Below are 43,010 nucleotides of genomic sequence, written 5' to 3'. Positions count from 1 at the left end.
GCCGATCGGCGGTGTCCGCATCGTCGAACCAGTTCTCGGTTTCGAGCACTTCGAGCGCGTCGCGGGCGGAGGGATCGAGCAGCGCCGAGTCCGGATTGTCGCGCTCGCGTTTCAGCCATTTGGCGAAGCCCGGCACCGGCGACAGCGTCACGAAGGTCTGCACATTCGGCAGTTCGCGTTTGATCTCCTCGACCACCTGCTTGATCAGGAAATTGCCGAACGAGATCCCGGCGAGACCTCGTTGGGTGTTGGAGATCGAGTAGAAAACCGCAGTGGTGGCGTCGCTGGCCGGCATCGGCTCGCGGTCGAGATCGAGCAGCGGTGCGATCGCGGCCGGACTGTCCTCGGTCAGCGCGACCTCGACGAAGATCAGAGGCTCGTCGATCAGTCGCGGATGGAAGAAGCCGTAGCAACGCCGGTCGGGAGGCGCCAGCCGTGCGCGCAGATCGTCCCAATCGTGGATGGTGTGGACTTGCTCGTAGCGGATGATTTTTTCCAGAATATTGGCCGGCGTGGTCCAGTCGATCCGCTGCAGCACGAGGAAGCCCCGGTTGAACCACGAGGTGAACAGATGCACGAAATCGTCGTCGACGTGGCGAAGCTGAGGGTGGTCGCGCAGATGCGACAGCACCGCTTCGCGCATCTTCACCAGCGCGGCGGTGCCGCCCGGCGCATGGTTGAGGCGGCGGATCAGCTCCTGCCGGCGCGGTTCGGCGGCGTGCATCAGTTCGCCGGTGGCCTCCGACGTGGGGTCGGCGCGGAACGCCTCGATCGCGGCGTTGAGTTCGGCGAGGTCGGGCCCGAACTGTTCGGCGAGCGCATCGAGAAACGCCAGCCTGTCGTCCTCGGCGGCAGCCTCGTAGCCGTCCAGTAGCGACGCCGCCAGTGCGACTCCGGAGGCTTCACCGCGCCGGGACAGCAGCGTCTCGCCGAGCCCGATCAGCTCGTCTCTGGTCATCGGCTGAGTGCCGGCCCGGCCGAACAGGCTGCGGCCGCGCTCGGTCAAGCTGTTGAACAGGCCGCCGAGAAACTCCGAGGCGCGGTCTACGGTGGCTGTCGGCATCGCTCATCCCCAGGCTTTTGGAAACCGGCTGCTTTGCGTGCCCGCGCGGCGTGCGGTATTTTGGAACCATAGACGTTCCAGGCGACGCCTTCCAGACGCACGAGCGGGCGGATGGTTTCTCCACGGCTTCGTGACCGGGGCCGAGGGTCGCCGAAAGGTATTTGAATGGTGCGGTGCGCGCCTAAGGTGCACTGACGCGGGTGCGTCAATCCGCCAGCACTTCGGCGGTGACGTCTTCGATGGTGTGCAGCAGGCAGATCAGGCGGCCGTCGAGATCCTGCACTGGCGTGCTGATCGATTGCCAATAGCGTTCGACGAACACCCCGTCGGCGTTGCGAACGTCGTAGCGCTGCACCGCGAGGGCGTGCGGCTGGCCGGTCTCAACCACGGTCCGCAGCGATTCGTAGAGGTTGCTGACACCATCGGCCGTCACGATGGCCGGATTGTCCGGAAAGATCTCGAACAACGACATGCCGACGACGGTGTCGCGCGTCGTGAAGGTTGCGCGCGCATAGGCGTCGTTGATGTCGAAGATCTTTAGGCCGGGGCCGGGGTCGATCAGCAGGCAGGGATGATCGGATGCGTCGAAGCTGGCTCGAAGCCGCGCAAGCGCCGCTGCGATATCGCCGGCCGGCTTGCGATACCCCAGCGGTGACAGATCGGCGCCGGAAATCTGTGAATTCAGCAGCGCCAGCTCGCGCTTGGCGGACGACAACAGGCCGAGCAGCGTGCGGCGCAGCTTGTCGTCCTCTGCGGTCTCCAGCAGGCGCTGGAAATGAGCAATGTTCTGTTCGCAGACGAAGCGTTGCATCGGTCGCCCCGTTTCTGGAGAAGATCGGCTCATCTGCTACGTCAGATTGCAAGTATGTCAATACCGCAGATCGTCCCGGTCAGCGCCCGAGTGCGGTGACCTCGCTCACCTTGGCGAAACGCTCCAGCGTCAGCACCGCATCGGCAAAGCTCTGCGCCCGGCCGTCCAGCACCGGGCTGGCGAGTTGTAAGAATTTCTGCGCCATCGCCTGGTCGCTCGGGAACGAGTTCGGCTCGCCGGACGGATCGGCGTAGATCCGCTCGTGCACGCCGTCCTCGGTGGTGATCGAAACGCGGGCGCCGAACGGATGGGTTTTGCCTTCGAGCCGTTCGTCGCGCACCACGTCGAACTTGTCCGCGAGCGCATCGATCGCCGGATCTCCCAGCCGGGTGTAGTCGTCCCAGCCGAAGCTGCCCTGCTCCAGTGCCAGTCCGCCGGTGAAGAACATCGAGAACTGGCCGCCGACGATCGAGCGCGGATGCCGCTTGGTCGATGCATCGCCGGTCAGCGTAATGCCGTTCTGATGCAGCCCGACCTCGACCCGCTTGATCTGCGCCGGTGTCAGATTGTGCTCGCGGCGCATCGCGATCAGCGCGTCGATCGCAGCGTGGGTGTAGCGGCAGCTCGGATACGGCTTCACGCCGATCTTCATGGTCTCGTAGACCTTGCCGAGGTCGGCGACCGCTTTGTCGTGATGCGGGGTGTCGGTGTAGCCGACCAACAGGCCATGAATGCCTTCGACCGACTCGGTCGAACCGACGAAGCCGTTGTTGGCCAGCGTCGCGGCGATCACGCCGTTCATCGCGGCAGCGCCGACCTGATAGCGCTTATTCCACGCACCGTTGACCAGGAATTGCAGAGAGCCCGCGGCCTGGCTGCCGGAGACGCCGAACGCTGCGACGATCTGGTCCTGCGACAGGCCGAACAGTTTGGCAGCGGCCGCTGCGGCGCCGTAGGTGCCGGCGGTTGCGGTCGGGTGGAAGCCGCGCGCGTAGTGCGAGGTCGGATCGAGCGCGTTGCCGAGCCGGCAGCACACTTCATAACCGGCGACGATCGCAGTCAGCACGTCGCGGCCCGAGGCGCCGACCAGTTCGCCGACCGCGAAGGCGGCCGGCACCACCGGCGCGGATGGATGCAGTGACGAATCCGCGTGAGTGTCGTCGAAATCGAGCGAGTGACCGAGCGCGCCGTTGAGCAGTGCCGCCACTGCCGGCGTCCAGCGCTTGTCGTCGCCGAACACCGTGGCTTCGCCAACCGCATCGAGCGACAGCGCCTGCAGCGTCTGCAGGATCGCCGGTGTCGATTCGGCCTCGCGCCGGGCGCGGATCGCGCTGCCGAGGAAGTCGAGCGTCAAGAGCTTGGCGCGCGCCAGCACGTCCTGCGGAATGTCGGTGAATTGCAGCGCGGCGACGTAGCCGGCGAGCGTGGCGGTTTCGTTGGCCATTAGGGCTCCCTCTTTTGCGCCGCACGTTAGGCGGAGCGCGCACACGGTTCAAGCCGCGCTGCCGCAGGCCCCACCCGCATCGATGCGGATTTGCGCGGTTCGCAGCGCCGTGCTCTCTGACGCCGACGATTCCGCGCCAGACGGTGCAACCTCAACGATTGCGGCCGCCGATGACATTCCTCAGGACACGCTTACTCTCGCAATGGAAACCGCGCCGGCCGCATTGGGGGCTGGCACTGCGGATCACGCTCGCGGCGCTGCTGGCGCTCGGCTTCGCCCAGAGTCTCCATTTGCATCTGCCGCTATGGGCCGTTCTCACCGCGATCATCGTGACGCAGACCAGCGTCGGAAGGTCGTTGAAAATGGCGGGAGACTATTTCGTCGGCACTATCGGCGGGGCGATCTACGGCGGCGCCATCACCATTTTCGTGCCGCATCACAGCGAACTGGCGCTGCTGGGTGCGCTGGCGCTGGCGGTTGCGCCGCTGGCGCTGCTCGCCGCGATCAAGCCCAGCCTCAACGTTGCCACCGTCACGGCGATCATCGTGCTGCTGGTTCCGACCATCACCAAGGTCGAGCCGCTGGCGTCGGCGATCGATCGTGTGCTCGAAGTCGCGGTCGGGGCGGCGGTTGGGCTGGCGGTATCGTTCGTGGTGCTGCCGTCGCGGGCGCAGGGGCTGGCGCTGGCTGCGGCGGCGCGCTCGCTCGAATTGATGGCGGACGCGCTCGGTGCGCTGCTCGCCGGCTTGACGAAGGGACTCGACAACGACGCGCTGCACCGGCTTCAGGACGGCATCGGTGCCTCGCTGGTGACGCTGGCGGAGATCGGCGCCGAGGCGCAGCGCGAGCGCAACGCCGGGCTGTCGCGCGGCCCCGATGTTGCGCCGCTGGTGCGCACCCTGCTGCGGCTGCGCCATGATCTGGTGATGGTCGGTCGCGCCGTCACCGCGCCGTTGCCGCCGACGCTGCAGGACCGGCTCGGCGGCACCGTCGACGCGCTGCGGGGCGCAGCAACGTCGCATCTGTCCGCTTGCGCTGCGGCGCTGCGTGGTCGCCACGCCCCGCCGCCGCTCGGGCCGATGGAACAGGCGCTGGCCGCTTATGCGGCCGAGGTCGCGGCGGTGCGACGCGACGGTCTGATCCGAGCGTTGCCGGGCGATCAGGCCGAGCGGTTCTTCGCGCTCGGCTTTGCGATGGAACAGTTGCACCAGAATTTCCGCGACCTCGAAATGCGGGTTACGGAATGGGGACTGCCCGGAAAGCCGACCGCACGGGTCGCGTAGTGCCCGATCAGATCTTGTAGACCATCACGAACACCGCCGCGACCAGCGGGACGGTGGCGATGATGCCCCAGATCAGCCAGGTCTTGGCGTCGCGCCAGTATTGTGCCGGGATCTCGCTGCTCTCGGCGAAGCTGCGGGCAAGACGTGCCTGCCGGATTTGTAGTGGTATCAAAATGCCGAGCCACATCAGCCCGGAGATCACGAACAGGATCTGCCCCGCCACCAGCCAGAACGAGCCGAACAGTGGAATGTCCTTGATCAGCGCGGCCCCGTAGCCGCCGATGATGATCAGCGCAATACCGGTCAGTGTGAAGATGAAGTCCGACACCGTGACGCCCCGCTGCGCGTGCGCTACGATCTTCGGATCGCGGGTCATGTCGGAGAACGCTTTCCAGAAGGCGGTGATGGTGACGTTGCCGACCAGCACGACTACGCCGACAACATGGAGGAATTTGAACACATCATACATCGGGTCTGTTCCGCGCCTGTGCCGTCGTGACCAGCACTCCGCCGCGCCACTGCTCGATTTTTCGCTTTGTGCTCGGGGTTTCGTCGGGGTTTGTCAAATCGACCTTGGTCGCTGTACCGCCATTGCGGGTCGGCGTTGACGACCGCATCTGCCAGACCCGCACGCTGCGCAGCGGTCCGGACCTACCATATTGCGATGCAGCAATTATATGCCGGGTGCGGGCAGGGGCCCAGACCAGGAGCGACCGTGTCACTGAAAGATCAAATCGATTTCCTCGGGCAGCTCCGAAAAATGCACGCTTTCAACGGCTTGGGCCACAACGAAGGCCCCGCCGACAGTCGCCTGACCGAGACTGCCGGGTTCGGTCCCAACCCGGGCGCTCTGCGGATGTTCTCGTTCGTGCCGGATGGGATCCCGCAGAGAATGCCGCTGGTGGTCGTTCTGCACGGCTGCACGCAGAATGCCGCCGGCTACGAGATCGGTGCCGGCTGGTGCACGCTGGCGCAGCGCTATGGCTTCGCGCTGCTGCTGCCGGAGCAGACCCGCGCCAACAACCCCAACACCTGCTTCAACTGGTTCGCGCCCGATGACATCCATCGCGGCAGCGGCGAGGTCGCCTCGATCCGGCAGATGGTCGCGCACATGGTGGACCACCACTCCATCGACCGCGCTCGGATCTTCGCTACCGGCCTGTCGGCCGGCGGGGCGATGACGGCGGCACTGCTCGCCAGCTATCCTGAGGTGTTTGCAGGCGGCGCCGTGATCGCCGGACTGCCCTATGGCGTCGCGCTGAATGTGCGGCAGGCGCTCAAGGAAATGCGCCACGCGTCGCCACGCACCGGCCGTCAGCTCGGCGACCTCGTGCGCGGTGCGACCGCCCCCAAGGGGCCATGGCCGAAGCTGGCGGTGTGGCACGGCGATGCGGACCGGACCGTCGATCCGGCGAACGCCGATGCGCTGGTGCGGCAATGGTTAGACCTGCACGGCCTGCCAGAGGCGCCGATGGCGCAAAACAGGGTCGACGGCTATCCACGCCAGGTGTGGCGGAATTCGAGCGGTGAAACCGTGGTGGAATCCTACACGATCACCGGGATGGCGCACGGCACGCCGCTCGGTGCCGGCGCCGGCGAGCAGCGCTACGGCGTCGCCGGTGCTTATCTGCTCGATGTCGGGATCTCGTCGTCCTATCACATCGCGCAGTTCTTCGGCCTGACTGGCCGGGTTTACCAGCCGCGGTCGGCCCACCACACTGCGGTGTCGAGACGCGCCGCGGACGCAACTCACGGCGCCGCTCCCAAGTCCGGCCAGGAGGGAGCCTCCGCCGAATCCCGCTCCGGCAAGCGCGGGCTGGACGTCGGCGCGGTGATCACACGCGCCCTCACGGCTGCTGGATTGATGAAGTAGGCATCCGGTTCCGCCGGCGTCCTGCAAGGATCATCAGCAAGCCTCGGTGCAGCGGAGTACGGAACAGATCGCCGAATTCGGCTTTGTCAGACCACCTTTCATCACACGGGAGTCTGACCATGATCAATCGCTTCGCTGGAACCGCCATCGTCGTCCTGGCGCTCGCCGCGCCCGCCGTTGCCAACGCCCAGGGCGTTCCCGGCGGGATCGAACGCGGGGCGCGGGATGGGGAGCGTGCGGCCGGACCGGTCGGAGCGGTCGTCGGCGGCACGATCGGCGGCGTTGTCGGCGGCGTAGCCGGCATCCTGGGTGTCGATGACCGACCGCAGTTCCGTCACTACGTCGTCGAGCAGCGCCATCCGTCGTACCGCTACCGCGACGAGGTTCGCGTCGGCGTGGTGCTGCCGTCCGACGGCGTGACCTATTACGAGGTGCCGGATCGCTTCGGCCGGGCCAGCGAGTATCGCTACACCGTGGTCAACGACCGGACCGTGCTGGTCGACCCGCGCACCCGCAAGGTCGTGGAAATCATCGAGTAACCGATCGGCCTCGGCCGTCCCGGTCTGAACGACGGGCCGTCCCGGCAACGGGGCGGCCCGTTCTCCGTCGGCTCAGGGCCGTGAGCGTTGCAGCGTCTCGGACGGCTTCTCGCCGAACATGTCGCGATAGTCCCGGGCGAAATGCCCCAGGTTGGAGAAGCCGCAGGACAGCGCCGCCGCCGTCACGGTGGTCGGGGCCGCACCATCAGCCAGCAGATTATGGGCGTGCTGCAGCCGAACCCGCTTGGCGAAGGCCATCGGCGAGTAGCCGCGGCTGCGCTGGAACGCCTTGAAGATGCCCCGCGAGCTGATCCCGGTGAGCGCCGTCAGTTTCTCGATGGTGATCGGCCGCATCCAGTTGGCCTCGATGTATTCCTCGACCTGCCGGACGTGCTTGGGCGCGATGCCGTGCGATTCCCGCTCGAGCTGCCGGCTGTAATTGTGCCGGAAAGCGTTGAGAAACAACAGCGTGATCGCCTCCTGCAGCTCCGCCAGCACCACGTGCGGCAGCGGGCTGCAATTGAGCTGATTGGCCAGGAAACACAGCAGCCGCCGCAGATTGACCACCTGCGGCGCCTCGTTGTTCGCCGCCGGCTCGAACTCCAGCGCGGCTTTCGGCTTGCAGCCGAGCAGCGAGCCCAGCTTGCGCTCGAGCGCGCTGCTCTGCACGCGCAGCAGGCTGAACTTGTAGGTCTGCCCATACTCGGTCCGGGCGCTCCGCCCCGGCGAGATGATGCCCGACTGCCTGGCATTGATCGCGGTGGTCGATCCGCCGCTGCGGGTGACGAACTGGCCGGCCAGCGCGATCTGCAGCCGCGCGCATTCGCCTTCAGGGAATTCCACGGTGATCGCGCCGATCCCGACCCCGAAGCCGAGCGCGACGTCTTCGAGCTGAACGAAGTTGCTGCGAACCTGAAAATCGGCCGCCGCCGGGGCGTCCACCAGCCGGGCTCCATAGACGGCCTGCAGGGCCTGTCTCAGTTCTTCGGGATCAGTGGTGTCGAATGCGGGGTAACGGGAGAGAGGTTCGTTGAGAAGCTCGACTGTCATCTCTGATCACGCCTCCGGTCCCACACATTACGCGGCCGATCCTGGTATCAGAACGAGGGAACCAGATGTCACTCGTAGGATTCCGAGGTATTGTCCGAAAATTGGACGCATCAGAGAGCAATTGGTTCAATGCAATGATCAGGACACCGCCCGCCCATGGGTGAGCGGCACATCGCCGAGCGGCGTGCGGTCCGGCAGGTGATCGAAGGCGGAGCAGGTGAGGCGGAGGCGCGGTCAGGCTTCGCCGGTCAGGAACGGGTTGGTGAGCCGCTCCTGACCGAAGCTGGAGCCGGGGCCGTGCCCGCAGATGAAGCCGATGTCATCGCCGAGCGGCAGCAGCTTCCGGGTGATCGAGTCGATCAGCGTGGCGTGGCTGCCGCCGGGCAGGTCGGTGCGGCCGACCGAGCCGGCGAACAGCACGTCGCCGACCAGCGCGAACCGCATCGCCTCGCTGAAGAACACCACGCTGCCCGGCGAGTGACCCGGGCAGTGCAAGATCTGGAAGGTCAGCTCGCCGACGCGGACGCTGTCGCCGTCGTCGAGCCAGCGGTCGGGGGTGACGTCGCGCACGCCGCCGATACCGAAGCTGCGGCCGGAGTTGACGACGTTGTCGAGCAGAAACTGATCGTCGCGGTGCGGCCCGATGATCTCGACCTTGAGGGCGTCGCGCAGGTCTGCGGCGCCACCGACATGATCGATATGGCCGTGGGTCAGCCAGATCGCCTCGACCGCGACTTTGGTGTTTTCGATCGCGGCCAGGATCTCCGGGACGTCGCCGCCGGGGTCGACCACCACCGCCTTGCGGGTGGTGTCGCACCACAGCAGCGTGCAGTTCTGCTGAAACGGCGTGACGGGAATGATCGCGGCGCCGGCTTTCGCCTTGCTCTCGGTCTGGGTATTCATGACCTGACAATGCCGCGTCCGCGAGGACGAGTCAAAGCGCTGTTCGCCCTCGCGGATGTTGTCGGCGCTACCGTTTCAACTGCGCCTTCAGGGTCGCTTCGACCTCGCGGTCGAACGAGGAGGCCGGCTTCGGCTGTTTGTCGCGCTGCGCGACCAGATAGGCGTCGCGCTGCTTCACCAGCGCCGCGAGCCTGTCGTTGAGCGCCTTGCGCGCGCTCATCTGCGCTTCCAGTCGGGCGGCGCGCTGCTCGGCCGGCAGCGCGCGCAACTCCTGCGGCAGGTCCTCCTCTTTGACCCGGTCGAGCTTCTGCCGGCCGGCCAGCACGTCGCTGACCAGATCGCCGCCGCCGGTCACCGCCTCGGACGAATTGCGGGCGCGCTTGTTGATGTAGCTCGCCATGTCGGATGCGGCCGCCGGTGCCGAGGCAGCCACCTTGGCGAGCTGCCCGGTCTTCTCCTCGGTGCGGCGCTGCAGCGGGGCCGGCCCGTAGGGGATCACCGTGCCGTTGATCTGCTTCTGCAGGATGATGATGTCGTCGTCGTAAGGCGTCTCGATCACCACCACCTGTCCGCCGTCCTGCGGAATCGGGATGTAACGGCCGCGGCCGCCCTCGGCGATCTCGTGCCACACTCGCGCAGTATCGCGGGCGCTGCCGGCCTGCACGGCGTTGACGATGATGTCCTTCTGCCGCGCCACCGCGAGGGTCTCGGGATACTTGGTATCCTGCGCGTAATCCATGTGCGGCGGCGCATCGCCGACGACGAACACGATGCGGCGGCTGTCGCCGCCCTGCCGCCACTGCAGCTTGTTGATCGCGGTATCCAGCGCCTCGTTGACGCTCTCCGGCCAGTCGCCGCCGCCGCGCGCCTGCAGTTGCAGGAGTTGACCGTAGAGATCCTGGATGTCGGTGGTGAGATCGACGCTGCGGACCACGTAGTCGTCGCCGATGTCCCGATAGGCGACCAGCCCCATCCGGATTTCGGCGTCGGGATTGTCGTCGAGGATCGCGGTGGCGATCGACCAGATCTTGCGCTTGGCGCCTTCGATCAGGCCGCTCATCGAGCCGGTGGTGTCGAGCACGAAGGCGACTTCGACGGTCGGCCGTGCATGCGCCGCCGGCGCGAGGGGGAGCGAAAGCGCCAGCGCGGCGACAGCCAGCGCGCTTGTGATGGTGATACGTTTCATCGTGATGATCTCCGGCGCCCCCGCCAAGCCCACGCTCAATGCACCGCCTTGCGGCACCCGACCGAGGTGCCCCCGCAACGGTTCTGCGGCCGCGCTCGGAACCGCGTGACCGCTTGGGCACCTGCTCCGACTTCGGCTAGACTTGGACGCGATGGAAACGAATGCCGTTCAAATGATTCTGCCGCGCGATTTGCGGCAGTCGGAGACCGCGCTGAACATTGCGCGCGGCACGCAGCGGCTGCTGCGTTCGCTCGGCTTCGCCTGCGTCAGCGAACTGCCGCTGCCGTCCGGCCGGCGCGCCGATCTGGTGGCGCTGAACGAGCGCGGCGAGATCTGGATCGTGGAGATCAAATCGTCGGTGGAGGATCTGCGGGCCGATCACAAATGGCCCGACTACCGGGCGCATTGCGACCGGCTGTTCTTCGCCTTCACCCAGGATCTGCCGTGCGAAATTTTTCCGGCCGATACCGGGCTGATCGTGGCCGACGGCTATGGCGCCCACCTGCATTGCGAAGCGCCGGAACACAAGCTGCCGGCGGCCACCCGGAAGCTGATGCTGCTGCGCTTCGCGCTTGCCGCCGCCCAGCGCCTCGGCCGCCTCAGCGACCCGCAGGGATTTTCCGAAGGATAGTCGTTCCGTCATTCCGGGGTGCCGCGTAGCGGCGAACCCGGACTCGCGACGGATTGTTCGCGTGTCGGATTCCGAGTTCGCGAACTTTGTTCACGCCCCGGAATGACCGCGCTGATAATCGAAAGGGAGAGCTGTGCTTACCGCGGGGCGCGCTTGGCGAGAATCCGCTGCAGGGTGCGGCGGTGCATGTTGAGGCGTCGCGCAGTCTCCGAGACGTTGCGGTTGCACATCTCATAGATGCGCTGGATGTGCTCCCAGCGTACGCGGTCGGCCGACATCGGGTTCGGCGGCGGCTCGGATTTTTCGCTGTCGGTCGACAGCAGCGCGGCAACGACGTCGTCGGCGTCGGCCGGTTTCGACAGATAGTCGACCGCACCCATCTTTACTGCCGTCACCGCCGTGGCGATGTTGCCGTAGCCGGTCAGCACGATGGCGCGGCAATCCGGGCGCTCGCGCTTCAGCGCAGAGACCACGTCGAGGCCGTTGCCGTCGCCGAGCCGCAGGTCCACCACCGCGAAGGCCGGCGCCGCCTTGCCGATCTGGGCAAGTCCGCTGGAGACGCTGTCGCAGGCCGTGACGGCAAAACCGCGGGTTTCCATCGCCCGCGCCAAGCGGTCGAGAAACGGCTTGTCGTCCTCCACGATCAGCAGCGAGCGATCGGTATGGTCGGTCAGTTCGGGAATGACGTTCACGGCGGGGCTCCTCGTCGAGTGCATCAAGATATGGGGAGGCGGCGCCGTGCTGCCAAGGGAGGTGACCTGCGACCGGACCGCGCGCCCCGGCCTAACCCTCTGCCTTTTCGGTATTTTCGACCATCTCGAAGCGGTTCCTGGGCCAGCTCAGTTGCACGATGGCGCCATGGTCGGGGAAAGTCTTGTTGCGAAACTCGACCTTGGCGCCGGTTCGTTCCAGCAGCGTGCGGGCGATGAACACTCCGAGGCCGAGCCCGGAACGCTCACGGTTGGGGTCGTCCGGGCTGCGGCGGCGCGACAGATACGGCTCGCCGATCCGGCGCAAAACGTCGGGCTTGATGCCCGGCCCGTCGTCGGAAATCACGATCTGCACGGTGTCGGCGTTCCACCAGGCGTTCACCTCGACCGCGGTGCGGGCAAAATCCACCGCGTTCTCCAGGATGTTGCCGATGCCGTAAAGGATCGCGGGATTGCGCATCACCACCGGCTCGGGCTCCCCCGGCTGCGCCAGCCGGATCTTGATCGCGATGCCGAAATCGCGATGCGGCGCAACGGCCTCCTCGATCAGCGTAGACAGCGGCATGCGGTCGAACGGCGCCCCGGCCGACGAGAGCTGGGCGATCTTGCCGAGGATTTCGCGGCAGCGCTTGGCCTGCTCGCGCAGCGTCCGCAGGTCGGAGGCCATCTCCGGCGGGGCGCTCTTTTCCAGTTCGCGTGAGATCAGGAAGATGGTCGACAGCGGGGTGCCGAGCTCGTGGGCGGCGGCGGCGGCGAGGCCATCGAGTTGGGTCAGATGCTGTTCGCGTTCCAGCACCAATTCGGCGGCGGACAGCGCGTCGGCGAGCTTGCGCGCCTCTTCGGTGACCTGGAATGTGTACAGGCTGGTGACGCCGATCGCGAGCAGGATCGAAAGCCAGACGCCGACCAGATAGATCTGCGGCAGCGCCACCGGCTCGTCGCCGGCCCAGGGCAACGGCAAATGGCTGTAGCCGAGAAACGCCGCGCAGCCGGTCGCAAAAATCCCGAGCGAGATCGTCATGCGCGTCGGCAGCGCGGTCGCACTGATCAGCACCGGCCCGAGGAACAGGAAGGCGAACGGATTCTGCAGGCCGCCGGTGAAATACAACAGTCCGGCCAGTTCCGAGATATTGAGCGCGAGCAGCAGGGCCGCGTAGATCGGCTCCATCCGCTGCATCGGGTTGAAGGCGATCTGCAGTGCCAGGTTGACCAGCCCGGACGCCGCGATGATGACGATGCACGGCATCACCGCGAAATCGAATCCGAGCCCTTCCGAAACCACGAAGATCGCGGCGAGCTGGCCGAGTGCCGCAAGCCAGCGCAGCCGCAGGATGGTATCGAGACGGACGTGACGGCGCGGATGGCGGAAGTCGGCGGAAATCAGATCGTCGGACATGCGCCGGACACTAGCGTCGGCCACCGAAGATCACAATTCGGCCGGCCGCGGCGGATTGCGCCAGCCACGCGCCCACGGTCACGCTGTGGCTCGCGTGCTGTTTAGAGCATTTCCGATTCGGGGCGCAGAACAGCCGGATCTCGATCTGTCCGATGTTTGATGGGGATTCTTCAGGCCAACCGGTATCAGGTTCGCGTAGCCGCGCCCGCGCTCCCAGTCGGGCCCGCACTTGCACTTGCGCCCCGCAATCGTCAAACAGGCGCCCATGACGGTGATCGACAGCCTCGACCGGCCGGATGTCCCGGCGATGCAAGCGTCCGCGTCCGCGGCGATCGAGGTCTCGCATCTCGTCAAGGTCTACAAGACCGCCCGCGCCGTCGACGACATCTCGTTCGCGGTGCCGCGCGGCAGCGTCACCGGGCTGCTCGGCGGCAACGGCGCCGGCAAGACCACGACGATCGCGATGATCATGGGGCTGGTGCTGCCCACTGCGGGGCGGATCAGCGTTCTCGGCCATCCGATGCCGCAGCAGCGCGCCGACGTCCTCGGCCGGATCAATTTCGAGAGCCCCTATGTTGATATGCCGTCGCGGCTGACGGTGCGGCAGAACCTCACGGTGTTCGGCAGGCTGTATGCGGTGCCGGATCTGCAGGGCAGAATCGCCGAGCTCGCCGCCGATCTCGATCTGACCGACTTTCTCGATCGGGCATCCGGCAAGCTGTCGGCCGGCCAGAAGACCCGCGTCGCGCTGGCCAAGGCGCTGATCAACCGCCCTGAATTGTTGTTGCTCGACGAGCCGACCGCCTCGCTCGATCCCGACACCGCGGATTGGATCAGGTCGCACCTGGAACGTTACCGCAAGCGACGCGGCGCCAGCATCCTGCTCGCCTCACACAACATGCTCGAAGTCGAACGGATGTGCGACCGGGTCGTGATTATGAAGCGCGGCCGGATCGAGGACGACGACACTCCGGCCGCCATCATGGCGCGCTACAACCGCGCGTCTCTCGAGGAGGTGTTTCTCGACGTCGCCCGCGGCCGGGCACGGGATGCTGAATCATGAGGAGTTTGATCGCCGGCCTAGAACTCGGTCACGGCATCGCCTGGCACCGGATCAGCGCGATGGTGCTGCGCTATTGGTACCTGCTGCTGTCGTCCTGGCCGCGGCTGTTCGAGCTGGTGTACTGGCCGGTGCTGCAGGTGATCACCTGGGGCTTCCTGCAGAGCTACGTGGCGCAGAACGCCGGCTTCTTCGCCCGCGCCGGCGGCACGCTGATCGGCGCGGTGATCCTATGGGACATCCTGTTCCGCGGCCAGCTCGGATTTTCGATCTCGTTCCTGGAAGAGATGTGGGCGCGCAATCTTGGCAACCTGATGATGAGCCCGCTGAAGCCGATCGAGTTCCTGATCGCGCTGATGATCATGAGCCTGATCCGGCTCGCGATCGGTGTGGTGCCGATGGTGCTGCTGGCGATGATCTTGTTCGACTTCAACCTGTTCGGGTTCGGCCTGCCGCTCGGCGCGTTCTTCTGCAACCTGATCTTCACCGCATGGGCGCTCGGCATCTTCGTCTCCGGGCTGGTGCTGCGCCACGGTCTCGGCGCCGAGAGCATCGTCTGGAGCCTGATGTTCGGCGTGATGCCGCTCGCCTGCGTGTACTATCCGGTCTCGGTGCTGCCGCACTGGCTGCAACTCGTCGCCTGGACGCTGCCGCCGACCTACGTGTTCGAAGGCATGCGGGCGTTGCTGATCGAGCAGCAGTTCCGCGCCGATCTGATGCTGTGGGCGCTGGCGATCAACGTGGTGCTGTTCGCGGCCGCGTTCGTCAGCTTTCTGGCGATGCTCAACAGCGCCCGGCGGCACGGCTCGCTGATTCAGAGCGGCGAGTAGGTCGTTTCCCGGACGCGCCTGTGGGACGTCCGTGCTTACTTTTTACGCGGCGGAGCGCATATTTCGATCTTGTGATTGACGCGCCATGACCCAGCCGCCAGTATATTGCGCTGCACGGGGTACGAAGGACACAACGCGATGCCGGTCGTCATTGGTGAATTTGGTCGCCCGCCGGAGATGCCTGCGGAAGTCAGTCCGGCGCTGACCACGCCGATGTACTGGTTCTACGAGATGGCGCACGCCTCGCTCAATCCGGCGCGGGCGATGTCGGATGCGACCAAGCTCGCGTTCAAGAATCCGCTCAACCCGTGGAGCCACACCGAGTTCGGCAAGTCGGTGGCTGCTGCCTGCGAAGTGTTCGAACGCACCACCCGGCGCTACGGAAAGCCCGAATGGGGGCTGGACGACACTGAAGTCAACGGCATGCGGGTTCCGGTCGAGATCCACAGCGTGTGGGAGAAGCCGTTCTGCCGCCTGCTGTATTTCGAGCGCAAGCTGGAGCATCCGCTGCGCCATCCGCATCCGCGGCTGCTGATCGTGGCCCCGATGTCGGGTCACTACGCGACGCTGCTGCGCGGCACTGTCGAGGCGTTCCTGCCGACCCACGAGGTCTACATCACCGACTGGTCCGACGCACGGATGGTGCCGGTCGCCGCCGGCCGGTTCGATCTCGACGATTATGTCGATTACGTCATCGAGATGCTGCAGATGCTGGGCGGCAACGTCCACGTCATGGCGGTGTGCCAGCCATCGGTGCCGGTTCTGACCGCGGTGTCGGTGATGGAAGCCAATGGCGATCCCTTCGTGCCGCTGTCGATGACGCTGATGGGCGGCCCGATCGACACCCGCCGCAACCCGACCGCAGTCAACAATCTGGCCGCCGAGAAGGGGATCGACTGGTTCCGCAACCACGTCATCACCAAGGTGCCGTTCCCGCACCCCGGCTTCATGCGCGACGTCTATCCGGGATTCCTGCAGCTCAACGGCTTCATCAGCATGAATCTCGATCGGCACATGGACGCCCATCGCAATCTGTTCAACCATCTGGTTCAGGGCGACGGCGATCTCGCCGACAAACACCGCGAATTCTATGACGAGTATCTGGCGGTGATGGACCTGACGGCGGAGTTCTATCTGCAGACCGTCGATCTGGTGTTCGTCAAACACGCGTTGCCGAAGGGCGAGATGACCCATCGCGGCAAGCTGGTCGAGCCTTCGAAAGTCACTCGCGTGGCACTGATGACGGTCGAGGGCGAGAACGACGACATCTCAGGTCTCGGACAGACCGAAGCGACGCACGGGCTGTGTAGCTCGATCCCCGACCACCGCCGCGTTCACTACGTCCAGAAGGGCGTCGGTCACTACGGCGTGTTCAACGGCTCGCGTTTCCGCTCCGAGATCGTGCCGCGGATCAGCGATTTCCACGCCTCGGCGGCGAGCGACGTGCCGGCGCGCGCGGCGGAGTAATTAGTACGCGTCGTCGATCGGCGTCTGCTGTGGATGATGCGTCGGCTGATGATGAGTTTGTGCTGCGGAATCAAGCGCAAGCCGAGTCGTCAGAGGTGCAGGAGCGCTGGGGGAATCTAGATTCACGGGTTCCACAAGTAGTGAGGACTGAGTCACCTCTCAGGTCATGCTTTTGAATCAAAATTCGCGGAATTTTCGGGTTCCGGGGCCCATCACTTAGGGGTGCGACACGCGCTTTGCCCTGTATATTGGGCAAATGATTTGTTTTTGCGCCGAGCGCTTCCCATGGCGGCGGTTATGGCAGATTCCAGGGGACCTTCTGTTTCCTGGACCTGCAGACATGGCACGCGCACTTCTCTATCGGCGGCCCACCGAGCCGTCGACGATCCCTGTTCGGCACGGCTCACAGTTCTTTGCCGTTCGCATCCGGCGTCACCGCCGGGCCCGACGATACACCTTGCGGATTCATCCGAGCGATCGCGAGGCGATCCTGACGATGCCGCCGCGCGGGACGCTCGCCGACGCCAAGGAATTCGCCCAGCGTCATGGTGCGTGGATCGCGGCGCGTCTCGGCCGGCTGCCGAAGGCGGCGCCGTTCCTGCCCGGCACGGTGCTGCCGTTGCGCGGCCAGGACCACAAGATCGTGCACCGCGCCGGCCGCGGGACGGTATGGACCGAGGTGCGCGACTCCGGCGAGAAGATCCTGTGCGTCGCCGGCGAAACGCAGCACATCGAACGCCGGGTACTGGATTTTCTGAAGCGCGAGGCGCGCAAGGATCTGCAGAAGGCGTGCGATCGCTACGCCCCGGAACTGGGCGTCAAGGTCACCCGGCTGTCGCTGCGCGATCAATCGAGCCGCTGGGGATCGTGCACTTCGGCGGGCTCGCTGTCGTTCTCGTGGCGACTGATCCTGGCGCCGCCTTACGTGCTCGATTATCTCGCCGCTCATGAAGTCGCGCATCTGGTGGAGATGAACCATTCGGCGCGGTTCTGGCGGGTCGTGGGCCGGATCTGCCCGCAGATGGAGCGCGCTAAGACCTGGCTCGACACCTGTGGCAACGACCTGCACCGGTACGGCATTAGCGACTGAACGCTTTGATTGCGAGCGCGCCTGCACGCGTCGCCCTCTCCCCGACCCTTCCCGCAAAGCGGAGAGGGGATCGTCTCCCGCTGGTTGAGGTCGCACCCTCACAGATGTCGACGCTCACAGAGCCGTCGTCGGATGACGAGGCGCGCTGTGTGACCCGCAGCGGCGCGACGAGTGCGACTCGCTCCCCTCTCCCCGCTTGCGGGAAGGGGTGAGGTGAGGGCTGCCGCGCATCCTGAGGCTTGCTACCAACCGCTCAGATCAGTGCGAGCCATTACCGTCCGAACAGCCGGTCCATCAGCCAGCCATCCAGTCCCGCGTCCGCTTCTGGCCGTACATTGGCGCGCGTCGGGGGCGGCATGCGACCCGCGCCTGGTGGTGGAGGCATGTCGGTGACCTGAGCTTCGCCGCGCGGGCCGGGTTGGGCGATAGTGCCGCCTGTCGGCGCCGCGCCGCTGAGGAAGCCGCCGATGGCACCGCCGATGCCGGAGCCCGATGCGGCGCCGGTGGCGCCGCTCGTCACCAGCGGGCCGCCGCTCCAGCCGCCGGGGAGCGGCTGCGGGGTGGTGCCTTTCAGCGCTTCGCGCATGAACCGCGTCCACACTTCGACCGGCAATCCGCCGCCGGTCGCCTTCCTGGTCGGCGAATTGTCGTCATTCCCGAGCCAGACCCCGGTGACCAGCGTCCCGGTGTAGCCGAGGAACCAGGCGTCGCGGAAATCCTGGCTGGTGCCGGTCTTGCCGGCGGCGATCCAGCCGGGCAGATCGGCCTTCTGCGCGGTGCCGGAGCGCAGCGTCTCCTGCATCATCGCATTCATCATCGCCGCCGCCCGCGGATCCATCACGCGGCTGGCGGTCTCGTTGCTGCGGGCGTACAGCAACTTGTTGCCTTGCGCGGTGCGGATCCGCTTCACCACATGGGGCGACGCCAGCAACCCGCCATTGGCGAATGCGGCGTAGGCGCCGACCAGCTCGGTGAGCGTCACCTCCGAAGTGCCGAGCGCGATCGACGGGTTCGCGTCGAGCTTGGAGGCGATGCCGAGCCGGTGCGCGGTCCGCACCACGTTCTTCGGCCCGACCTCGAGTCCGAGCCGCACCGCCACGGTGTTCAGCGACATCGCCAGCGCCTGTGTCAGCGTCACCGCGCCGAAATATTCGTGGGAGTAGTTCTCCGGCTTCCAGCCCTTGAGGTCGAGCGGGGCGTCCTGTCGAATCGTCTCCGGCGTCATCCCGGCCTCGACCGCTGTCAGATAGACGAACGGCTTGAACGCAGATCCCGGCTGCCGCTTGGCGGTCACCGCGCGGTTGAACTGGCTGTCCGCGTAGTTCCGCCCGCCGATCATCGCCCGCACCGTGCCGTCCGGCGTCATCGCCACCAGCGCGCCTTGCGTCACTTTGTACTTGACGCTCTTGGCCGCCAGCTCGTCGATGATGGCTGCCTCGGCGACCGACTGGAGCCTCGGATCGATCGAGGTTTCGACGATGATCGACTGGTCGATCTGCCCGACCAGATCGTCGAGCACTTCGCCGATCCAGTCGGCCACGTAGTTGATGGTGCCGGCGCCGGTCGGTTTGACGGTGTAGACCGGATTTGCGATCGCGGCCTGGGCCTGCTTGGCGGTGACGAAGCCGGCTTCCGCCATCGCCGCCAGCACGATCTGAGCGCGCTTCTCGGCGCCTTCCGGATTGCGGTTCGGCGCCAGCCGCGACGGCGACTTGACCAGACCGGCCAGCATCGCGGCCTCGACCAGGGTGACCTCCTTGGCCGATTTGCCGAAATACTTCTGCGCTGCGGCCTCGACCCCGTAGGCACCGGAGCCGAAATACACCCGGTTGAGATACAGTTCGAGGATCTCGGCCTTGGAGTGCTTGCGCTCCAGCCACAGCGCCAGTTCGACCTCCTGCAGCTTGCGGGTCAGGGTGCGGTCCTGGGTCAGAAACAGGTTCTTGGCGAGCTGCTGCGTCAGGGTCGAGCCGCCCTGAGCCACGCCCCGGTGCAGCACGTTGGCGACCGCGGCGCGGCCGATGCCGAGCGGATCGACGCCGAAATGCGAGTAGAATCTTCGGTCCTCGATCGCGATGAACGCTTTCGGCAGATATGGCGGCAGATCCTTCAGCGCCACATTGGTTCCGGCCTGCTCGCCGCGCACCGCCATGGTCGAGCCGTCGTCGGCCACGATGGTGATGGTCGGCGGCCGTTTCGGGATTTCCAGCGACTGGATCGGCGGCAGATGCGCACCGACCCAGACCATGACGCCGACCACCGCCAGCACCGCCCAGATGCCGGCGACCGCGCTCCAATACACCACGCGGCCGATCGCCCGGCGCACCGACGCGATCACGCCCTTGCGCGGCTTGCGCTTGCTCCGCGCCCCGCCGCCGGGCTTGCCGGCGGACTTCTTCTTCGGCTTGTCGTCGGCCAAATTCACCCGATCCTGCGGCGTCAGGCGCATGTCGGTGAGCGATTCACCGGCGCCGAATGTCGGCTCTCGCCTTTCGCCGGCTGTTTTCCTGCCCCACGCCATCGCATCGTCCACGCCGACCGTTGCGGCGGACGCTAGCGGAGCCGGTTTAAGGCCCGGTAAAGCGAAGGTTAAGCCGCGGTTCCCAATTTGCCGAAAACGCCGCAGGCTTGAGCCGCCGCGATCCATCGGGCTACACCCTGTCGGCGCGGGATGCGGTTGCCGGCAGTTCGGAAAGGATCGGGCGATGACCAGGGTGTTGAGGACGGTGGCGGAGATCGAGGCTCTGCTGTTGCAGGACGTCCGCGGTCAGCGTCATTGTGACAAGGTCGAGGCGATCAGGATCCGGGCCTGCCAGCCCAGCGACGACAGCAACGGCGCCAACTGGAAGGTCGCCACGGTCGACCCGGGCCAAGCCAGCCGCGAATTCGCCGGCGCCGCGGTGATGACCGCGATGGACCGGCTGCAGCGCGAAGTCAGCGCCGTCTCCTGGGAGTGAGGGCGCAGCCCGTTCCGGCGCCGGCGATCGGCGTCAATGATAGTCGCGTCGATGCGGCGCCGCGCCGATCTCGCCCATCAGCCAGCTCTTCATCTTGGCTCGGCTGGCAAACCGCTTGGCCTCTTCGAGCAGTTCGTCGCGCTCCTCGCCGGCCGGGGTCAGCGCCGCCTCGATGTATTTGGCGACCGCCAGCTCCTCGAGCTGTTCGACGGTGAAATAGCGATTGCTGTTGTGGTCTGCTCTCATGCTGATCCGCCGCCGCCGGCAGCGCCTCCACTCAACGGCCTTCACTCCCGTCTCCTGCCCGCATTCGATCCCGATTCGGCCATACTGTCTGTGCAGAATTGGTCGGTCCCCGGCGACGTACCAGGGTGTGCACGCGACCGCCGCGACGGCGGCGGCCGCTCCAGCTACCGACTGATCGGGGTCGTTACATCGCGGCGTCGTCCTCGATGATCGGGCCGAACAATTCCCAGCGCTCGCCGTTGAACTTCATCATCCGGAGCTGCTTGTTGACGCGGAAATCGGTCGGCGAGGTGTTGACCGACATGCCCGGCAGCGACAGGTCGCCGACGACGTTCTTCAGGCTGGCGGCCTGCTTCATGACGTTGTCGCGAGTGAGGTTGTCGCCGCACTGCTTCAGGATGGTGACCAGCAGCTCTGCCGTGGAGTAGCCGTAGCTGTTGACGGTGTTCATCTTGTCGCCTTCCGGATAGTATTTGTCCATGAAGGCGAAGTACTTTTTCACGCCGGGATCGTCGGCCCATTGCGGATCGGCGGGATCCTTCCCGTAGTTGACGCTGATGATTCCCTTGGAGATGTCGAGGCCGGCCGGCTTCAGCGTCGCCGACACCGGGCTGGCGTTGATGTCGAGGATGTGCACCGGATTCCAGCCGAGATCGGCGACCTTCTTGATCGCCTGTGCGGCGAAGCGCGGTGTCGAGGCGTTGTACAGCAGCGTGGCGCCGGCGGACTTCAGCTTGACGATCTGCGAATCGACGGTCGGGTCGGTGAGTTCGTAGGACGCCTCCGCGACGATCATCTTGTCGGCCTTGTCGCCGAGGCCGGCCCTGAGCCCGGTGACGTAGTCGCGGCCGAGGTCGTCGTTCTGGAACAGGATCCCGATCTTGGCGTCGGGATGGTTCTGCAGGATGTAACGCGCGTAGATCCGTCCCTCGGTCTGGTAATTCGGGTTGTAGCCCATCGTCCAGGGGAAGTTCTTCGGATCGGTGAAGCGCGTCGCGCCGGTGGCGGCGAGAAGCTGCGGGACTTTCTTGGCGTTGAGATATTTCTGCACCGCGGCGTTGGACGGCGTGCCGATGATCTGGAAGGTCAGCAGCACCTCGTCGCTTTCGACCAGCTTGCGCACCTGCTCGACCGCCTTCGGCGGCGAATAGGCGTCGTCGTATTGAATGAGGTTGACCTTGCGGCCGTTGATGCCGCCCTGGTCGTTGATCATCCGCATATAGGCGGCCTGGGTCTTGCCGATGCCCGCATAGGCCGACGCCGGACCGGAGAACGGCACGGTCTGGCCGATCTTGATCTCGGTGTCGGTGGCGCCGGTATCGTATTTCTTCTGTGCCGCGGCCGGGGCGGCAGTGAGCGCAATCGCAGTAACAGCCGCCGCGGCGGCCTGAACCAGGCTCTTCATCGGTCGTCGACTCCCTGTGGCTCGTGACCGGCGGTCTTCGCTGAGCCGCCGTTAGCAGGGAGTGTGGATCAGCACCGCGGCTCTGGCAATGGCGCTGCGGCGCCCGCCCTGTGTGCGGCGCAACCGGCCGGATATCAGGCCAGCCGGGCGACGATCAGAGCCAGCAGCGCCGGCACGGCCTGCACGAACAGGATGCGGCGGCTGACGCTCCAGGCGCCATACAGGCCGGCGACGATCACGCAGCCGAGGAAGAAGGTCGCGAGCTGGCGCGCCACCGCGGCGTCGGGATGCAGCAGGCTCCAGATCAGGCCGGCGGCGAGAAAGCCGTTGTAAAGCCCCTGGTTGGCGGCCAGCACTGCGGTAGAGGCGGCCTTTTCCGGCGTGTTGCGGAAGGTCTTCAGCCCGAGCGGTTTCGTCCAGAGAAACATCTCCAGCATCAGGAAATAGACGTGCAGCGCAGCGACCAGCGCGATCAGCGTGTTGGCGACAGCGTTCACGGGGCTCCTCCGGATGCAGACATCAGCGTCGGCCGTGTGATAGTAGCACGGGTAATCAAGATCAACGCAATGGGGGACGCATGACCGGGCATATCGATCCGACCAAGGAGGTGTTCGCGCAGTTCCGCGCCAACGATCGCGAGGGACCGATCCACATGCTCAATCTGGTGCGGCTGAGGCCGCGCGCCGCGTATCCGGACGGTCGCGAAGCGACCGGCGCCGAGGCCTATGCGGCGTACGGACGCGAATCCGGGCCGGTGTTCGAACGGCTCGGCGGCAAGGTGGTGTGGCAGGGCCGGTTCGAACTGATGCTGATCGGTCCGCAGGACGAGCATTGGGACCACGTGTTCATCGCCGAATACCCGAGCGTTGCGGCATTCGTGGAGATGATTCGCGATCCGGTGTATCGCGAGGCGGTGAAACATCGTCAGGCTGCGGTCGAGGATTCCAGGCTGATCCGGCTCGCGCCGCTGAAGCCCGGCAAGGGCTTCGGCCAGATCCCGACGTGATTGCGCTGCATCGGCCCTGGTGACCGCGGTGGCGCGGCTTCAACGCTTCCTATAGGTTGGAAATCCGTCCGCGTTCCTTCCCGGAGATTCGATCGATGCGCTTGTCGGTGCGCCTGACCCTGGCGATGACCGCACTGGTGGCGTGTACGGTGGCGGCGATCGGAGTGCTCGCTTACTACAATATCGGCCGGGCGGTGGTGCCGTCGGGTCTGACCCGGCTCGCTTATCAGGCCAAGGCGCGGCTCGGCGCCTACGAATCGGTGCTGCGCATCGTCCGCAACGAGGTGCTTTCGGCGCGGCTGCTGCCGGCCCACAGCGGTATCATTCGTGCGCAGCGCAACGGCGGCATCGACCCCGCGGGCGGGCTGTCCGAGGCGCAATGGCGGCAGCATCTGGCCGAGGCCTATGCAGGCAGCATGCAGGTCAAGCCCGGTATTCTCGCCTATCGCCTGGCCAGCGTCGCCGGCGACGGCCGCACGCTGATCGAGGTCGCCCGCAGCGGCGCGGGCGGCGCCATCCGCGTGGTTCCGGATGCCGAACTGCCGCGCGCCGCCGACCGGGCGTTTCGCGGGGCTGTCGATCTGACCGGGGACGCCGTGTACTTCTCCCCGCTTCGTATCGTGCAGGGCGATGATCGCGACGGCGGCGTCTCGTATCCGCAGATCATGGCCGCGGCGCCGGTTCGCGACGCGGGCGGCACGGTGTTCGCAGTGCTGACCATCGAGCTTGACCTGCGGCCGGTGTTCGAACGCATTCGCGACGTTCTGGACAACGATACCGACGTGTATTTCGTCGATGCCGATGGCGGCTATCTGATGACCTACATGGCTGGACGGATCGTGCCGGCGGAACCCGAACGGCGCTGGCACGATGATTTTCCGGGGCTGGCCGCCGCGCTCGGCGACAAGCCCGGGACCGCCACCGTGATCTCCGGGCCGGACGGGCGTCGCTTGGCGGTGGCGATCGTCGTGGCGCCGCTGTCGAGCGGCGTGCGCTCCGGGGTGATCGAAACCGAGCCGCTGGAACGGATCATGGCGCCGGCGACCGCGCTGCAAACGCCGGGCCTGATCGTCGGGCTCGCTGCGCTGCTCGGCGCGGTGCTGCTGTCGGCCCTGCTGTCGCGCTCGCTGGCCAAGCCGATCGCGCAGCTCACTCGCGCGGTGACGGCGTTCTCGCGCAGCGGGCGGCTGGTGGTGCCGGCCGGGCTGCACGGCGAAAGCCGGATTCTCGGCGACGCTTTCGCCGAAACCGTCGCCAAGATCGATGCGGCCAATGCGGCGCTGCGCAGCAAGTCCGAGCTGCTCGACAAGACCATCGCCAGCATGGCGGACGCAGTCGCAGTGCTCGACGCCCATGGCAAGCGGGTGTTCGCCAATCCGACCTGCGTGGCGCTGTTCGGCGCCGCCGAGGAGATCGGCTCCGATCCCTGGAAGCTGAAATACAAGCGCTTCCTTGCCGACGGCGTGACGCCGATGCCGGACTACGACAGCCCGGCCGCGCGCGCCCGCCGCGGCGAGAGCTTCGACAACGTCGAACTCGGCATCCGTCGCGGCGACGATCCGGTGGTACAGCTCGCCGCCAGTGCGCGGCGGATCGAGAATCCCGACGGCTCGTTCGCCGGCGCGGTGATCGTGTATCGCAACGTCACCGCGTTCAAGGAGTCCGAACGCCAGCTTCGCCAGGCGCAGAAGATGCAGGCGATCGGCCAGCTCACCGGCGGCGTCGCGCACGACCTCAACAACATCCTCACCGTGATCACCGGCGGCATCGAGATCATCGCAGACGGCGTCGCCGACCGGCCGGCGCTGAAAGATGTCGCGGCGATGATCGACCAGGCGACGATCCGCGCCTCGGACCTCACCCACAGTCTGTTATCGTTTTCGCGCAAGCAGCCGTTGCAGCCGCGCAGCATCGACGTCAACGCGCTGATGCTCGACACCGTCAAACTGTTGCGGCCGACGCTCGGCGCCGGCATCGAGATCGATGTCGAGCCTGCGCCCGATCTGCGGCCGGCGCTGGCCGATCCGTCGCAGCTCGGCAGCGCGCTGATCAACCTTGCGATCAATGCCCGCGACGCGATGTGCGGCAACGGCAAGCTGCTGCTGGAGACCGGCAACGTCGATCTCGATCAGGCCTATGCGGCACAGCACGACGAAGTCAGCGCCGGACGCTACGTGATGTTGGCTGTGAGCGACACCGGCTGCGGCATTCCGGCGGCGATCCGCGACCGGGTGTTCGAGCCGTTCTTCACCACCAAGGCGGTCGGCGAGGGTACCGGGCTCGGACTCAGCATGGTGTACGGCTTCGTCAAACAATCGGGCGGTCACATCGAGCTGTACAGCGAGGAGGGCCATGGCACCACCATTCGGCTGTATCTGCCCTATGCTGCCGCGACAGTCGATGCCGGGCTCGACAGTGCCGCGCCGCCGCTGGCGCAGGGCGGCCGCGAATCGGTGCTGGTGGTCGAGGACGACACGCTGGTGCGCAGCTACGTGATGACGCATCTGAAGGCGCTCGGCTACACCGCGCATTCGGCGGCCTCCGCCGCGGAGGCGATGTCGATGGTGTACGACGATGTCGAGTTCGATCTGCTGTTCACCGATGTGATGCTGTCCGGCGGGATGAACGGGCCGCAGCTCGCCGACGAGCTGCGCAAGTACAAGCCGGATCTGAAGGTGCTGCTGACCTCCGGCTATACCGAAAACGCGATGCAGCATCACGGCCGGCTCGATCCGGCCATGCAGCTACTGCCGAAGCCGTATCGCCGCGCCGATCTGGCCCGGATGCTGCGCCGGGTGCTCGACGCCGAAGTCGCTGCTCCGGCGAAATAAACCGGCGTTTTCAACAGGGAACACGACGAATCGATTTGGTCCGGTGCCGTGCTCCGGGGGTTATGCACACGTGGTCCTCCGGCCGGTCATGCGTGCTGCATCTCGGCCGCAAGATCGCGTAGGTTGCCTTCGATTCGCCGCGCCGCCGTGGCCGAGTCCCCTCCTTCGAATCTGCCAAAGAGACTCCCAGTGCCGAACATCGCGTCCGTCATCGCATCCGAACTCGCCGTCCGTGAGCAGCAGGTCCAGGCCGCCATCGACCTGCTCGACGGTGGATCGACCGTGCCGTTCATCGCCCGCTACCGCAAAGAGGCGACCGGCATGCTCGACGACGCCCAGCTTCGCACCCTCGAAGAGCGGCTGCGTTACTTGCGTGAGATGGAAGCGCGCCGAACCGCGATCATCGACAGCATCAAGCAGCAGGGCAAGATGACGCCGGAGCTGGAAGCGGCGCTGCTGAAGGCCGACAGCAAGGCGCGGCTCGAGGACATCTATCTGCCGTTCAAGGAGAAGCGCCGCACCAAGGCGCAGATCGCGCGCGAGGCCGGGCTCGAACCGCTCGCCGACCTCCTGCTGCAGAACCCCGACAAGGATCCGCAGGCCGAGGCGGCGGCCTATGTGAAGACCGATGGCGAGCATCCGGTAGCCGACATCAAGGCCGCACTCGAAGGTGCCCGCGCCATCCTGGTCGAGCGCTTCTCCGAACACGCCGATCTCACCGGCTCGCTTCGTGAAGCGATGTGGAGTCGCGGCGCTCTGAAGGCGAGCGTGCGCGAGGGCAAGAATGCCGCGGGCGCCAAATTCGCCGATTACTTCGACTTCTCCGAGCCCTACGAGAAGTTGCCGTCGCACCGCATTCTGGCGCTGCTGCGCGGCGAGAAGGAAGAGGTGCTCAGCCTCGATTTCGGCGACGGCGAAGATCCGGAGTCGAAGGAGCCGACGCAGTACGAGAACCGCATCGCCGCCACCTTCGGCATTTCCCGCAAGGGTCGGCCGGCCGACGGCTTCCTGTCAGACTGCGTGCGCTGGGCATGGCGGACGCGGATCAAGACGGCGCTGGCGCTCGATATGCGGATGCGGCTGTGGCAGCAGGCCGAGGTCGAGGCGGTGCGGGTGTTCGCGGCGAATCTGCGCGATCTGTTGCTCGCCGCGCCGGCCGGCGGCCGCGCCACGCTCGGGCTCGATCCGGGCTACCGCACCGGCGTCAAGGTCGCGGTGATCGACCGTACCGGCAAGCTGGTCGACCACGCCACGATCTATCCGCACGAGCCGGCGCGCAAATGGAACGAGAGCATGCTGACGCTGGCGCAGCTCTGCGTGAAGCACCGCATCGAGCTGGTGGCGATCGGCAACGGCACCGCCTCGCGCGAGACCGAGAAGCTGGTGGCCGATCTGATGAAGGCCAAGCCCGATCTGAAGCTGACCAAGGCGATCGTGTCCGAAGCCGGCGCGTCGGTGTATTCGGCGTCTGAGTTCGCCTCCAAGGAATTCCCCGATCTCGACGTCTCGATCCGCGGCGCGGTGTCGATCGCGCGGCGTCTGCAGGACCCGCTCGGCGAGCTGGTGAAGGTGCCGCCGCAGTCGATCGGTGTCGGCCAGTATCAGCACGATCTCAATCAGCACGCGCTGGCGCGTGCGCTCGATGCCACGGTGGAAGACTGCGTGAACGCGGTCGGCGTCGATCTCAACACCGCCTCGGCGCCGCTGTTGGCGCGGGTGTCGGGCATCGGCGAGACGCTGGCGACCAACATCGTGGCGCATCGCGACGCCAACGGTCCGTTCCCGAGCCGCGACAAGCTGAAGGAAGTGCCGCGGCTGGGGCCGAAGGCGTTCGAGCAGTGTGCCGGCTTCCTTCGGATTCGCGATGGCGACAACCCGCTCGACGCCTCCGGCGTGCATCCGGAATCCTATCCGATCGTCAAGAAGATCCTGGCCGCCACCAAGAGCGACATCAAGGCGCTGATCGGCCAGACCAAGGTGCTGCAGGGGCTGAAGCCCCAGGCGTTTGCGGACGAGAAGTTCGGTATCCCGACCGTCAGCGACATCCTGAAGGAGCTGGAAAAGCCCGGCCGCGACCCACGCCCCGAGTTCAAGACCGCGACCTTCCAGGAAGGGGTCGAGAAGATCACCGATCTGAAGCCCGGCATGATCCTGGAAGCCACGATTACCAACGTCGCGGCGTTCGGCGCCTTCGCCGACATCGGCGTGCATCAGGACGGCCTGATCCACATCTCGGCGATGTCGGAGCGCCGCATCAACGATCCGCGCGAAGTGGTGAAGCCGGGCCAGGTGGTAAAGGTCAAGGTGCTCGAGGTCGACGTGCCGCGTAACCGCATCGGCCTGACGCTGCGGATGTCCGACCCGATCCCGGCCCCCGGCGAACGCCGCACCGGCGGTGGCGGCGGCGGTGCCAGCGCCAAGCTGGTCGACCGCTACAAGCCGAAGCAGGAAGCTCCGAGCGGCGGCGGCGCGTTCGCGGCGGCGCTGGCCAAGGCCGCGGAGAAGGGCCGCAGCAAGGGGCGGTGAGCGCGCTTTCGATCCAAGAGCAGCCCGGCCGAGCCCGGCGTCTCGAGGATGAGAACGCCCATGGTCCGGGTTGATGGTGGCTGCGCCGCTCCGGCGGCGTCGGTCGTTGCCTGGATATCGATTTCTCGTGCTGAACGAGGCTGTCCAAGGTTGATCGGCGGAAGGGACGGCCGTCCCTGCCCCCCGCCCATGCCGTGCTGGCGAAGGCTGCGGAAGCCAGGCACGGACCCGGCAGGTCGTTGCCGCCGCGGCGTGCGTCACGAAATCAGCCGTGCGCCGCGCTGGTAGGTCATGTACTCCCACATCCAGTTCGCCAGGACGGCAATCCGGTTGCGGCCCCCCATCATGAAGTAGACGTGAACGAGGCCCCAGAACATCCAGCCGGGAAAGCCCCTGAGCTTCAGTCCGCGAACCGACACCACGGCGGATTTCCGCCCGATGGTGGCGAGGTCGCCCTGGTGACGATACACGAACGGCTTTTCAACCGCTCTCCCGGCGGTTTCGGCGGCGATCAATGCACCGACGAATCGGCCCATCTGCTTGGCGGCGGGAGCGAGGCCCGGCACCGGTTGTCCATCGCTCTGCGCCGCGGCGATATCGCCGATCGCGAACACGTTGCGGTGCGACGGCACACGCAGGAATTCATCGACCGTCAGCCGCCCGGAGCGGTCGGCATCCGCCGCCAGCCACTCTGCGGCCGGCGTCGCGCGCACGCCTGCCGCCCACAACATGCAGCCGGTCTCGATCCGGCGCCCGTCGGACAGCGTCACCGCGTCGCGGGCGCAGTCGGCCACCGACACCCCGGTCAGCACTTCGACACCCATCCGCCGCAGCGATGTCGCCGCATACTCGGAGAGCTGGGGATCGAACGTCGGTAACACTCGTTCACCGGCCTCGATCAGCACGATTCCGGCGGCGCGTGGATTGATCCGGCGAAAGTCGCGCGCCAGCACATGGTGAGCGATGTCGGCGATCGAGCCGGCGAGTTCGACCCCGGTCGGCCCGCCGCCGACGACCACGAAGGTCATCGCGCTGCGCCGCGACGTGTCGTTGTCGGCGCATTCGGCCTGCTCGAAACAGGTCAGGATCTGCGCCCGGATTCGCGTCGCGTCTTCGATCGTCTTCAGACCAGGGGCGACCGCAGCCCACTCGGGATGGCCGAAGTAGGAGCTGTTCACGCCTGCGGCGACGACAAGATAGTCGAACGGCACCGTCGGACCATTGCGGGTCAAGACCCGCTTGCTCTCGACGTCCACGCCCTCGACCTCGGCCATCAGCACGGTGACGTTGTCCTGATCGGACAGGAGCGACCGGATCGGCCAGGCGACGTCCGCCGGTGACAGGGCCGCGGTCGCGACCTGATACAACAGCGGCTGGAAACAATGATGATTCCTGCGGTCGATCAATGTGATATTGACCTCGGCGTGCGCCAGCGCACGCACCGCCTCAGGGCCGCCGAAGCCGGCACCGATCACCACGACCGAAGGGCGCCGCACGTCGGACGCCATCACTCAGAGCCCGCATAACAGCGTGCCGGCCAAGCGGTTGTACGAACGTCCTTGGCTGCTCCGCATTGCTTTTGCCTCCTTCGCCCGGCCGACCGGCTGAACGCCGCTCCGGTCAATGAAGGACTCGCAAATGCGATGTCGCGTTCCCGAGGCAAATCCGCGCGCGCCACGGTCTCGTTCTTAGCGCAGCAGTGCGCCGGTCACCCCCGCCGCCGCGCTGAACGCCACGACCAGCAGCGGCGGGGCGCGCCAGATCGTCAGCAGCGCAAAGCCGGTCAGCGCGATCGCGACGTCGGCCGTGCCGTGGATCGTGCTGGTCCACACCGGGTTGTACAGCGCGGCGCCGAGCAGTCCGACCACCGCGGCATTGACGCCGCGCATCATCGCCTGCGCGGCCGGATAGTGCCGCAGCCCGTGCCAGAATGGCAGAACGCCGAGCAGGATCAGGAACCCAGGCAGAAAGATGCCGATCAGGCCGATCGCGGCGCCTGTCAGCCCTGACGCAGGCGCGGCGATCGCGCCCAGATAGGCCGCGAAGCTGAACAGCGGTCCCGGCACCGCCTGGGCCGCGCCGTAGCCGGCCAGGAACGCGTCGTCGCTGACCCATCCCGGTCCGACGAAGCCATCGCGCAGCAGCGGCAGCACCACATGGCCGCCGCCGAACACCAACGCGCCCGCACGATAGAACGCATCGAACGCCGCAATGATCGAAGAGCCGGTGATCGATCCGAGCAGCGGTAGGCCGAGCAGCAGCACCACGAAGCCGAGCAGCGCGGCGATGCCGGCCGGCCGCGACACCCGCGCGCCGACGTCGCCGAAACGCTGCAGCGCATCGCTGCGGCACCATACGAGGCCGGCGAGCCCGCCCAGCGCGATCGCCCCGAGCTGGGCCATCGGTTCCGAACTGAGCAGCAGCACCAGCGCCGCCGCCACCGCGATCGTGGCGCGCTGGCGATCCGGACAGAGCTGCCGCGACATCCCCCACACCGCCTGGGCGACGATCGCTACCGCCGTCAGCTTCAATCCGTGCAGCAGGCCGGCGCCGATCGGACCGTCGAGCGCCGCGGCGCCATAGGCGAACAGTACCAGGGCGGCCGCCGATGGCAGCGTGAAGCCGGCCCATGCCGCCAGCGCACCGAGATAGCCGGCGCGCTGCAGCCCGAGCGCGAAGCCGACCTGGCTGCTGGCGGGACCGGGCAGAAACTGGCACAGCCCGACCAGGTCGGCATAGGCCTGCTCGTCGATCCAGCGGCGTCGCACCACGAACTCGTCGCGGAAATAGCCGAGATGCGCGATCGGGCCGCCGAAGCAGGTGAGCCCTAGCCTGGAGAAGACCTGCAGCACTTCAAGGGGCGTGCCGCCGCTCGGGCGCTCTACGGTCGATGGCTCGGTCTGTGTCGTCACGGTGCCTCGCCGCCAATGCTGGCTTGCGACTGCGCCAGCCCGGTCATCCGCTCGCTGATCGCCCATAGTCGCCGGTTCGCCTCCGGGGCGCGCGCCTGCGCCGGCGCGGGAATCGTCTTGCGGTCGGCGAAATACTGTCCGCTCACGCCCGCCAGCTCCGGGGCGTTCGCCAGATACAGCACGCGCCGGGCAGCGCTCTCGGCCGTCGGAATCGCCCAGCCGCCGAGCTTGATCAGCAGCTTCCAGAACAGGCCCTGGGCGCCGTCGGTGCCGCCGAGATTGGACTTGAAGACGCCCGGGAACACGCAATTGACGGTGACGCCGCTGCCTTCGAGGCGACGCGCCAGCTCGAAGGTGAAGTGCAGGTTGCCCAGCTTGGACTGGCCGTAGCCCTTCATCATGCCGTAGGGCCGCTTGTCCCAGGCGAGGTCGTCGAAATCGATCGCGGCCTCGATCCGGGTGCCGACATTGACGATCCGCGCCGGTGCACTGGCTTTGATCAGGTCGATCAGCAGATTGGTCAGCAGAAACGGAGCGAGGTGATTGACCGCGAGCGCGCATTCGATGCCCTGCGGGCTCAGCCGCCGCTCCGGGAAGGCGGTGCCGGCGTTGTTGATGAGCAGATGCAGCCGGTCGAACCGATCGTGCACCGCCTGGGCCAGCGCCCGGACCGAGACCTGATCGGCGAGATCGGCGACGAACAGATGCAGGTCGCCATTGCCGGTCGCGGCGCGAATTTCGGCCAGCGCCGCTTCGCCGCGGCTGCGGTCGCGCGCCACCAGACCGACGCGCAGGCCGTCCGCCGCCAGCGCGCTGACGATCGCCTTGCCGAGGCCGGAATTGGCGCCAGTGACCAGCGCAGTACGTTTGCCGTCGGCGGTCGTGCTCATCGGGGCGTCCTCCTGGCCACATGCCGAATGTGGCCGATCCTGTCCGCGCGTCAAAGGCCGGTCGAGGCGTTTTCCGTCTTTGGCTCGCTTTACCGTCCGCATCGTCTCGCCGTGATGACGGCGGTACCGAAAGTTGAGGATGAGCTAGCGCCTGCCGAGGGGGCGGCGATTGTCCGGTTCTTTCGCGCCGGCCTCCGCCCGGGCCGGCATCGGGGCTGCGAGGCAAGCAAGTGTGGTTCGCACCAGTTCGTCGCGCAACGCGCCGAATCCCGCCAGCGGCATGCCACGGATCAAGGCGTGGGCGAACATACCGTACAGCAGTGTGAAAACCGGCAGGGCGGCGTCGGTGGCGGAGCGGTCGGCCGGCCAGTCGGAGGCGTCTTCGAGCAGCGCCTCCCATTCCTTCAGAAACAGGTCATAGGCCTCGAGATAGTGGCTGCGCTCGCTCTTGTGCCGTTCCAGCATGAAATGCTGCATCCATTCGCGCGGCGCTTGCGCGTAGATTTCGGCCTGCGCGGTTATCGCAGCCCTGACGCCGGTGGCGAGGTCGTAGCTGCCGAGCGCGGTGCGGCGGCGGCGCAGCGCCAGCAACAGATCCTTGGTCCGCAGATGCACGCAGGCGCGTGCCAGCTCGTCCTTGCTGGAGAAATATTCGTAAAAGGTGCCGAGCCCGACGCCGGCGACCAGCACGATCTCGCGGATCGTCACCTCACTGAACGGCTTTTCGTCGAGAAGCCGAACAAATGCGTCGCGGATTGCCCGCGAGGTTTCGTGCGAGCGCGGCTGCACCGGCCTTCGCCGTGATTTTGCTGAGGTTTCCGCGCGCTTCGCCATCCAGGCCCAATCCGAACACCTGCCCGATGCAGCTTGCCTATGATGCCTCCTGAACCATCGCAAGCGCCACAGGCGCCGCTCCGGGAGGACCTAATTTGCTCAACGCCGCCATCGCCGACAGCTACGGCGCCGTCACCCATGAGGTGATCAACCAGCCGGTCGAACTCGCCGACTACAATCTGTTCAGCGCCGACCGGCCATTGGTCGAGGCGGTGGCGCGCGAGGGCGCCGAATGGGCCGCCAACGATATCGCCGATTTCGGCGCCCGGATCGGTACCGCCGACTATCTCGAACTCGGCGCGCTCGCGAACCGGCATCTGCCGGAATTCGACACCCATGATCGCTACGGCCGCCGCACCGATCTGGTTCGCTTCCACCCCGCCTACCACCGGCTGATGCAGACCTCGATCGAGCAGGGCTTGCATTCCTCGCCGTGGACCGATCCGCGCAAGGGCGCGCATGTCGCCCGCGCCGCGCGGTTCTATCTGCACAGCCAGATCGAGGCCGGCCACGGCTGCCCGATCAGCATGACGTTCGCGGCGGTGCCGTGCATCAGCCTGCAACCCGACGTCGCCAAGCAGTGGCTGCCGAAGATCCTGGCGCGCAGCTACGACGCGCGCAACGTGCCGGCCGACCACAAGCAGGGCGTCACCATCGGCATGGCGATGACCGAGAAGCAGGGCGGCTCGGATGTCCGCGCCAACACCACTCGGGCGATTCCGGTCGGCGCCGGCGGCCCTGGCGGCGAATACGAGCTGGTTGGCCACAAGTTCTTCGTCTCGGCACCGATGTGCGATGCCTTCCTGGTGCTGGCGCAGGCACCGGGCGGGCTGTCGTGCTTCCTGGTGCCCCGCTGGAAACCGGACGGCAGCAAGAATCCGCTGCAGGTGCTGCGGCTGAAGAAGAAGATGGGCAACGCCTCCAATGCCTCCAGCGAGACCGAGCTGCGCGGCGCGTTCGGCTGGATGATCGGGTCGGAAGGCCGCGGCGTTGCCACCATCATCGAGATGGTGGCGATGACCCGGTTCGACTGCATGATCGGCTCGTCGGCGATCATGCGGGCGGCGCTGTCGCAGGCGATCGATCATTGCCGGCAGCGCGCGGCGTTCGGCCGCCTGCTGATCGATCAGCCGATCATGCAGAACGTGCTGGCGGATCTGGCGATCGAAACCGAGGCGGCGCTGGCGCTGACGATGCGGATCGCCCGCGCGCTCGATCATCGTACCGATGAGCACGAGGCGCATCTGATCCGGATCGGGTCGGCGATCGGGAAGTACTGGATCTGCAAGCGCACACCCGGTCTCACTGCCGAGGCGATGGAATGCATCGGCGGTTCCGGCGTGATGGAGGACGGGCCGATGCCGCGTCACTTCCGTGAAAGTCCGGTCAATGCGATCTGGGAAGGCTCCGGAAACGTGCAGTGCCTCGACGTGCTGCGGGCGATGACCCGCACGCCGGAGACGCTCGAGGCGTATTTCGCCGAGGTCGAGCAGGCCAAGGGCGCCGACGTCGCGTTCGATCGTCACATCGCCGCGCTGAAGGATGATATGCGCGATGCATCCGACTTCGAGGAACGCGCCCGCGATCTGGTCGATCGTCTCGCGACCGGGCTGCAGGCCAGCGTGCTGATCCGGCACGCGCCGGACGAGGTCACCGAAGCGTACTGCGCCTCACGTCTGGCGCAGCGCGGCGCGCATCACTACGGCGCGCTGCCCAAGGGCATCAACTTCGCCGCGATCATCGACCGCGCCCGGCCGCGGTGATCGTCGATGCCGGGTGAGAGCGGCGGACGTCCGCCGCTCTCACGGTCGGTGGCAGCCTGGTGCGCTTACTGCACCTGGCCCTTACTTCGGCGACGCATCCTTCTTCAGGTAAGCGAACGCGGCGTTGAGCTGGGCGTCTTCAGGCTTGCCGATCAGGTCGGCCTTGATCGGCGCGGACGTGGCGGCCTTGGTCTTGTCGTCGGTCGGCTCGCCGGTCTTCGGCGTCGCCTTGGTGGCGCCAGCGTCCGTCTTGCCGAGCTGGCCCGGATTGGCGATCGCGCCGTGCAGCGCGCTTTCGCGGATCAGCGGGCCGCCGCTGATCTGCTGATCCTTCGGCGCCTCCTCGATCACGTCCGGCACGATGCCTTCGTCCTGGATCGAGCGGCCGGCCGGCGTGTAGTACAGCGCCGTGGTCAGACGCACCGCGCCGTTGCCCTTGATCGGGATCACGGTCTGCACCGAGCCCTTGCCGAAGCTGGTAGTGCCCATCACGGTGGCGCGCTTGCGGTCCTGCAGCGCGCCGGCGACGATCTCGGAAGCCGACGCCGAGGCGCCGTTGATCAGCACCACGATCGGTACGCCGGGCAGCTTGTCGCCGCGCGACGGCGCCGAGAACACCCGCTGGTCGTCGGCCTGGCGGCCGCGGATCGACACCACGGTGCCGCCGTCGAGCAGGTCGCCGGCCACCGAAACCGCGGCGTTGAGCAGTCCGCCGGGGTCGTTACGCAAATCGATCACCAGGCCCTTGAGGTCGCCCTTGGCGTCGCTCTTCAGCTTCTTCAGGGCGGCGGTGAAGCCGTCGGCGGTATCCTGGCCGAACTGGCTGATGCGGATGTAGCCGATGCCGTCCGGCTTCATCTCCGGCTTCACCGAGGCGACCTTGATGATTTCGCGGGTCAGGGTGACGTCGAACGGCTCGTCCTTGCCGCGCAGGATGGTGATGGTGACCTTGGTGCCCGGAGCGCCGCGCAGCATGTCGACGACGTTGCGCAGGCTCATGCCCTGGGTGCTGGCGGTGCCGACCTTGATGATCAGGTCGCCCGGCTCGAGCTTGGCGCGTGCCGCCGGGGTGCCGTCGATCGGCGACACCACCCGCGGAATCCCGCCCTGGGCAGAGATCTGCATGCCGAGGCCGCCGAACTGGCCCGACATGTCGGTCTGCATGTCCTTGAATTCCTTCTCGTCCATGTAGTCCGAATGGGGATCGAGCCGGTTCAGCATCCCCTTCAGCGCGTCCTTGGTCAGCGCGTCCGAGGCGATCGGGTGGACATAGGCGCGTTGCACCAGTTGGATCACGCCGCCGATCAGATCGAGGTCGGCGGGTTGGGTCTGCTCGCGCTGCAACGCGAGCGCGGAAACCACGGGAACCGCGACGACGCCGAGAACGGCAAGGGAGCGGACGACGACTTTGCGCATGGGCGAACTCATGTGAGGGGGCGGAAAACGGCCGCCGTGGCGTTGCGGAACCAGAACCGACCGCGGTCGGTTCCTGCGAGAGTGACACCGGCGCCCGGATAGGACGCCTGATCAGATACGCGCGAAGCGGGCGCGATCAAGGCGCGCTTCCGAATTCACGCCGCCGGCTTTTCGGCGGCGTCGCCGTTGGCGAGCAGATGCACCAAGGCGCGTTTGATCGCCGCCTGCCGGGTCGGAGCAGTGATCTGGGCACCGAGCAGATCGGTCACGTAGAACACGTCGCGGGCGCGTTCGCCGAAGGTTGCGACGTGCGCCGAGGCGATGTTGAGGTTGAGCTTCGAAATCGCGGTGGTGAGCTGATACAGCAGCCCGGGCCGGTCGAGACCGCTGACCTCGATCACGGTGTAGCGGTCCGACCAGTTGTTGTTGATCTCGACCTCGGGCTCGACCACGAAGGCGCGCAGCTTGGCCTTGCTGCCGCTGGTGGCGCGGCGCGCCACCGCCTCGGGCAGTCGCAGCTTGCCTTCGAGCACCTCTTCGATGGTCTCGCCGATGCGGGTGGCTCTGCGGCCTTCGTCCTCGTCGCGGTCGTATTCGCGGCTGATCGAGATGGTATCGAGCGCGCGGCCATCGGTGGTGGTGTAGATCTGGGCGTCGACGATATTGGCGCCGGCGGACGCGCAGGCGCCCGCGATCACCGACAGCAGCCACGGGTGGTCGACCGCCAGGATCGTCAGCTCGGTGACGGCGCGGGCTTCGTCGAAGCCGACATTGATCGCCAGCTTGTGGCCGGCCTGTTCGGACGCTCGCAGGAACCGGGCGTGGCGGATCTTGCGCTGCAGGTCGACCTTCAGCCAGTAGGCCGGATAGTGCCGCGCCACATAGGCGTTGAGATCGGCCTCCGGCCATTCGGTGAAGGCGGCGCGGAATTCGGCCTGGGCGGCGCGAATCCGCTCGGCACGGTTCACTTCGGAGAAGCCGCCGGTCAATACCGGTTCGGTCTCGTAGTACAAGGTGCGGATCAGTTGCGCCTTCCAGCCGTTCCACACCCCCGGACCGACGCCGCGGATGTCGGCGGTCGTCAGGATGGTGAGCAGCTTCATCTGCTCGACGGTCTCGACCACCGCGGCGAAGTTCTCGATGGTCTTGCGGTCGGACAGGTCGCGCGACTGTGCCACCGTGGACATCACCAGATGCTGTTCGATCAGCCACGCCACCAGCTCGGTGTCGGCGGCGCTGAAACCGAACCGCGGACACAGCCGCCGCGCCACCTTGGCGCCGGCGGTGGAGTGATCCTCGGGCTGGCCCTTGGCGATATCGTGCAGCAGCACCGCGACGTACAGCACCGCGCGGTGATCGGGCCGGATCTTGCGCATCAGTTCGGACGACAGCGCGAACTCGTCGTTGCCGCCACGCTCGATCTCCTGGACATTGCCGACGCAGCGCAGCAGGTGCTCGTCCACCGTGTAGCTGTGATACATGTTGAACTGCATCATCGACACGATGCGCCCGAAGGCGCGGATGAAACGGCCGAGCACGCCGGTCTCGTTCATCCGCCGCAGCACCGGCTCGGCGTTGTCGGAGGTCAGGATCTCGACGAACAGCCGGTTGGCTTCGGGATTGTCGCGAAGCTGCGGCGTAATCAGCGACAGCGACCGCGTCACGGTGCGCATCGCGTCCGGGTGGAAGGCGAGGCTGTTCTTCTGGGCCAGCCGGAAGATCCGGATCAGATTGACCGGATCGTGCTTGAACACATCCGGCACCGCCAGATTGATACGGTTGTTGTCGATGACGAAGTCGTCGCTCTCGGGCACGCGGTGGCGCTTGGCGGCGGGCCGCAGCCGGGCCATCATCCGGGTCAGCGCCGGCGCCGCCTTGGCCTGCTGATCCTCCAGCTTGGCGCACAGGATCGCGGTGAGGTTGCCGACTTCCTTGGCGATCAGGAAGTAGTGCTTCATGAAGCGCTCGACGTCCTGCATCCCCGGATGCGACGTGTAGCCGAGCCGCACCCCGATCTCGCGCTGCAGGTCGAACGACAGCCGGTCCTCGGCGCGCTTGGTCACGAAGTGGATGTTGCAGCGGACCGACCAAAGGAAGTCTTCGCAGCGGCGGAAGGTGCGGAATTCGGCCGGATCGAACACGCCGCGTTCCAGCAGCTCGCTGCTTTCGCGCACCCGGTAGACGTATTTGGCGATCCAGAACAGGGTGTGCAGGTCGCGCAGACCGCCCTTGCCGTCCTTGACGTTGGGCTCGACCAGGTAGCGCGACTGGCCGGAGCGGCGATGGCGCTCCTCGCGCTCGGCGAGCTTGGCGGCGACGAATTCGGCCGCCGTGCCCTCGACCACGTCCTTGTCGAAGCGCTCGACAAGTTCGGCGTACAGCGCCTCGTCGCCGGCCAGAAACCGCGTCTCCAGGATCGCGGTGCGGATCGTCATATCGGCGCGCGCCTGGCGGATACACTCGTCGACCGACCGGGTGGCGTGGCCGACCTTCAGCCCGATGTCCCACAGGCAGTACAGGATGACTTCGGCGACCTGCTCGCCCCAGGCGGTCTGCTTGTAGGGCAGGATGAACAACAGATCGATGTCGCTCTCCGGCGCCATCAGACCGCGTCCGTAGCCGCCGGTGGCCACCACCGTCATCCGCTCCGAGCTCGACGGCGTTGGGCTGTTGTATAGGTATTCAGTTGCGGCGTTGAACAGCAGCCGGATGATCGCGTCCTGCACGAAGCACAGCCGTTCGGCGCAGCGCCGGCCGTGGCGGTCGCGCAGCAACTGCGCCTCGGCCTCGGTGCGGGCCTTCGCCAGCTCCGCCTTCATCAGCATCGCCAGCGCGGTGCGGAACGCCGCGTCGTTGCCGGCGTGCTGCTCCGCCAGCGCTGCGATCTCGGCGGTGACCCGGGCGCTGTCGAAGCGCTCGTCGGCGGCGGGGCGGGAAGGTGACACGACTTTGTCCATGGCTGTTTCCGGATATCGGACGGCACCGCGACTGTCACGGAATTCTGCGCAAAGGGTGACCAAGGAGAGATGCCGGTCCGGCCAGCATAGGCCCCCGCAACGGTTTGTGACGATGGGATTTTCGTCAGTTGTCCGCGAATTCTCCTTCTCATCGTCGCGAGCTTGTGAGACAGGGGAACGCCGCTCCCGCGCCGGCGGGGGTACAACCTGCCGAAAGCGCAAGATGTCCGACAAAGTCTCCCCGCTCGCCCCCACCGACGTTCCCGCCATGCCGATGATCGCCGGCGTGCGCCTCGCCACCGCCGCGGCCGGCATCCGCTACAAGGGCCGCACCGACGTGTTGCTGGTGGAGATGGAGAAGGGCACCACGGTCGCCGGGGTGTTCACCACCTCGAAATGCGCCTCGGCGCCGGTGGAATGGTGCCGCGACAAGCTGAAGGGCGGCAGCGCCCGTGCGCTGGTGGTCAATTCCGGCAATGCCAACGCCTTCACCGGCAAGACCGGCAAGCAGGCCACCGCGCTGACCGCCCAGCTCGCCGCCAAGGCGATCGGCTGCAAGCCGGCTGAGGTGTTCCTGGCTTCGACCGGCGTGATCGGTGAACCGCTCGACGCCACAAAGTTCGACGGCGTGCTCGACGCGATGGCGCTCGACGCCGGCCCGGACGGTTGGCTGGACGCCGCCAAGGCGATCATGACCACCGACACCTTCCCGAAGGTCGCGACCGCCACTGTCAAGCTCGGCAAGGCCAAGGTGACGATCAACGGCATGGCCAAGGGCGCCGGCATGATCGCGCCAGACATGGCGACGATGCTGTCGTTCATCTTCACCGACGCGCCGCTCTCGGCGTCCTGCCTGCAGGCGCTGCTCAAGGCCGGCGTCACCGACACCTTCAACGCGGTGACGATCGACGGCGATACGTCGACCTCGGACACGCTGCTGGCCTTCGCGACCGGTGCGGCGGCCGAGAACGGCGCGCCGAAAATTTCGCGCGCCTCGGACCCGCGGCTGAAGGCGTTCGTCAAAGCGTTCAACGCGGTGCTGGCCGACCTGTCCGAACAGGTCGCGCGCGATGGTGAGGGCGCCCGCAAGCTGGTCGAGATCGTCGTCGAGGGCGCCAAGACCAAGGCTTCGGCCCGCAAGATCGCGCTGTCGATCGCCAATTCGCCGCTGGTCAAGACCGCGATCGCCGGCGAGGACGCCAATTGGGGCCGGGTGGTGATGGCGGTCGGCAAGGCCGGCGAGCCGGCCGATCGCGACAAGCTGTCGATCTCGTTCAACGGCATCCGCGTGGCGAAAGCCGGCGCGCGCGATCCGTCCTACAACGAAAAAGAAGTTTCGGCGCAGATGAAGAAGCCGGAAATCCAGATCAAGGTCGCGCTCGGCCTAGGCAAGGGGCGCGACCGCGTGCTGACCTGCGACCTCACCAAGGAATACGTCGCGATCAACGGCGACTACCGGTCGTGATCGGCGGGGCCTTCAGGCGGTCGAATGTGAAAGCGGCGTCGCCACACCTCCAGCCGTCATCGCCCGCGCAGGCAGGCGACCCAGTACGCCGTGCCGCCGGTTGTTTGGCCGAAGCGCTCTGGAATACTGGGTGCCCCGCCTTCGCGGGGCATGACGTTGTTAGTGGGAAAGTCGCCGTGCGTCCCATCGGGGGTGCGGCATGAACCTCCTGCTAGTCGTCGCCGTGGCGTTGATCGATGCCGATAACCGCGTGCTGATCGCGCAGCGGCCGAAGCACAAGCAGCTCGGCGGCTTGTGGGAGTTTCCCGGCGGCAAGCTCGATCCCGGTGAGCGCCCGGAGGCGGCGCTGATCCGCGAGCTCGACGAAGAGCTCGGCATCACCGTGAAAGAAGCGTGCCTCGCGCCGCTGACCTTCGCCAGCCATGCCTACGAGGACTTTCACCTGCTGATGCCGCTCTACGTCTGCCGGCGCTGGGAAGGCCTGGCGATGCCGCGCGAGGGCCAGGAGCTCGCCTGGGTCCGCGCCAACAAGCTGCGCGACTACCCGATGCCACCGGCGGACCTGCCGCTGATCCCGCCGCTGATCGAATTGCTGATGTAGGGCGCCGGCCAAATTCGATGTGTCATGCGCGGGCTTGACCCGCGCATCCATCGTCCCGACGTCATTCCGGGATGCGCCGCGCCTGCGGCGCAGACCCGGAATCCAGAGGTTCAGGGCACCTCGAGATTCCGGCTTCGCGCGTTCCCGCGCGCCCCGGAATGACGGATCCGCGTCAAGGCCCGGGCAACGACGGATGAAGCTCGCGCAGTTCAGCGCTTCCCCTTGATCGCCTCTTCCAAACTCGCTTTCGCCGAGCCCGGCTTCAGCGGCTGCTGCTGGCTTTCGTGCGGGGACCAGCCGGACAGCCAGACGAGCTCGAAGGTGGCGCGGATGCGGCCATCGGGATCGCTGAAGCGGTCGGCGTAGATCTGGGCCATGCGGCTTAGCGTGGCGCGGCGCAGCGGCGTCTTGCGGCGTTCGATCAGCAGATTGGTGGCGCCCATTCGCCGCAGGTCTTGCATCAACGCGAACGCATGATCGTAGCGCACCACCACGCGGTCGACGTCGGTGACCGGCAGCGCGAAGCCGGCGCGTTGCAAGAGTGCGCCGAGGTCGCGCAGATCGGCGGCCGGTGCAACGCGAGGCGACACCCCGCCTTCGATCTCGGTCTCGGCTTCGGCGAACGCCTGGCGCAGCTCGGTCAGGGTGTCGCCACCGGTCAGTGCGGCGAGCAACAGGCCGTCCGGTTTCAGTGCGCGGCGGACCTGCGCCAGCACGCCCGGCAGGTCGTTGGCGAATTGCAGCGCCAGCGCCGAGACCACCAGGTCGAGCGAGCCGGGCGCGAACGGCAGCGTTTCGTCGCCGGACGGATCGACGGCGATATGCGCGAGCCTTGGAAACCGCCGCAGTTCCAGCGCGCCGGGCGTCCAGAGATCGGCGGTGGCGGTGAACTCGCGCAGCACGGCGTGCAGCCGTTCGTCCATCTCATCCGTGACGCGGTCGAGCAGAAATCGCGCCGGTCCGAGCGCGGCGGCACGGTGCATCCGCGTCGCCAGCAGGCGGCGGTCGAACAGGATCGGCGGGGAGTCAGCCATGGCAAATCAGAGTCGAGAAAGCAGATCAGTTCAGCTTGGAGGCCGCGGAGGACGGCCCCTGCTGCGAGGCTTCGAACATCTTCAGCACCGCATCCAGCGCGTTGCGCAAGTGTAGCGCGCCGGCCTGGCTGCAGCGCAGCCGCGCGGTGGTGACGAACTTGACCTCGACCGAACCATCAGCCAGCGGATTCAGCGTGCGCGCCGCCAGCTCGACCTCGACGCCGTTGGCGATCACCCCGTGCGCCGGAGCGATGTCGAAATAGACGTGCGGCGCGGTCGGAATATCCAGATAGGTGATGTCGGCGGACTTGTCGGTGGGTTCGGACACGGCAATCTCCCGGAGAAGGACTGCGGGTGTTGTGCGCTTTTTCCGCCGCCGGCACTACCCAGCCTTGACGGTTGTGGTGGTGGAGATAATCTCGCGTCATGCGTGTAGAGTGGGCCGGATCGGCGGCGAGCGCCGGGGTGGCAACGGGCCTGCGCCGGATCTGGACCCGCGCCGCCGAGGCCGTGCTCGATCTGGCGCTGCCGACGCTGTGTGTCGCCTGCCGCGAGCCGGTCGCCGGCGACGGGTTGTGCGCGCGGTGCTGGTCGCAGCTCTCGTTCATCGCCCCGCCTTATTGCGAAAAGCTCGGGATTCCGTTCGTCTACGATCCCGGCCCAGGGATGCTGTCGATGCAGGCGATCGCCGATCCGCCGGCCTATTCCCGCGCCCGCGCCGCGGTGCGTTACGACGAGATCGCAAAAGCGCTGGTGCACGGCCTCAAGTTCCACGACCGCACCGATCTGGCGCCGACGATGGGGCGGTGGATGGCTCGTGCCCTGTCCCTT

General features: G+C 66.7%; 37 protein-coding genes. 16 read left to right on the top strand and 21 right to left on the bottom strand.

Features of this window, described 5'->3' with window-relative positions:
* From DU475_RS07685 to DU475_RS07675, 3 genes are all read right to left on the bottom strand, one after another.
* Positions 1–1,063 (bottom strand): malonyl-CoA decarboxylase domain-containing protein (locus DU475_RS07685; RefSeq protein ID WP_164631599.1); only part of this gene is annotated, 1,063 nt, incomplete at its 3' end.
* Positions 1,064–1,268: 205 nt separating this feature from the next.
* Complete coding sequence (locus DU475_RS07680) at positions 1,269–1,874, bottom strand: PAS domain-containing protein (protein WP_013500442.1); 606 nt, start codon at positions 1,872–1,874, stop codon at positions 1,269–1,271.
* Positions 1,875–1,953: 79 nt separating this feature from the next.
* Positions 1,954–3,318, bottom strand: a complete 1,365-nt coding sequence (locus DU475_RS07675; protein ID WP_164631598.1) for an MmgE/PrpD family protein — start codon at positions 3,316–3,318, stop codon at positions 1,954–1,956.
* A gap of 170 nt (positions 3,319–3,488) precedes the next feature.
* Here DU475_RS07675 and DU475_RS07670 point away from each other — a divergent pair, with 170 nt between their 5' ends.
* On the top strand, positions 3,489–4,601 hold the full coding sequence (locus tag DU475_RS07670) for an FUSC family protein (protein WP_164631597.1): 1,113 nt from the start codon (positions 3,489–3,491) through the stop codon (positions 4,599–4,601).
* A 7-nt stretch (positions 4,602–4,608) separates the two neighbouring features.
* Here the strand turns inward: DU475_RS07670 and DU475_RS07665 are convergent, their stop codons facing one another.
* Positions 4,609–5,070 (bottom strand): DUF2269 family protein, encoded by a 462-nt coding sequence (locus tag DU475_RS07665; protein ID WP_013500445.1) that lies wholly within the window; start codon positions 5,068–5,070, stop codon positions 4,609–4,611.
* Positions 5,071–5,316: 246 nt separating this feature from the next.
* On the opposite strand from DU475_RS07665, the gene DU475_RS07660 reads away from it, so the two are divergent.
* Both DU475_RS07660 and DU475_RS07655 read left to right on the top strand, forming a co-directional pair.
* The gene (locus tag DU475_RS07660) at positions 5,317–6,474 is read left to right on the top strand and encodes an extracellular catalytic domain type 1 short-chain-length polyhydroxyalkanoate depolymerase (protein ID WP_164631596.1); all 1,158 of its coding nucleotides are present in this window, start codon (positions 5,317–5,319) and stop codon (positions 6,472–6,474) included.
* 119 nt (positions 6,475–6,593) lie between these two features.
* Positions 6,594–7,013, top strand: coding sequence for a DUF1236 domain-containing protein (locus tag DU475_RS07655; protein ID WP_013500447.1), 420 nt, complete (start codon positions 6,594–6,596; stop codon positions 7,011–7,013).
* Positions 7,014–7,085: 72 nt separating this feature from the next.
* On the opposite strand, the gene DU475_RS07650 is transcribed toward DU475_RS07655, so the two are convergent.
* From DU475_RS07650 to DU475_RS07640, 3 genes are all read right to left on the bottom strand, one after another.
* Entirely contained in the window at positions 7,086–8,063 is a 978-nt protein-coding gene (locus DU475_RS07650) for an AraC family transcriptional regulator (protein WP_013500448.1), read from the bottom strand.
* Between the two features lie 234 nt (positions 8,064–8,297).
* A complete protein-coding gene (locus DU475_RS07645; RefSeq protein ID WP_047307391.1) occupies positions 8,298–8,966 on the bottom strand; it encodes an MBL fold metallo-hydrolase in 669 nt (222 codons plus the stop codon).
* A 67-nt stretch (positions 8,967–9,033) separates the two neighbouring features.
* Positions 9,034–10,152: a vWA domain-containing protein gene (locus DU475_RS07640; RefSeq protein WP_164631595.1), complete on the bottom strand. Its 1,119-nt coding sequence runs from the start codon at positions 10,150–10,152 to the stop codon at positions 9,034–9,036.
* 151 nt (positions 10,153–10,303) lie between these two features.
* Between DU475_RS07640 and DU475_RS07635 the strand changes: the two genes are divergently transcribed.
* The gene (locus tag DU475_RS07635; protein ID WP_013500451.1) at positions 10,304–10,783 is read left to right on the top strand and encodes an MmcB family DNA repair protein; all 480 of its coding nucleotides are present in this window, start codon (positions 10,304–10,306) and stop codon (positions 10,781–10,783) included.
* Positions 10,784–10,920: 137 nt separating this feature from the next.
* On the opposite strand, the gene DU475_RS07630 is transcribed toward DU475_RS07635, so the two are convergent.
* On the bottom strand, positions 10,921–11,475 hold the full coding sequence (locus tag DU475_RS07630) for an ActR/PrrA/RegA family redox response regulator transcription factor (RefSeq protein WP_013500452.1): 555 nt from the start codon (positions 11,473–11,475) through the stop codon (positions 10,921–10,923).
* Between the two features lie 91 nt (positions 11,476–11,566).
* Complete coding sequence (locus tag DU475_RS07625) at positions 11,567–12,889, bottom strand: ActS/PrrB/RegB family redox-sensitive histidine kinase (RefSeq protein ID WP_013500453.1); 1,323 nt, start codon at positions 12,887–12,889, stop codon at positions 11,567–11,569.
* A 265-nt stretch (positions 12,890–13,154) separates the two neighbouring features.
* Here DU475_RS07625 and DU475_RS07620 point away from each other — a divergent pair, with 265 nt between their 5' ends.
* The 4 genes from DU475_RS07620 (at position 13,155) to DU475_RS07605 (ending at position 17,336) form a co-directional block, all read left to right on the top strand.
* Entirely contained in the window at positions 13,155–13,952 is a 798-nt protein-coding gene (locus DU475_RS07620) for an ABC transporter ATP-binding protein (protein WP_164631594.1), read from the top strand.
* On the top strand, positions 13,949–14,779 hold the full coding sequence (locus DU475_RS07615) for an ABC transporter permease (RefSeq protein ID WP_047307387.1): 831 nt from the start codon (positions 13,949–13,951) through the stop codon (positions 14,777–14,779). Before DU475_RS07620 ends, DU475_RS07615 begins: the two co-directional genes overlap by 4 nt.
* 138 nt (positions 14,780–14,917) lie before the next feature.
* Complete coding sequence (locus tag DU475_RS07610; RefSeq protein WP_013500456.1) at positions 14,918–16,246, top strand: polyhydroxyalkanoate depolymerase; 1,329 nt, start codon at positions 14,918–14,920, stop codon at positions 16,244–16,246.
* Positions 16,247–16,502: 256 nt separating this feature from the next.
* A complete protein-coding gene (locus tag DU475_RS07605) occupies positions 16,503–17,336 on the top strand; it encodes a M48 family metallopeptidase (protein ID WP_013500457.1) in 834 nt (277 codons plus the stop codon).
* A 271-nt stretch (positions 17,337–17,607) separates the two neighbouring features.
* On the opposite strand, the gene DU475_RS07600 is transcribed toward DU475_RS07605, so the two are convergent.
* Complete coding sequence (locus tag DU475_RS07600) at positions 17,608–19,857, bottom strand: transglycosylase domain-containing protein (RefSeq protein ID WP_164631593.1); 2,250 nt, start codon at positions 19,855–19,857, stop codon at positions 17,608–17,610.
* Positions 19,858–20,041: 184 nt separating this feature from the next.
* Here DU475_RS07600 and DU475_RS07595 point away from each other — a divergent pair, with 184 nt between their 5' ends.
* The gene (locus tag DU475_RS07595; protein WP_013500459.1) at positions 20,042–20,293 is read left to right on the top strand and encodes a hypothetical protein; all 252 of its coding nucleotides are present in this window, start codon (positions 20,042–20,044) and stop codon (positions 20,291–20,293) included.
* A 33-nt stretch (positions 20,294–20,326) separates the two neighbouring features.
* Here DU475_RS07595 and DU475_RS07590 read toward each other — a convergent pair whose 3' ends face one another.
* The 3 genes from DU475_RS07590 to DU475_RS07580 all read right to left on the bottom strand — a co-directional run bounded on the left by DU475_RS07590 (position 20,327) and on the right by DU475_RS07580 (position 22,441).
* Entirely contained in the window at positions 20,327–20,539 is a 213-nt protein-coding gene (locus DU475_RS07590) for a hypothetical protein (protein WP_013500460.1), read from the bottom strand.
* A 184-nt stretch (positions 20,540–20,723) separates the two neighbouring features.
* On the bottom strand, positions 20,724–21,944 hold the full coding sequence (locus tag DU475_RS07585) for an ABC transporter substrate-binding protein (RefSeq protein WP_013500461.1): 1,221 nt from the start codon (positions 21,942–21,944) through the stop codon (positions 20,724–20,726).
* 134 nt (positions 21,945–22,078) lie between these two features.
* Entirely contained in the window at positions 22,079–22,441 is a 363-nt protein-coding gene (locus DU475_RS07580; RefSeq protein WP_142883784.1) for a DUF1304 domain-containing protein, read from the bottom strand.
* Between the two features lie 80 nt (positions 22,442–22,521).
* On the opposite strand from DU475_RS07580, the gene DU475_RS07575 reads away from it, so the two are divergent.
* From DU475_RS07575 to DU475_RS07565, 3 genes are all read left to right on the top strand, one after another.
* Complete coding sequence (locus tag DU475_RS07575; protein ID WP_013500463.1) at positions 22,522–22,950, top strand: DUF1330 domain-containing protein; 429 nt, start codon at positions 22,522–22,524, stop codon at positions 22,948–22,950.
* 95 nt (positions 22,951–23,045) lie between these two features.
* Complete coding sequence (locus tag DU475_RS07570) at positions 23,046–25,781, top strand: ATP-binding protein (protein WP_164631592.1); 2,736 nt, start codon at positions 23,046–23,048, stop codon at positions 25,779–25,781.
* Between the two features lie 189 nt (positions 25,782–25,970).
* Complete coding sequence (locus DU475_RS07565; RefSeq protein ID WP_164631591.1) at positions 25,971–28,307, top strand: Tex family protein; 2,337 nt, start codon at positions 25,971–25,973, stop codon at positions 28,305–28,307.
* A gap of 257 nt (positions 28,308–28,564) precedes the next feature.
* On the opposite strand, the gene DU475_RS07560 is transcribed toward DU475_RS07565, so the two are convergent.
* From DU475_RS07560 to DU475_RS07545, 4 genes are all read right to left on the bottom strand, one after another.
* Positions 28,565–29,815, bottom strand: coding sequence for an NAD(P)/FAD-dependent oxidoreductase (locus DU475_RS07560; protein ID WP_164631590.1), 1,251 nt, complete (start codon positions 29,813–29,815; stop codon positions 28,565–28,567).
* Positions 29,816–29,995: 180 nt separating this feature from the next.
* Entirely contained in the window at positions 29,996–31,219 is a 1,224-nt protein-coding gene (gene chrA / locus DU475_RS07555) for a chromate efflux transporter (protein WP_164631589.1), read from the bottom strand.
* On the bottom strand, positions 31,216–32,109 hold the full coding sequence (locus DU475_RS07550) for an SDR family oxidoreductase (RefSeq protein ID WP_164631588.1): 894 nt from the start codon (positions 32,107–32,109) through the stop codon (positions 31,216–31,218). The genes chrA and DU475_RS07550 overlap by 4 nt, the downstream gene beginning before the upstream one ends.
* 144 nt (positions 32,110–32,253) lie before the next feature.
* Positions 32,254–32,898, bottom strand: a complete 645-nt coding sequence (locus tag DU475_RS07545) for a TetR/AcrR family transcriptional regulator (RefSeq protein ID WP_349644167.1) — start codon at positions 32,896–32,898, stop codon at positions 32,254–32,256.
* A gap of 140 nt (positions 32,899–33,038) precedes the next feature.
* Between DU475_RS07545 and DU475_RS07540 the strand changes: the two genes are divergently transcribed.
* Positions 33,039–34,706: an isovaleryl-CoA dehydrogenase gene (locus DU475_RS07540; RefSeq protein ID WP_164631586.1), complete on the top strand. Its 1,668-nt coding sequence runs from the start codon at positions 33,039–33,041 to the stop codon at positions 34,704–34,706.
* Positions 34,707–34,787: 81 nt separating this feature from the next.
* Here the strand turns inward: DU475_RS07540 and DU475_RS07535 are convergent, their stop codons facing one another.
* The gene (locus DU475_RS07535; RefSeq protein ID WP_047307373.1) at positions 34,788–36,122 is read right to left on the bottom strand and encodes a S41 family peptidase; all 1,335 of its coding nucleotides are present in this window, start codon (positions 36,120–36,122) and stop codon (positions 34,788–34,790) included.
* A 155-nt stretch (positions 36,123–36,277) separates the two neighbouring features.
* Positions 36,278–39,079, bottom strand: a complete 2,802-nt coding sequence (locus DU475_RS07530; RefSeq protein ID WP_164631585.1) for a [protein-PII] uridylyltransferase — start codon at positions 39,077–39,079, stop codon at positions 36,278–36,280.
* 223 nt (positions 39,080–39,302) lie between these two features.
* Here DU475_RS07530 and argJ point away from each other — a divergent pair, with 223 nt between their 5' ends.
* Positions 39,303–40,544: a bifunctional glutamate N-acetyltransferase/amino-acid acetyltransferase ArgJ gene (gene argJ / locus DU475_RS07525; protein ID WP_164631584.1), complete on the top strand. Its 1,242-nt coding sequence runs from the start codon at positions 39,303–39,305 to the stop codon at positions 40,542–40,544.
* A gap of 199 nt (positions 40,545–40,743) precedes the next feature.
* Positions 40,744–41,145, top strand: coding sequence for a (deoxy)nucleoside triphosphate pyrophosphohydrolase (locus DU475_RS07520; protein ID WP_011156162.1), 402 nt, complete (start codon positions 40,744–40,746; stop codon positions 41,143–41,145).
* 209 nt (positions 41,146–41,354) lie between these two features.
* Here the strand turns inward: DU475_RS07520 and DU475_RS07515 are convergent, their stop codons facing one another.
* Positions 41,355–42,179, bottom strand: coding sequence for a methyltransferase domain-containing protein (locus tag DU475_RS07515; protein WP_164631583.1), 825 nt, complete (start codon positions 42,177–42,179; stop codon positions 41,355–41,357).
* A gap of 25 nt (positions 42,180–42,204) precedes the next feature.
* Positions 42,205–42,507, bottom strand: a complete 303-nt coding sequence (locus tag DU475_RS07510) for a hypothetical protein (RefSeq protein ID WP_164631582.1) — start codon at positions 42,505–42,507, stop codon at positions 42,205–42,207.
* 98 nt (positions 42,508–42,605) lie between these two features.
* On the opposite strand from DU475_RS07510, the gene DU475_RS07505 reads away from it, so the two are divergent.
* Positions 42,606–43,010, top strand: a 405-nt coding sequence (locus DU475_RS07505; RefSeq protein WP_164631581.1) for a ComF family protein, incomplete at its 3' end; no start/stop codon positions are given.

This window comes from Rhodopseudomonas sp. WA056 (assembly GCF_010906995.1).
Taxonomy (GTDB): Bacteria; Pseudomonadota; Alphaproteobacteria; order Rhizobiales; family Xanthobacteraceae; genus Rhodopseudomonas; species Rhodopseudomonas palustris_G.
This window is presented reverse-complemented; position numbering and strand designations above follow the sequence as displayed.

Excerpts from the sequence above, each read along its gene's own strand:
- DU475_RS07615 (WP_047307387.1), top strand. The coding sequence starts at position 13,949 with ATGAGGAGTTTGATCGCCGGCCTAGAACTCGGTCACGGCATCGCCTGG.
- DU475_RS07650 (WP_013500448.1), bottom strand. The coding sequence starts at position 8,063 with ATGACAGTCGAGCTTCTCAACGAACCTCTCTCCCGTTACCCCGCATTC.
- DU475_RS07645 (WP_047307391.1), bottom strand. The coding sequence starts at position 8,966 with ATGAATACCCAGACCGAGAGCAAGGCGAAAGCCGGCGCCGCGATCATT.
- DU475_RS07605 (WP_013500457.1), top strand. The coding sequence starts at position 16,503 with ATGATTTGTTTTTGCGCCGAGCGCTTCCCATGGCGGCGGTTATGGCAG.
- DU475_RS07620 (WP_164631594.1), top strand. The coding sequence starts at position 13,155 with ATGACGGTGATCGACAGCCTCGACCGGCCGGATGTCCCGGCGATGCAA.
- DU475_RS07590 (WP_013500460.1), bottom strand. The coding sequence starts at position 20,539 with ATGAGAGCAGACCACAACAGCAATCGCTATTTCACCGTCGAACAGCTC.
- DU475_RS07570 (WP_164631592.1), top strand. The coding sequence starts at position 23,046 with ATGCGCTTGTCGGTGCGCCTGACCCTGGCGATGACCGCACTGGTGGCG.
- DU475_RS07665 (WP_013500445.1), bottom strand. The coding sequence starts at position 5,070 with ATGTATGATGTGTTCAAATTCCTCCATGTTGTCGGCGTAGTCGTGCTG.
- DU475_RS07535 (WP_047307373.1), bottom strand. The coding sequence starts at position 36,122 with ATGCGCAAAGTCGTCGTCCGCTCCCTTGCCGTTCTCGGCGTCGTCGCG.
- DU475_RS07680 (WP_013500442.1), bottom strand. The coding sequence starts at position 1,874 with ATGCAACGCTTCGTCTGCGAACAGAACATTGCTCATTTCCAGCGCCTG.
- DU475_RS07600 (WP_164631593.1), bottom strand. The coding sequence starts at position 19,857 with ATGGCGTGGGGCAGGAAAACAGCCGGCGAAAGGCGAGAGCCGACATTC.
- DU475_RS07655 (WP_013500447.1), top strand. The coding sequence starts at position 6,594 with ATGATCAATCGCTTCGCTGGAACCGCCATCGTCGTCCTGGCGCTCGCC.
- argJ (WP_164631584.1), top strand. The coding sequence starts at position 39,303 with ATGTCCGACAAAGTCTCCCCGCTCGCCCCCACCGACGTTCCCGCCATG.
- DU475_RS07640 (WP_164631595.1), bottom strand. The coding sequence starts at position 10,152 with ATGAAACGTATCACCATCACAAGCGCGCTGGCTGTCGCCGCGCTGGCG.
- DU475_RS07675 (WP_164631598.1), bottom strand. The coding sequence starts at position 3,318 with ATGGCCAACGAAACCGCCACGCTCGCCGGCTACGTCGCCGCGCTGCAA.
- DU475_RS07530 (WP_164631585.1), bottom strand. The coding sequence starts at position 39,079 with ATGGACAAAGTCGTGTCACCTTCCCGCCCCGCCGCCGACGAGCGCTTC.
- DU475_RS07560 (WP_164631590.1), bottom strand. The coding sequence starts at position 29,815 with ATGGCGTCCGACGTGCGGCGCCCTTCGGTCGTGGTGATCGGTGCCGGC.
- DU475_RS07515 (WP_164631583.1), bottom strand. The coding sequence starts at position 42,179 with ATGGCTGACTCCCCGCCGATCCTGTTCGACCGCCGCCTGCTGGCGACG.
- DU475_RS07610 (WP_013500456.1), top strand. The coding sequence starts at position 14,918 with ATGCCGGTCGTCATTGGTGAATTTGGTCGCCCGCCGGAGATGCCTGCG.
- DU475_RS07635 (WP_013500451.1), top strand. The coding sequence starts at position 10,304 with ATGGAAACGAATGCCGTTCAAATGATTCTGCCGCGCGATTTGCGGCAG.
- DU475_RS07595 (WP_013500459.1), top strand. The coding sequence starts at position 20,042 with ATGACCAGGGTGTTGAGGACGGTGGCGGAGATCGAGGCTCTGCTGTTG.
- DU475_RS07585 (WP_013500461.1), bottom strand. The coding sequence starts at position 21,944 with ATGAAGAGCCTGGTTCAGGCCGCCGCGGCGGCTGTTACTGCGATTGCG.
- DU475_RS07550 (WP_164631588.1), bottom strand. The coding sequence starts at position 32,109 with ATGAGCACGACCGCCGACGGCAAACGTACTGCGCTGGTCACTGGCGCC.
- DU475_RS07575 (WP_013500463.1), top strand. The coding sequence starts at position 22,522 with ATGACCGGGCATATCGATCCGACCAAGGAGGTGTTCGCGCAGTTCCGC.
- DU475_RS07670 (WP_164631597.1), top strand. The coding sequence starts at position 3,489 with ATGACATTCCTCAGGACACGCTTACTCTCGCAATGGAAACCGCGCCGG.
- DU475_RS07520 (WP_011156162.1), top strand. The coding sequence starts at position 40,744 with ATGAACCTCCTGCTAGTCGTCGCCGTGGCGTTGATCGATGCCGATAAC.
- DU475_RS07625 (WP_013500453.1), bottom strand. The coding sequence starts at position 12,889 with ATGTCCGACGATCTGATTTCCGCCGACTTCCGCCATCCGCGCCGTCAC.